Source organism: Vagococcus changpingensis, from assembly GCF_058211775.1.
Genome location: NZ_JBYVZB010000001.1, coordinates 241,781 through 299,451, shown reverse-complemented (window position 1 = coordinate 299,451; position 57,671 = coordinate 241,781). Strand labels below are relative to the sequence as shown.

Below are 57,671 nucleotides of genomic sequence, written 5' to 3'. Positions count from 1 at the left end.
ATCTAATTTAACGTTAAATAAATAAAAAGTACAAAGATTTAACTTTGTACTTTCCTTGTTTATTTAATGGAATAAATGCCATAGAAACGGTATATACACATCTAACAGTGGGGCAAGAATACCAAAAAGAATTAAACTAACACCAAAAATAGATAACACAATACCGCTAACTTTATGCGATTTTTTCAACATGTAAAAGATTAATACAACAATAAGAGCAACTGCCAATAAAATAGCTAGCTCAACTGAGCCCATATTTAAAGTATTTCCATTCATTAGTGGTTTAATAATTTGAGAATATAAAAACCAAATTAATTCAATCACATAAATAACCAAAAACCCTTTTAATAATAAGCGATATTTATTGTTCGACTGATTATTTGCCATTAATTCACTCCTCCCTTATATATAACACAATATGCATTATACCAAACTAAATGGCTTTTGTTAATCTTATTTAGCACCCAATCAATAAAAAAACTAGCCCTAAGGACTAGTCTAGTGAAAACATTATTTAATAATATACGATTCCATTTCAGGAGCGTTTTCAATTGTATCGGCTACTGGACATGTTTTGTTGATAAAACGCACGTAATCAGCAATTTCTTCGTCTGTGTTATCAGCGTCGATATAAAAATTTGACACGATTTTAGAAAAACCAACTTTAGCATTTGGATTTTTTCCTGAAAAACCATCTGTATCTAATTCGCCTTCTACTTCTACTTTGATAGATTTTAGATTAATTTTATGATAAGCGGCAAAGCTCTTAGCTACGATGACCTTACAAGCCCCTAATGCACCTAATAACGCTTCCACTGGATTCATTCCAGTATCATTTCCGCCTAGATTTTTAGGTTCATCTAATATAAATTCAAAACCTCTTGATTTTACGGAAACTTGTACTCCTTGAGTATTCTCTGCTACTGTTTTAAATGTTCGAACTGTCATACTAACTTCCTCCTAATCTAATATACCTCTCATGGTATCACAAAATAAGTATTTTTTAACTCAAATGACATTATTTTACTAAAATCCTATCATTTAAAAACGCTCTCAATCCTATTATTTCATTCATCATTACTTTAAAAGAGTAATATAATTGGAAAATAACATAAAAAAATCAATATGATTTCTTTATACATACAATGAAACCTATCAGATTAACTAAAAAAAGAAGCCATAATAATCGCTTCTTTTCAATATTAAAGATTAATCAACTAATGCTTTATCATAAATCGTGTAATCACATCGGTAAATAAACAAATATTTTCCATCAATTAAAATCCCTGTACTTTTTGGCACATCCGTTGAATACATTGATACTTTATTTCCAGCATAAGTTGCTAGCGGGGTTCCATTTTGACTTCTTATCAAAATCACTTTGTCTTTTCCTTTAAACGAATTACTAAAATCATTCACCATTGAGTTAATCATTGGCACACTTCTTTTAGTATTGTTGATATCTACTTTGTCAGCATATTCATCAAAAACGTTGGTTAGTCCTTTTTCCTCAATAATCATTGATGAGCCAACATGATGCATTTCATTTTTACCGACAGTAATTTGAATCACACTGGAGTCTTTACTATCTTCATCTGTGTCGAAGGTACTATCTCGTTCAATTTTGACAGATTTTCCTTGAACTTTATCCATCACTTGGCTTTGTTCATCATACGTTCTAACAGTCATCTCTAAACCTTTAAAACTTTGTTCAAACTGCTTAAAAGAATTCATAATATCTTGGCAACCTGATAACATGATTACTGTCATACTTAATAATCCCACTACTAATAATTGTTTTTTATGTTTCATGATTAGCTCCTCTCCTTACTAAAAAAAGCAAAGATGATTTAACATCTTTGCTTTTTATTATACTACTCTTCGGTTTGTAATGCAGTAAATGATAATTTACCCTCTACTACTTCAATCATGACGTCTGTTTTAGGACCAATTTTTCCAGCAACAATTTCTTTAGCAAGAGGTGTTTCCACTTCTTTTGTTAAGAAACGTTTGATTGGACGAGCGCCGTAAATTGGATCGTATGCTTGTTCAGCAATCCAAGTTTTCGCATCCTCAGAGATTGTTAATTTGATATCTTGATGAGCTAAACGTCTTGTTAAGCTTTCAGTCATTTTCACGATGATATCTTTCACGTTGTCTAGAGTAAGCGGACTAAACAAGATAGTATCATCAATACGGTTTAAGAATTCTGGTTTGAAGTGACCACGTAACATGTCAAGAACCCCTTCTTTAGCACTCTCAGATACGTTTCCATCTTCATCTACGCCATCAAGCAATAGTTGAGACCCAATATTACTTGTCATGATTAACACAGTGTTTTTAAAGTCAACGACACGACCTTTAGAGTCAGTCAAACGACCATCATCTAGCACTTGAAGTAAAATGTTAAACACATCTGGATGAGCTTTTTCAATTTCATCAAGCAAGACAATAGTGTACGGACTTCTTCTTACTGCCTCTGTTAATTGGCCACCTTCCTCGTAACCAACATATCCAGGAGGAGCTCCGACTAAACGAGACACGCTATGTTTTTCCATGTACTCACTCATATCCAAACGTACCATATGGTCTTCAGAATCAAACAAGTTTTCAGCTAATGATTTCGCTAACTCTGTTTTACCCACACCAGTAGGTCCTAAGAATAGGAATGACCCAAGTGGACGATTAGGGTCTTGCAATCCAGCACGAGAGCGAATCACCGCATCAGACACCGCATCGACTGCCTCATCTTGACCAATCACACGTTTATGGAGTGTTTCGTTTAAGCGTAAGATTTTTTCTCTTTCGCCTTCTTCAAGTCGTTTCACAGGGATACCAGTCAAACGACCAACTACAACTGCGATTTCTTTGTCAGTTACCACTTCTTGTACCATACGGCCATCATGTTTTTCTTTTTCTTCTAATTCTTTTAACTCTTTTTCAAGTTTTGGAATCGTTCCATGACGTAACACAGCAGCTTCTTCTAAATCGTAGTTACTTTCTGCGTTTTCAAGTTGTGTTCTGGCTTGATCCAACTCAGAACGTTTTTCATTTATTTTGTTTAATTCTTCTTTTTCAGTCTCCCATTGCATTTTTAGTGTATTGGCTTCTTCTCTTAATTCAGCCAACTCACCTTGAAGAATGTCTAAACGTTTTTTACTTGCATCGTCATCTTCTTTTTTAAGAGCTGCTTCTTCAATTTCTAATTGCATCAAACGTCTCGTTACTTGGTCTAATTCAGTTGGCATTGAATTCATCTCAACACGAATAGTCGCACACGCTTCGTCGACTAAATCAATTGCTTTATCTGGTAAGTAACGATCAGTGATGTAGCGATTAGACAATGTACTTGCAGCGACTAACGCGTTATCGTGAATGTTTACCCCATGATGGATTTCAAAACGTTCTTTCAATCCACGTAAAATACTAATGGTATCTTCTACAGTTGGTTCTTTCACTAATACTTTTTGGAAACGTCTTTCTAACGCTTTATCAGTTTCCATGTATTCACGGTACTCATCAAGTGTTGTCGCCCCAATACAATGCAACTCACCACGAGCAAGCATTGGTTTAAGTAAGTTTCCGGCATCCATACTACCTTCTGTTTTCCCAGCACCTACTATTGTATGAATTTCATCGATGAACAAAATAATTTCGCCATCGCTATTTTTGACTTCTTTTAAAACTGCTTTTAGACGTTCTTCAAATTCCCCTCTGAATTTCGCTCCAGCAATCAATGACCCCATATCTAATGAGATGATGGTTTTATTTTTTAAGTTTTCAGGAACGTCTTTTTTCACAATACGTTGTGCTAATCCTTCGATGATGGCTGTTTTACCAACACCAGGTTCACCGATTAATACTGGATTATTTTTTGTTTTACGTGATAAAATACGAATCACATCACGAATTTCTTCGTCACGCCCAATGATTGGATCTTGTTTTCCAGATTTTACTGCTTCATTAAGGTTTGTTCCGTATTTTTCTAGTGCTTCATATTGTTCTTCTTGATTTTGACTAGTCACACGTTCTCCTCCTCTCAAATCTTTAATACGTTCAGTTAGTTCAGCTTCGGTCACTTTTTGTGCCATTAAGAAACGGGTTAAACTAAAGTTTTTAAGTTTCATTAAGGCTAAAACCACTACTTCAGTTGACAAATAGTCGTCATTAAATGATTCTCTAATTTTATCTGCTTCTTGCAATAAGTGAAATAAGTTTTGACTTAAGTTTTGTCCATATTGGACATTTCCACTAACGGTTGGTAATTTATCTAATTCATTATCGACTTCTCTTTCAAATGCATCAACATCTAAGCCAATACCGGCATATAAGTTTCTAGCAAAATGATTGGGTTGTAAGAATATTTTCCATAAGTGGACAATATCAATCTCTTGATTTTTTCGAGTGATTGCAACTTGTTGCGCTTCTGCGATTGCTTGTTGCAATGTCGTAGTCATTTTTTCTATATTCATATCATTACCCCCTTATTCTTAACTACAAAATATATTTTACACCATAGGTCAAAATAGGTCAAACAAAAAGACTCGACATCAAACTGTTAAGTTTATTCTAATATATATAAGTGATTAAAACCACACTTTTTAGGTCTTTAAAACGACAGTTTTCATCAAAAGACATAAAAAAGACTCGATTATCACCGAGTCTTCAAACTATTTACGCTTTTTCTTCATTAAGTTTAACAATTTCTACGATTAAGCTAGTCGCTTTTTCCATGCTTTCAACTGCCACATATTCAAAACGTCCATGCATGTTTTCCCCACCAGCAAAAATATTTGGTGTAGGTAATCCCATGTAAGAAATTTTAGAACCGTCTGTTCCACCGCGTACGGGTGCTTTATTTGGTTCAATGTCTAAATTACGCATTGCTTCGTCTACTAAATCAATGATACTCATATCTTTTTCGATAACTTCACGCATGTTGTAGTATTGGTCAAATAAGTTTAATGACACACGTTCTTGACCAAAGTTGTCGTTAAATTCTTTTACGATGGATTCAAGTAGTGATTTACGTGCTTCAAATTTTTCACGGTCATGATCACGAATAATGTAAGTCATCGTTGCTTCATCAGGCACACCATCTAATTGTAATAAATGGAAGAATCCTTCATATCCATCTGTTTTTTCAGGAACTTCATCTTGTGGTAATTTATTATGTAAGTCAATGGCTACTTGCAAGGCATTAATCATGGTGTCTTTTGCTGTACCTGGGTGAACGTTTTTACCTTCAATTGAAATTTCTGCTTGAGCAGCACTAAACGTTTCAAATTGTAATTCACCAACTGGTCCACCATCCATCGTATAAGCAAAGTCTACTGGGAATTCTTCGACATTAAATTTATCCGCTCCAACACCGATTTCTTCGTCTGGACCAAACGCTACCATGATTTTACCATGTTTAATTTCTGGATGATTCACTAAATATTCCATCGCAGTCATAATTTCAGCAATACCTGATTTATCATCTGCTCCTAAAAGAGTTGAACCATCCGTTGTAATCAATGTTTGACCTTTGTAGTTAGCTAAGTTAGGGAAATCTTTAACGGTTAATTTAAATTTGCCTTCTTTATCTAAAGGAATATCACTTTGACCATCATAATTTTCTACAAATTGTGGGTTCACACCAACTGCATTAAAATCAGCTGTGTCCATATGTGCAATAAATCCAATGCTACGCACGTCTTTATCAGTATTGCTTGGTAATGTCGCAATCACAAACCCGTTTTCTTCGTTATGGAATACATCTGACATACCAATCTCTTCTAATTCTTTTTTCAACTCTTTGGCAAATGCAATTTGAGTTGGTGTTGATGGTGTTGTCTTGCTTGTTGCGTCCGATCTTGTTTCTGTCTTAACATACTTGATAAATCTTGGTACTAAATTTGTATACATAATTGACACTCCCTTATATTATTTCAAATGGATTAGTATTCACGTCACTTTCGATGAACGTGACATCCCAATCATTTTGTTGTTTCCATTGATTAAATAACTCAACATAGTATTTTTTACATACTGACTCAATATAATGTCCTGGGTCAATCACTGATAACCCTTCTTCCATCATATCGTGAGCTGTATGGTAATACACATCTCCGGTAATATAAACATCTGCCCCGTTTTTAAGGGCGTCTTTATAAAACTTCTCACCACTACCACCACAAATGGCCACTGTGTTTACTTGTTTATCTTTTGTATCAGTCGTTAAACGAATGGCATTTAAACCAAATGTCTGTTTAACTTTTTCAACAAAATCAAGCAAAGGCATTGGTTGTGGTAGAGTACCAATACGACCGATTCCATATGTTTTTGATATATTTTCTAGTGGAAAAATATCAAACATCGGCTCTTCATATGGGTGATACTCATTAATAATTGACAGCACTGTTGGGTACTCTTGGGGTAAAAACATCACTTCAATTTTTTCTTCTTCAACACTTGTCAGCTCGTTATTCTCACCAATTGCTGGTTGAGCCTTTTCAAGTGGACGAAAACGACCTGTTCCATGAGAAGAAAAACTTGTGTAATCATAATCATGATAAGCACCAATGCCTGCAGCACCAAATGCTTCTCGTAGTGACTCTGCATGAGTTGTCGGAACATAAACTACTAACTTACGGTAGAAATATTCATGAGTTTGACGTAAATAATCCGTTGCGTCAATACCCAACATATCGCAAAACAAATCATTCAACCCATTGTCAACAATATCCATATTTGTGTGTGCTGCGTAGACGGCGATGTCATGTTTTAATAAGTCAGCATACATTTTAGTTTGAAAATCATCGACCAACAAATGCTTAACTGGACGAAAAATCGGCGGATGTTTCGCCACGATTAAATCTATTTTTTTATCAATCGCTTCTTGCACCACATCTGGTCTAACATCTAGTGTCATCATCACGCGGTTAATTGGTTTATTAAGCGTACCAATATGTAACCCAACTGGATCATTATCTTCAGCAAGTTCTAGTGGTACGACTGATTCAAATTGTTTAATAAATTCAGCTCCTGTTATTTTCATGACAGTACCTCCTTGATTAAATCACACTGACGATTGATTTGTGCTATTTTTTCATCTTGGTTTGTTTTAGATTGAGACAACTGATTTATTACGCGTTCATATTGTTCTAATTCAAATTGCCATTTTGCTTTAAACACTTCAGATGATTCTTTCATCAAAATGGGGCCAAATAATTCTTCTGATTCAGTTAGCTCTACTTTTTTATCAGATGCTTCAGCGACAATAATTTCGTACGTTTTATCATTCTCACTCAATATTTTCTCATCTTGAATGATGTAATGATTTTCAACTAACCAACGTCTTAGGATATGAGAGCCAACGTTTGGTTGTAAGATTAATAATTCTTTGCGGGTTAAACGGTTTTTGTTTTTACCACGTTCTAAAATATCACGAATGAGTGTGCCACCCATCCCACAAATCGTAATGACACTCACGTCATCATAAGATTTGATGACTTCTAAGCCATCCCCTAATCTAACATCTATTTTATCTGTCAGTAATAAATCATTGACTAATTTTTCAGCAGATTCATATGGACCTTTGACGACTTCACCGGCAATAGCCCCTGTAATCTGATTATTTAATATTAAATGAGCAGGCAAATACGCATGGTCAGAGCCGATATCAGCTAAAAAGCTATCCTGTGGCACTAAATTTGCTACTACTTCCAAACGGTTTGATAATTGTTGATAATCCATATATTCGCCTCACTTTTCATCATTAATCTTATTATAACACTAATCGTATTTTTTTAAATGATATTAACTGTATGATTTGTATTATTTATAAAAAAAGACTGACAAGTAAACTTGCCAGTCCTTTCAATTTAATTAAGCATTGTCTGCTTGTTTTTTACGTTTCGCTGCTTTTTCACGTTCAGCTTTGTTTAAGATTTGTTTTCTTAAACGAATGCTTTCTGGTGTTACTTCACAGTATTCATCGTCATTTAAGAATTGTAATGATTCTTCTAAAGTTAAGATTTTTGGTTTTTTAATCACTGATGTTTGGTCTTTTGTTGCAGAACGCACGTTAGTCATTTGTTTTGCTTTTGTGATGTTAACACCTAAGTCATTTTCACGAGAGTTTTGACCTACGATCATTCCTTCGTATACTTCTGTACCTGGCTCAACAAAGACAGTCCCACGTTCTTCAATACTCATGATAGAGTAAGTTGTAGCTTTACCTTGGTCGATAGAGACTAAGGCACCGTTACGACGACCACTGACTAAACCAGAGATTACTGGTAAGTATGAGTCAAACGTGTGGTTCATGATACCATATCCACGAGTTAATGACATAAATTCAGTTGAGTAACCAATTAATCCACGGGCTGGAGCTAAGAAGATTAAGCGGACTTGACCGTTACCTGAATTGATCATGTCTTGCATTTCTGCTTTACGTTGACCTAATGACTCGATAACCCCACCCATGTATTCTTCAGGTGTGTCAATTTGCACACGTTCAAATGGCTCACATAATACGCCATCAACGTCACGATAAATAACACTTGGACGAGATACTTGTAACTCGTATCCTTCACGACGCATGTTTTCTATTAAGATAGATAAATGCAATTCTCCACGTCCAGAAACGATCCATTTATCTGGCGATTCAGTTTCTTCAACTTTTAGAGACACATCTGTTTGTAATTGGTTTTGTAGACGTTCTTCGATTTTACGAGCCGTCACGTATTTACCTTCGCGACCTGCAAATGGAGAGTTGTTTACTAAGAAAGTCATTTGTAATGTTGGCTCATCAATGTGTAGGATTGGTAGAGCATCTTGGTGGTCAACAGGTGTAACAGTTTCTCCAACGAAGATATCTTCCATACCTGAAACCGCAATTAAATCTCCCGCTTTAGCTTCATTGATTTCCACACGAGTTAGGCCTAAGAAACCTAATAATTTAGTGACACGGAACTTTTTAACAGAACCATCTAATTTCATTAAAGCAACTTGGTCCCCAACTTTGATTGTTCCACGGAATACACGACCAATCCCAATACGCCCAACGTAATCATTGTAATCAAGTAATGATACTTGGAATTGTAATGGCTCATCACTATTATCAACTGGGGCTGGAATATGCTCAATAATAGAGTCAAGTACGTGATTCATTGTGTGTTCTTGATCAGCTGGATCATCAGATAAACTTGATGTTCCGTTTACAGCTGCAGCATAAACAACTGGGAATTCTAATTGGTCATCATCGGCTCCAAGCTCGATGAATAACTCTAACACTTCATCCACTACTTCAGCTGGACGAGCAGTTGGTTTGTCAATTTTATTTACAACCACAATTGGTGTTAATTTTTGCTCTAAGGCTTTTTTCAACACAAAACGTGTTTGAGGCATTGTTCCTTCATACGCATCGACAACAAGCACCACACCGTCTACCATTTTCATGATACGTTCAACTTCTCCACCAAAGTCCGCATGTCCTGGCGTGTCCAAGATGTTGATGCGTTTTCCAGCATAGTTGATGGCTGTATTTTTAGCTAAAATCGTAATACCACGTTCTTTTTCAATATCACCAGAGTCCATTGCACGTTCTTGTAACTGTGTATGGCCTTCCAATGTATCAGATTGTTTTAACAATTCGTCTACCAACGTTGTTTTACCGTGGTCAACGTGGGCAATAATTGCCACATTACGAATATCTTCTCTTAATTTCACTATTATATACTCTCCTTACTGTTTAAAAAACATAAGCGATTAATCCTCGCTTAAATTAACCGACTATTCAGTATAACAAAAAAATTACATGAAAAAAAGTGAAAGTTTTTCATTTTTCACTTATTTTTAAAAAAATTTTTGAATATCACCAAAAGTCTGTGGTGTTGCGACAATAAAATACTGGCGTTTTCCTAATATATTATAATCTAAATCAGGAAATTGACGACAAACTAACCCTAATGCCTCAGCTAAAACTGTACCAGCTGCAAAATCCCAAGGAGCTAGATTGGAAATATAAGCATTTTGCGTCCCTCGAAGGACATTTAAAAAATCTAATCCAGCACATCCTAACATTCTAACACCAATAGCTGCTGAGGCAATCTCACGACTGTGCTCATAATTCTCTGAATACATTCCCACGTTACAGCCTAGCAGTCCATCTGCTAGAGAACTATCTTCTGGAGCATGTAATGGGGTGCCATTTAAATAAACACCCGTAGAAGGACCACCATAAACAAATTCATTTTTCATCACGTCATAGATAAACCCTAATAATGGGTTTCCGTCTTCAAAAATGCCAATCATCACACAAAAATTTTCTTGTTGTTTGACAAAATTCAATGTGCCATCAATTGGATCAATAATCCAAATACGCCCTTTGGTTGAAGAAACCTCTCTTCCTGTTCCTTCTTCACCAATAATTAAATCATTGGGATACGCCTCGTTTATTTTTTTTACTAAAAAGGCTTCTGTTCCTTTATCAACATTTGTTACCAAATCACTGCGATTCGTTTTTTCTTCTACTGTCACCACTTGTTTTAACTCATCTTTAATGTATTGACCTGCTTCTTCCATCCACTGTTTGACTTGTAACATTAATTGTTTGTTATCCATTCACTAAATCCTTTCTCTTAATCAAACCTGATTGTTTTTTTCTTGCTAGTTGCACTACACGGTACAGGGAATAACCACTAACTTCTTCAAACTCACGACCTAATTGGCGTTCTTCACCAATACTTTTTACCACGGATTTAAATTCTTTATAAGTATCAAAAAATTCATCCACGTCTATTTTCGATTCATACGCTTGTTCGACTGCTTGCCAAACTCCCATCACTTTTATCAACTCATCTGTTGTCCAATCGGGATTCATTGGATACGTAAAATTTTCTTTCACACGCTCACCTGTTCTCTTTATCGTAATATTATCTAGTTAAAAGTGTATCAAAAAAATCACCAAAGAGATAGTAAAAACAAATAAAAGCCAAAAAAGACGAAGAAAACTGTCTTTTTTGGCCAATAGTTATTTTTTAATCTCATGATCTGGAAACGTCACTTTAAAGGTGGTTCCAACACCCAACTCACTAATGACCTGGATAGAGCCTTTATGAAGTTTCACTAACTGATCAACAATCGATAGACCTAATCCTGATTCACCATATTTTGTGTTTTTCCTTGATGGATCAGCTTTATAATATCTATCCCACATATTTTTTTGTTGCTCTTTATCCATTCCAATCCCATTATCAGAAATAGAGACAACTGTCGCATTTTCTAAACGTGATAGAGACAATCTAATCTCTCCGTCTTGTGTAAATTGGATGGCATTGGTTGTAATATTTACCACGACTTGAACAAATCGATCATAATCAGCACATACCTTAATTGGCTCAGTTGTATCTAGAATAAGTTGATCGTTTTTATCCCCAGCCTTACCCTTTAATTGTTCAATGATTAGTTCCAACACTTCAGTTGCATTAAATTGTTGCATAACCATTTTAATTTGATTGGTTCGAATTTTCTCATAATCAAGGTTTTCATTCACTAAACGAATCAATCGTCTGGTTTCATTTTGCATAAGTGTAATGCATTTTTCTTCTTGATCTTTTGGTATGGCGCCATAAGAAATGCCTTCCAAGAGACCATTAATCGTCGTTAAAGGGGTTCGCATTTCATGAGCCACATCTGCCATAAAATTACGGCGTCGCTCTTCTTGGCGCTCAATTTCTTCTTGCGATTCTTTTAACGCAATAGCGAGTAAATTAAAGTCAGAAGCAAGCTCATCGAGTTCATCACCTTTATCTTTCACTTTAATTTGCACATCATAATTTCCATTAGCTAATTGGTTCGTCGCTTGTTTCATGCGATCAATTCGTTTGACTTGAAATTTCGCTAAAAAGTAACTCAACCAAATAGCAATAATGGTTGAAATTAAAAAACCTTTCAATAAGTCATTGGTCAGTGATTTCAAACTAGCGTCGATACTACTATCTGGCCTAGAAACCAATAAAAGCCCCATAAATTTTAAATCTGGTGAAGAAAAAAGTGGTTGAATAAACAAGGATGTTGGTTGACTATTAGTTGATAAGTGCGTATCTTTTACCGTCTTTTTTATCGTGTTTCCATTTTTTAACGAATCTAACTCCGTCTCAGTCACATAACTCGAACCACTTTGTCCTTCAAATTCTACTGGATAACTCACCGTTAAATCTGGGTTAAGCATCGTAAAGGCTACTTTTTGTTTTTTCAACACAGACTGAGAAGTATCAAGGGATTGTTGAAGTGTCCAATTTTGTTGTTTAATATTATCAATGATGGTATCAGAGTACCCTTTCAATTGAGCATAAGAGGTTTCTGTTACCGTTCGCCTAGTGTACGAACGAAACGAGACACCAAAAATAATTAATACCGTCAAGATAATCACAACAAACGCAATCATCTGTTGTAGTAGGTATTTCATAGCGCACTACTCTTTAATGTTTGAATCGTCAAATTTGTAGCCAACTCCCCAAACAGTTTGAATCACTTGCGGACCAACTTTTTCAATTTTTTGTCTTAATTTTTTGATATGTGCATCAACTGTTCGTTCATCACCAAAATATTGGTAATCCCAAACTAATTCCAATAATTTTTCACGAGAGAATACTTGTCTTGGTTTTCTCGCTAATGTTAATAATAAATCAAATTCTTTTGGCGTTAAACCACTCACCAATTCCTCATCAAAATACGCTTCACGTGTTTTAATGTTAATTTTAAAATGTTCAGTTTTCACATCAAAGTCATCATTTTTACTATGATCTGTATTTCCATCACCGTCTTCTTTGATTTGAGCTCTTCTATGTAACGCTTTAATTCTAGCGATTAATGTGATAGGACTAAATGGTTTTGTGACATAGTCGTCTGCTCCCATCTCTAGTCCAATGACTTGATCACTTTCAGAATCTCTTGCGGTTAACATCACGATTGGAACGGATGACGAATGTTTTCTCATTTCACGACAGACACTCACTCCATCCATTGTTGGTAAATTTAAATCTAGCGTAATCATATCCCAAGATGTTGGATCTTCTAAAAAGGCATCTAATCCTTCTTTTCCATCATCTTTAAACGTAACGTCCCATTCCTCATTCAAAAAAAACATTCTCATCATTTCTGAGACAGACTCGTTGTCTTCAATCATTAATAATTTCATGTGTATCCTCCTCTTTAGTTTTACTCATTTCTCGGTCAAGCTCATCGTTGAACAACTCAAGGCGTCGTTCAATCTGATAGAACACACTAATAATAGGTATTGCTATCAAAAATATTTCTAAAAGAAAGAATTGTGTTATACCACTACTCTTTATTAAAAACCCAATTAACCATGTTGCCACTCCAATCAACAGCAAGATTTTAGCAGCCACTTTTTGAGCATACTTAAATGTGGCATCTGTATATCTTGCTCGCTGCGTACGATATCCGTATTTATTTTCTCGTCTTCTAGAAGGAAAAATCAGATAAATGACACCCACTACTGTCATTAACATTCCCACAAAATTAAATATCAAACTAACACCTACCTCACATTTCTTCTAATAGTATACTCTTTTTAGAACGTACATGGAACTAAAATGAACAGAATCGTTATAAAAGCACCTAAATAACTTTACAAAATAATGTCAAACATTTCAATGATTGCGTTATTTTTTTAAATAAATATTTAATCTTTGAATCATGTTTCACTAATTATGTTATTTTTTTCAAATTTAAAGACTATTTTAATAAAAACAAGAAGATAAACGTTTTTTTTCTTCACGTTATCTTCTTGTTTTTTTGACCTCCGAAATTAATGAGTTTCTCCACCAATCACTCGAATATCCTTCTTATTGTCAAACAATACAATGGCTTCTAATGCTTTTTCTAAAGATTGTACAATATCATCCAAACTCATACTTGGTTGATTTGGCTTATCAACCACTTGTGATGGGATAAAAGGAACATGGATAAACCCACCTTTTACATTTGGAAATTCTTTATCAATCATATATTGAACTTGATACATGATATGATTGCATACAAATGTTCCTGCCGTATTTGATACGGCTCCAGGTAAGCCAGCTTCTTTCATGGACGCTACCATCGCTTTGACGGGTAATTGAGTGAAATAAGCTGCTTGACCGTCTTTTTGGATTACTTCATCAATTGGTTGATTGCCTTCATTATCTGGAATCCGTGCATCATCTATATTGATTGCCACTCGTTCTGGCGTCACAGAAAATCGTCCACCAGCTTGACCAATATTTACGACAACATCTGGTTGATGTTTTATCATTGCTTCTTTCACTACTTCTGCTGATTTGTTAAAAACAGTGGGTATTTCAAGTTTTATAATAACTGCATCTAAAATAGTTTCTGGTAATTTTTTAACAGCTTCTAAAGCTGGGTTAGTTGATTCTCCACCAAATGGATCAAAACCTGTTACTAATATTTTCATCTAATATCTTCCTCTCTTTATTAAAAAGCTAACACATACATCAAAATGATATGAATGATCATCATCATAATAGCCATTGGGGCTTGAGCTTTTATGACACCATTTGTATCATCCATCTCAAGCAACGCCACCGGTAACGCATTGAAATTAGCGGCCATTGGTGTTAAGAGTGTCCCACAAAATCCTGCCGTCATCGCAAGTGTCCCAGCAACAACAGGGTCCCCCCCTTGCATCATCACAAATGGAACACCAATTCCTGCTGTAATAACAGTAAAAGCGGCAAACGCATTACCCATTACCATGGTAAATATCATCATACCTAAACAATAAGCAATGACGCCAGCTAAACGATTGCCTTCTGGAACAATACCCGAAATAGCATGGGAGATTACATCACCTACACCTGCTGCATTAAATACCACACCAAGCGCTGCTAGTAACTGTGGCAAAATACCTGTCGTCCCCACCGATTGTAACATGCGGTCAGTATCTTCTAATGCCGTTTTTGGTGGAGCTTTCGTAATCACCATCGCCACAAGTAATGCGACAATCGAAGCCACACCAATCCCCACTTGCCCTCCAAGTGGTGTGTACGAAATCACCACAGCGACAATTGCTAATAAAACAGATGGGAAAAAGATCCAACTTCCGATTCTTTCGGCTGATTTTTGTCCTTCTTCTTCACTAATCTCGGCTAATTTCCCAACGTTAACTTGTTTAAACAACGTTAATAAACCAATAACAGCTAATAATATGCCTGAAACAACATAAGGCATTAGCTTTCCAGCTGCAAAAATCACCCCAAGGATTAACCAAAAAAGCCCAGTACCAATACGGGCACTATTGGTCTTGTCTTTAAAACAACGAACAGCTGTCATCATAGAAAGTAGACCAATCAAAATATAAAAAAATTCTAAAATCGCTGGAATATAGTGTGCCATTACTTGTCTACTCCTTTTATTTTATTGTATTTTTTAGCTAATTTTTTATCAAATAACCAGTTTGACACAGCAGAAAGAATTAAAGCGATCACTGCCACAAGTAACGCCATACGCGCAATACTTGCATCACTTACTTTATAACCTAAATCTTTTAGTGTTCCGTAAATCAATAGCACACCTGCTGAGGCAATAAACGTATTTTGAGCAAAAAAGTTAGCAAAATTTTCGTTTGCTGCAGCTCTTGCTTTAATGTTATCTTCGTCTTCTTTTGAAATATCCCCATAAGTATGTTTGGCTGCTGCTTGAGCCATTGGGTTAACAATTGGACGCACAAACTGAGGATGCCCAGATAAACGAATCCCAAATAAACCGGCTAATTCACGTAGTGCAGTATATAGTGTAATAAATTTTCCGGGCGTGAGTCCTTTTATTTTCTTTATTAAAATAACTGCCTGTTGTCTTAATCCAAATCGTTCAGATAAACCAATCATTGGTAAGGTTAATAAAAATATTGTCACCAAACGATTATTAACAAACGCTTCACCTAACATGGTAAAAAATTCATATAATGACATACCTGATACAAGAGCTGTTGATAATGCCGCAACAATGACAACAGCAATCGTATCAAACTTAAAAATAAACCCGACTAAAATAATCAGAATACCAATTAATTTAATCCATTCCATAAAAATCCCTCCTAAAAATAACAATAAATAGAAGTATAAATAACGTTTTCTGCAAAGTAAATAGTTTTTTATCCAACAAATTATCCACATATTATTCAATAATTTATTTTTTATATAAAAATAAATTTAATCTGTTTAGTTATTCCTTTTATTTTATATAATTTTTACTTTTGATAATTATATTTTTTTACATAATGTTTACACTCTATTCATAAACTTCATGGTAAATTAGTTGATTAAATAATTGGTATATGTTAAATTAAGAGTGTGGTTGACGTGAGTCTTCCATGAATGTTTTTTAAAGGAGGAATGTATGATGGTATTTACACAACAAGCCATTCAATACCGTGTGACATTAAATACTGATGAAAATATCTTTATTGTATTTGATGCAACAAACGATGAAATCTTTGCAACAGGCGCAACAATTGAAGAAGCTAAAGATAACTTAAATCAACTTGTTAAGGAGTAATTACATTGGAAGAACCCAGTAATTAAAGCAAGTATTCACCCCTAAACCCATGGATGAATACTTGCTTATTTTATTTGTTAAAATAAAGACCTATTGCTTCATGCATCATTCTAAACGACATCTATTTAAAAGTGGTATAGTTAATAAAATATAACATAACAAAAAAAGACAATGTTTTTTTAAATATAAAACACTGTCCAAATTATTATTATTTGTCTTTAATTGGTTCATCATCGAACACTGCCACTATCTTTCCATTGGCTTGTTTCGTTGCAGAGATTAGATACAATGACTTATCAGGGTATTGATCTAACACATAAATACCATCTTTAGCTTTATCATCTAGTGCATCCCAGGACTCAAATTCTTCTGTGTATTTTCCTTCGTCTGTTGTTTTTGAATCAGTTTTCGAATCATCCGTTTGCTCTATTTTGGATAAATCAATGCTTCCTGTATCTTTTGCCACAATATCAGGTGCGCCACCTTTTATTTGTTCAGTGTAAAAGTAATAACCTACCCCACCAATAATAATGACTAAAATTAAAATAGAAAAAATTCGTTTAAATACTTTCATGTCTTATCTCCTCTAAAGGCTAGCTCATGCTATTGACACCATCGACGATTTTTTTTATATCTTTATATAATTCCTCAATGGGAACAAACCTTGCTTTTCTTAAATATTCTCTGCCATCTAAAAACAATAATATGACAGGTACTGTCATTACTTGATATTTTCCAGATACTTCTGGTATATCAAACGTATTCACTTCTAAAAATGTTACATCTTCACTAAATTCAGCTAATTTTTTCTCTACTTGTGGTTTCAATCCGTGACAAACACTACAATTTGGTTGGCCAAAATAAACCATCGTCAATCCTTCTTGAGACACTTGTTCATTTAATTGATTGATGTCATAAACTTTTTCAAACATAACGTTTCCCCTCATTTCTCTCTTTATTATATAAAGAGAGAAAGGTTAATCCAACTTTTATGCCTAAAGCGGTTTAAGCCCAAATAGAGTAGGATAATGTTCCAACGTATCTACTAAATCCATCGCATCTAAGAGAGTATAAATTACCACTATCTCCCAGGGTCTATTAAAGGTTTCATCAAATAACTCAATGACTGGATCCAGCTCTTGATGAATCTCTTCTATCACATGTTCCTCAACACTTAGTACATTTAACTTGTAATGACGTGCCTCTATGGTCAAATAACCCAACGTGACAAGTGCGTCTAAAAAAATATCAGGTGTATCGGATGACATGATTCGTCCCTTTTCAATACGACGTAACTTTCGTTCAGCATATGTTAAAAAATAAGACTCATTTACATCGCCCAATCGTTTGTCTAACAATAAAAACTGAGGCGCTCGTGTGTTTTCTCGGTAAGTTTCTTCATAAAAAAAACTTGGCAAACTGACACATTCAGCTAAATTGGTTAAATTTTCAAACGATAGCCATTCTGTTTTTTTACCAGTTAATTGTTGAAAATAGAAAGGCAACTGCTTTATCTTAGCTAATGCTGGAGTATCTTCTGCATACTGACCCAAAGCTATATTGCCTTGTATTTTTTGATGCAAGGCATATAGTAAATAAAAAGCAACGTCTTTTGTCGATAAATCCAATTGTCTACATTTAGCGTTTAATTTTTCCACACAAGATAAAAAAAATGACTGATAGGTCTGTTTTAATTCCTCTTGTTTTTCTTCGGACATCACATATCCAACTAACTCATATCGTCCATGATAACGTGTGATAAGTCCAGCTGATATCCATGTTTCGATTACCACTTCGATCTCTTCCACATCAGGCAAGGCACGTTTTATATCGCGTAAGGTCACACTTTCTCCTTGTTCAATCATAAAATTAACGACTTGTTGAAATGCTTTATCTTGCATTAATGACCGATAAGTCTGTTCTGTTTGTAATGTTATAAATTGATACATTAAATTAACGCCTCATTTGAAAAAAATCTCCAAGTTTCCTCAGAGATTTTTAGGTTTTTATGCATTAAATGCGTTTGTTAGTGGTGGAACCACTTGTTTTTTACGTGACACGACGCCAGCTAATTCAGCTGTATGATTTTCCAATGTCACACCAAAAGCTGCTTCCACTTTTTCTTTTGGTTCTCCAACAACAAGAGCCACTGAATTACTATCTAAAATGTTTGTAATTACTAAGATAAATAAATCAAACCCGTTATCAGTGTTTTCTTTTGCCATTACTTCTTCTAATTCTGCTTGACGAGCTAATACGTCAGTCACGTCTACTGTATTAACTTGACCAATACGAACTGATTTATCACCCATTGGGAAAGTTTTAGCATCCGCATTGATTAATTCTAATGCTGTTTTAGTTGAAAGATTGGTTCCTGCTTTAAGCATCTCTAAACCATAACTTTCTAAATCAACACCAGCAATTTCAGCTAATTCTTTCGCTGCTTTAATGTCTTCATCCGTACAGGTTGGTGATTTGAATAGTAATGAATCAGACACAATAGCTGAAAGCATCATTCCTGCTATGTCTTTTGGAATGTCAATGCCATGTTCTTTATAGATTTTTAAGATAATGGTATTCGTACAACCAACCGGCTCAGCACGATAATACAATGGATTAGCTGTTTCAAAGTTTGCAATACGGTGATGATCCACTACGGCTAATACGTCTAATTCTTTAATGTCACTCACACTTTGTTGTGCTTCATTGTGATCGACTAACATCACTTGTGTTGTTTCATTTGCACAGCTTTCAATCACTCTTGGTGCATCCACGTTAAAATAGTTTAATGCATACGTTGTTTCTTCATTAGGTGTTCCTAAAGCAACAGCTTCAGCTTCGACACCTAGTTTATTTTGTAGATAAGCAAATGAGATTGCTGAAGCAATTGCATCTGTATCCGGATTTTGATGACCAAAAATTAATACCTTTGTCATAGTTATATATCCCTCCAATTAATGTCATACAACTTGTATTATATCACAATTTTTATCATCAATAAGCAGAAATTTTTAATCATATTTAGCAACCTATAAATGGAAAGGACGCTTTACACAAGGAGGAGCGATGGCAAACTGACTGAAATACAAAAAATTTGTTACCAACCCCCAATATGCCAAACAATATCAAATAGAAGAAAATGACCCTCGTAACATTGAAATACGCACGATGGCACCAGCAAAATCTAGCTCTATTTTATCCATCTTAGTAGTTATTTTATCTCTGATCACATCCGCCACACAACAAGCTCTTTGGATTACAGCAACACTCATTGGTTTATTTATGATCCACACAGCTTTAACATTTTATTTTATCACCAAACTAAATAAAACTATGTAAAAAACAGATAGGTTAGTCGTTATAACTAACCTATCTGTTTTTTATTTAATCTATATCTGTTTCAATAATTTCTCCAGTTTGGGCATTAATCTTGTACTCAATTTCTTTTGTCATACCATCTTTAATTGACACTTCCCAATAAGTAACGCCCATGTCTTCTTTGATTTCCCAATCATCTATTTTGCCAGAACCAGCTTCTTTCAAGGCAATATCAAATATTTCTTTCATATCTTTTAAATTAGTTAAATCAAGTTTGTTCTCTCTACGTTTTACGCCATCTTTCTCATCACGATCTAAATTTTCTTCGCGTTCTTTTTTTATTTCTTTTGTATCAGTGTTGATTTTTAATGAATATTCTTTATTATCATCTATCCCTTCAATATCATAAACTGTTTGCCCAAAACTAGTATCTAAACTAATTGATATGATATCAGTATTTGGATACGTTTCTTTATATGTTTCTATCGCGTCTGATAAACTCACCTTATAAACTGGTTCACTTGTACTTGATTCACTCGTTGATGAACTAACTGCGTTACTTGAAGCTGAAACTTGTGAGCTTGATGACTTAGTCGTCTTACCCGAATCTATGTTTTGCGATGAACACCCTGCAAACACTCCTAATGATAAAACCACACTACTTAATAAGATTATTTTTTTCATTGCTCATTCTCTCCTTTTGTTTTTCTTAATACAATTTTATCATAAAGTACGTTTTATGAAAATAGAAACCTACTTAAAAATGACTTTAACCTCGTTATTTCCATACAAACTAAAAAACCTAGAAGATAGCACTTCTAGGTCATTCATTATTTCACTGCACGTTTTTCTTTATACTTATTATAGTCTGCAGTATGAAGTAATTCTTGGGCATTTTTTACTCGCTCTTGAGTTGGTGGGTCAATGCCTTTTAATGGGTAATCAATCCCTAAGTCTTGCCATTTGAAAAGACCCATTGTGTGATATGGCAATACTTCGACTTTATCGACATTTTTTAATTCTTTAATAAAATTATCCAATCGAATTAAATACTCATCATAATCCGTTCTTTGAGGAACCAGCACATGACGAATCCAAACCGGCTGACCAATATCAGATAAATACTTCGCCATTTCAAGAATATTATCATTAGTATGCATCGTTAGTTCTTTGTGACCTTGTGGATCGATATGTTTGATATCAAATAAAAACAGATCAGTGTATTTCAACATTTCATTGAATTTACTAAAAAAGGGTTCGTCAAACGTAAATGGTTTACCACAAGTATCTACCGTTGTATGAATTCCATGTTTTTTCGCTTTTTTAAATAAATCAATGATGAAGTCAAGTTGAAGTAATGGCTCACCACCACTAATTGTAATGCCTCCATCTTCGCCCCAGTAAGATTTATAACGCAATGCTTCTTCTAATATTTCATCAGTTGTCACTTCACGTCCTCCACCGATTTTCCATGTATCAGGATTATGACAAAACTGGCAACGCATTTTACACCCTTGCATAAAGACTATAAAACGTACACCCGGACCGTCAACTGTCCCTAAATTTTCTGTTGAGTGAATTCTTCCTGTTACTGATTCTGTCATTATCGTCACTTCCTAACTTTGCTTTTAAAAAAGGATGACCGCTAAAACAGCCATCCTCTTATTTTACTGATTGTTCAATTACATTCTATCATGAGCAGTACGAGAAATAACGTCTGCTTGTTGTTCTGGAGTCAAATCACGGAATTTAACTGCGTATCCAGATACACGGATAGTTAAGTTTGGATATTTTTCTGGATGAGCTTGAGCGTCTAATAATAAATCTGTTGTAAAGACGTTCACGTTCAAGTGGTATCCACCTCTATCGAAGTAACCATCCATTACGTTACGTAAGTTGTTAATACGAGTATCATCATCTTTACCTAAACCATTAGGGTTAATCGTTTGTGTATTTGAGATACCATCTAAAGCTGATGTATAAGCAAGTCTTGCAGTTGAGTTTAATGATGCTAAAAGACCATTTTTCTCACCTAAGAATTTACCATCTTGGTAACTTGGGTTAGCTCCTGGTGCTAATGGTTTACCTGCACGACGTCCGTCTGGTGTGTTACCAGTTGCTTTACCATAAACAACATTAGAAGTAATCGTTAATAATGATGTTGTAGGTGTTGAGTTTCTATAAGTATGTTGACGTTTAATTTGAGTCATGAAGTAATCTAAGATCCAGTTTGCCATTGCATCTGCTTCTTCATTGTCATTTCCGTAAGTTGGGAACTCATTTTGTGGTACATAGTCAACTGCTAATCCATCTTCGTCACGGATAACTTGTACGTTACCATGTTTGATAGCCATGATACTATCAGCCGCATGAGAGATACCAGCGATACCTGTTGCGAATGTACGTTTTAAGTCAGTATCCATGAATGCTAATTGTGGTGCTTCATAAGCATATTTATCATGCATGTAATGGATAACGTTTAATGTGTTTACATATAATTCTGCTAACCAATCTAATATATCTTTGTAACGAGTGATGAAGTCATCATAGTTTAATGTATCACCAGTCATTGGACGGAAACGAGGTGCAACTTGTGCTTTCGTCACTTCGTCAACCCCACCGTTAATTGCATATAACACAGCTTTAGCTAAGTTAGCACGAGCTCCGAAGAATTGCATGTCTTTACCCATAACAGTGGCAGACACACAACAAGCAATCGCACAGTCATCTGATCCCCAGTTAGCACGTAATAAATCGTCATTTTCAAATTGGATTGAAGAACTTTCTTTTGCAATTTTAGCTGCGTAAGTTCTGAATCCTTCTGGTAAATGAGAAGAATACAATACTGTTAAGTTTGGTTCTGGAGATGGTCCCATGTTTGTTAAGGTATGTAAGATACGGAAATCATTTTTAGTTACTAATGAACGTCCGTCAATTCCCATACCAGCAATTGATAAGGTTGCCCAAATTGGGTATCCAGAGAATAATTGGTTGTATTCAGGCGTACGAGCGAATTTAACCATACGTAATTTCATAATTAAGTGGTCAATTAATTCTTGTGCTTCCGCTTCGTTGATTACGCCATTTTCTAAGTCACGTTGGATATAGATATCTAAGAATGCAGAGATACGTCCAATTGACATAGCCGCACCATTTTGAGATTTAATGGCTGCTAAGTAACCGAAGTACACCCATTGGATCGCTTCTTGAGCATTTTTAGCAGGTTTAGAAATATCAAATCCGTAGTAAGTCGCCATTTCTTTAATGGCAACTAATGCTTTGATTTGATCAGACACTTCTTCACGTAAACGAATCACATCATCTGTCATCACTTTGTTCCCTACGTTAGATAAGTCTTTTTTCTTTTCAGCGATTAAGAAGTCAATTCCGTATAATGCTAAACGACGGTAGTCACCGATAATACGTCCACGGCCATAAGCATCTGGAAGACCTGTAATAATTTTATTTTTACGAGCGGCTCTCATTTCTGGAGTGTAAGCATCAAATACACCTTGGTTATGTGTTTTTCTCCAGTCAGTGAAGATTTTAGTCATTTCGTCGTCAATTTCGTATCCATTTGATACTAAAGCATTGTTTGCCATGTTAATACCACCAAATGGCATGAATGCTTGTTTTAATGGAACATCAGTTTGTAATCCAACGATTTTTTCTTCTTCTTTAATTAAGTAACCAGGTTCATGTGATGTTACTGTAGCAGGGATGTTGTTATCCATGTCATAAACACCATTTTGTTCGTGTTGTACTTCAAATAATTCTTGTAATTTTGTCCATAATTTTTCTGTGCTGTCAGCAGCTGGCTCTAAGAAACTGTCGTCACCTTTGTATTCTGTGTAGTTTGCTTGAATAAAATCTCTAACATCCACAGTTGTGCGCCATTTACTACCTTTAAATCCATCCCAGTATCCCATAATATGAGAACCTCCTTAAGTTAGTTGTTTCAAAGTTTTATATTTCATTTATTTACATGTTCAGTATAACACAAAAACAGATTCACGCAAGTGTTATAGTGAAAAAAAATACTAATTTTGTTAAAAAAAACACAATTTCCGTTTAACCCCTAGCTTTAGTGACTTTCTTAAAATTTTATTAAGGAAGTTTTTCCGCTTATCTGTTTTATTTCCTGTACCCATCTGTATTACAACAGCGGTTACATTTTAAATCGTGTCATATAACAGAAAAAAAGAAGAAACCTTTTAAAGATTTCTTCTTTTTATTAATCTTCTTTTTCTTTTTGTGAAACAGTTAATTTAATCACTTCTCCATCTACTTTTTCATTCGAAATAAATGAGCCATTAGACGTTCTATCGTTTATAGGGATGTCCTTTGTATCAACTGTATAGCTTGAACCGTTTTTGGTTTCTATTATAATTAATTCATTATCACCATTAGTTGATATCGCTAAAAAGACGCGGTGTGGATTATTTTTCAATTCTCTTAAAACCATCAAACCACGTTTTGCTCGCCCTAATTTACTAATCTCTAATACATCCATTTTCTTGACTGATCCACGTTGTGTCACGACTGTCACCAAATGTTCTGCCGTACTAATTGGGAAAATATGACTGGAAACCAAATAATCTCCTTCTTTTAAGTTCATGGCTTTAACGCCAGATGCTTTTGCTCCAACTGTTGGCACTTCACTTAAATCATAACGTAGTCCAAATCCTAAGTGGCTTATTAATGTGACTTCGTACTCTATTTGAGCTGATACCAAATTTGCACTAATCAATTCGTCTGTGTCTGTTTTAAGTTTCATACACATCAACGGTCTACTCCTATAGGTTCGCCAACTAGAAAATTCGCTCATTGGTGTTCGTTTAATCATGCCTTCCTTTGTGACAAAGACAAATTCTTTCGTCTCATCAAGTGTTTCATAAGGAAAAACTTTTAATATTTGCTCATTTGGAAGAAGCGTACTTAGCGTTTGTGAAAAATGTTCACCAACATCCTTCCATTTTTTATCTGTTAATTCATGCACAGGTCGATAAATGATATTTCCTTTAGTTGTCACAAATAATACATGATGATGAGTATTTAATTGTCCAGCATAAATCAGTTGATCAGATTCTTTCATATCAATCGCATCATCTTTGGATGCTCCATATGATCTTAAACTACTTCGTTTAACATACCCTTCACGCGTCACACTCACCATGACGTCTTCTTGTGGCACAATAACTGCTGTTTCAATATTAATTTCTTCTATCTTATCTTCTAACACCGTTCTTCTGTCAGTGTCATAATTTTTCTTCACTTCACGTAATTCTTTTTTCATGACTTTTAACAACTCATTTGGGTTATGAATGATTAACTCAAGTGATTTAATCAATTGTTCTAACTCAGCTGCTTCTTGCTCAAGAGCTGTAATATCCGTATTAGTCAAGCGATATAATTGCAATGATACAATCGCTTCTGCTTGCTCTTCACTAAAGTTATGTGCTGAAATCAAATTATCTTTGGCATTCTTTTTGTCTTTACTTTGACGAATAATGCGAATCACATCATCCAAGATGGATAAAGCTTTCATCAAGCCTAGTACAATATGTTCACGCTTCTTCGCTTTAGTTAAATCAAACTGACTACGGTCAATGATGACTTGTTTACGGTGAGTAATATAGCCTTCTAAGATATCTTTCAAACCAACTTGTTGTGGACGAAGTTTGTTGATAGCTACCATATTAAAATTATAATTGACTTGCAGTTCCGTATTTTTAAGTAAATAGTTTAAAATACCTGTAGCATCGACTTCTTTACGGAGCTCAACTACAATACGTAAACCCGTTCTATCTGTTTCATCTCTAACTTCAGATATTCCTTCCACACGTTTTGTTAAACGCAATTCATCCATTTTTTTCACTAAGTTAGCTTTATTCACTTCATAAGGAATTTCTGTAATCACAATTTGTTCACGTCCACCTTTAAGCGGTTCGATTTCTGTTTTAGAACGAATAATCACGCGACCTTTGCCTGTTTCGTAGGCTTTTTTCAATTCTTTTTTCCCTTGAAGAATCGCACCTGTCGGAAAATCTGGTCCAGGAATAAATTCCATTAATTTTTCCACACTAGCATTTGGATGATCGATTAAATAAATCGTGCCATCAATGACTTCACCTAAATTGTGTGTTGGAATTTCGGTTGCATACCCAGCTGAAATCCCTGTTGATCCATTAACTAGTAGGTTAGGAAATCCTGCGGGTAACACAGTTGGTTCTTTTTCAGTATCATCAAAGTTCCAAACAAAATCCACGGTTTCTTTTTCAATATCTTTTAATAATTCACCACTAAGTTTTGATAAGCGTGCTTCAGTATAACGCATCGCAGCAGGAGGATCGCCATCCATACTCCCGTTATTTCCATGCATTTCGATTAATGGCTCGCGTAACTTCCAATCTTGACTCATACGAACCATTGCTTCGTAAATACTACTATCACCATGAGGATGGTAATTCCCCATGATGTTTCCGACCGATTTAGCTGATTTTCTAAAACTTTTTTCATAAGTATTGCCATCTTTATTCATTGAAAATAAAATCCGACGTTGAACAGGTTTTAGTCCATCTCTTATATCGGGTAATGCTCTATCTTGAATAATGTATTTTGAATAACGTCCAAAACGATCTCCCATTACATCTTCAAGACTAAGATTTTGAATCCCATGCTCTTGATTCATTCTTGTTCTCTCCCTTTTGTTGGTACTCGCTAATCAAATAGATTGATTTCTTCAACTGTTTTATTATCAGATGTCACGTGTTCCTCTAAAATATCATGATTTTCTAAGATACTACCATCTTCTTCTAACGTAAATTGGACATGTTCTTCAATCCATTTACGGCGGGGCTCTACTTTATCGCCCATCAATGTTGTCACACGTCTTTCTGCTCTTGCTGAGTCATCAATCGTCACACGAATCAATGTTCTTGTGTCAGGATTCATCGTTGTTTCCCATAGTTGGTCAGCATTCATTTCACCAAGACCTTTGTAGCGTTGAATTAAATAGCCTTTCCCCATTTTTTTAGTAATATTATCCATTTCATCATCTGTCCATGCGTATTCAAGCTGTTCAGTCTTACCGCGGCCTTTACTCACACGATAAAGCGGTGGCAAAGCGATATAAACTTTTCCTGCTTCGACAAGGGGTTTCATGTAGCGATAGAAAAAGGTTAATAGGAGCACTTGAATATGTGCCCCATCCGTATCCGCATCGGTCATGATGATGATTTTATCGTAATTCACATCATCTAGTTGAAAATCAGGGCCAACACCAGCACCGATTGTATAAATCATGGTATTGATTTCTTCATTTTTTAATATGTCTTGTAGTTTGGCTTTTTCCGTATTAATGACTTTTCCTCGAAGTGGTAAAATCGCTTGGAATTTTCTGTCGCGACCTTGTTTAGCAGATCCCCCGGCAGAGTCCCCTTCGACTAAGTACAATTCGTTTTTCTTTGGGTTACGTGATTGTGCTGGAGTCAATTTACCAGATAGTAATGATTCCCCTTTACGACGTTTTTTGCCGTTACGGCTGTCTTCTCGTGCTTTACGTGCCGCTTCTCGTGCTTCTCGTGCTTTCAGCGCTTTTTTTACAAGCATTTGAGATAAATCATTGTTTTCTAATAAATAAAATCCTAATTGATCACTAATGACTGTATCAACAATCGTCCTAGCAGCTGGTGTCCCTAATTTCCCTTTCGTTTGCCCTTCAAATTGAAGTAAGTTTTCGGGAATACGCACACTAATAATGGCTGATAGCCCTTCTCTAAAATCACTACCTTCAAGATTTTTATCTTTTTCTTTTAATAAACCAGTTTTTCTAGCATACTCATTAAATGATTTGGTTAACGCTGTCTTCATCCCAACTTCATGTGTCCCACCATCTCTTGTTCGCACATTGTTTACAAAAGATAAAATGTTTTCAGAATAGCCATCATTATATTGGAAGGCAAATTCGACTTCGATTTCTTCTTTTTCACCTGCAAAATAAACAATTGGTGACAACTCATCTTTGCTTTCATTTAAATAAGCAATAAATTCCTTGATTCCATCTTCATATAAAAAGACATCTTCTTTTTCTTGCCCTTCTCGTTCATCTGTTAACGTAATTTTAATGCCTTTCAAGAGAAAGGCAGTTTCTCTCAGACGTTCTGATAAGACATCATAAGAAAAAACCGTTGTTGAAAAAATGGACGCATCTGGCTTAAATGTAATCATTGAGCCATTTTGTTTAATCGAGGTTTTCACCTTTGTAAACTTTCCATCAGGGTGACCACCATCTTTAAACGATAAAGTTGCCTTCTGACCATCTTTAACGGTTTCCACTGTTAACGTACTTGATAAGGCATTAACCACACTTGCCCCAACACCATGAAGCCCTCCTGAGGTTTTATAACCACCTTGACCAAATTTTCCACCTGCATGCAGTATGGTAAAAATCACTTCAATCGTTGGCTTTCCAGAAGCATGCATTCCTGTTGGCATCCCTCTACCATAATCTCGTACACTAATACTATTGTCTTTATGTATTGTTACATCAATTTCTGTTCCATAACCAGATAACGCTTCGTCAACCGCATTATCAAAAATCTCAAAAACCAAATGATGCAATCCTTTAGAGTCTGTTGATCCAATATACATCCCTGGACGTTTTCTTACCGCCTCTAGACCTTCTAATACTTGAATGGATGAATCATCGTATTGTCTATTTATTTCTTTTGACATAGGTAAACTCCTTTTCTACCATCATTACGTAAACAAGTTAGTTGCTTGTTCTAATCAATAATAGGCTACTTTTACGCCGATGTAAAGAACAGGTATTCGCCCTATTCACGGCAACATCATTTATTCTATAATAAAATAATGTATCTTGCAAAGTTAGTTTTTTTCGAAAAAATAATGAAGCTTTTGATTTTTCAATTTACAACGTTTTTAAAAAACTGTATATTTATTAAATGATGATATTTTTTTAGAAAGGACACGTCTATGAACAATACAAAAAAACAAGTTAATTTATCTTTACTATTATCCACATTATTTCTAGGTTATGTGATTGTCTATATTGATAAATTATCTGTTGGGATTTCTATCATTTCCATTAGCAAGGATATTCCTATGACTGAAAGTCAAAAAGGACTCATTTTAAGTGCGTTCTTTATTGGTTACGCTATTATGCAGGTTCCTATGAGTTTTGCGATTAATCAATTTGGGGCAAAGAAAGTCCTTATTTGGTCTGTCTTTATGATTGGGGTGTTTGATTTTATCTTCAGTTTTGGAGAAACCGTGACAATGCTCTTAGCCATTAGATTATTAACAGGTATGCTGGCTCATTCTGGTTACCCTTCTGCTTCTAGTAAGGAAATCATTGATCATTTCCCTTTAGAACGCAGGACATTTGCTAAAGGGATTCTCATTTCTTCCTCAGGTATTGCTGGCATTGTGGGACCTATTCTACTATCACCAATTATCGAGCAATACAATTGGAAATTTGCTTACATGTTACTAACTATTCTGGCTATTTTAGCTTCTTTTATTATAGTAAGAATTATTCCTACACCGAATAAACAATCAAAAGAAGTCATTGAAGAAGCGTCTGAAAAAGTATCCTTACTGAATATTTGGAAAAACCGAAATATTTGGACACTATTTGCTGCCGCATTTTTTATCAATAGTTTACTTTACGGTATTAACAACTGGTTACCAAGCTTTTTAACAAGTCAACGTGGTATTACACTGACTCAATCTGGTATGGTCAGTTCATGCGTTGGGGTCTTTTCTCTCATTGGAGCCATTGGTGGAAGTTATGTTGTAAGCAAGTTTTTTTCTGAGAAGGATACACTGGTGATTATGATGATGGCAACGATCGGTTCATCATTAGTCTTTTTATCTTATTATCTCCATTCTCTTGTCCCATTTATCCTCGTTTTAGGATTAGCAACATTGTCTATGACAGTTGCCTTTGTGACCCTTATGACAATCCCACTGAAAGTATTTACTGGTAAACACTTTGCACCAAGTTACTCTACTATTTCAACTGGTGGTATCCTAGGAGGCGCAACAGCACAAATCATTATTGGTTCATTAGTCGATGGTTCTGAATCCTATTTCTCTGCTTTTATTTATTTCTTTGCTTTAGGTATTTTAGCCACACTTTCTTTAGCCTTCCTTAAAAAAGGCGCTGAAAACTATTAAAAAAAAGCACGTCACCTTCATTAAAGGCGATGTGCTTTTTAATTTAATGTTGATAATTGTTTATTCATTGTCATCACACCAACAATCGCTAAGTGAAGAATTAAAAAAAGGACGACTATTTCTAATTTGACGAGTGACCAGTTAAGAAAAATGGTTTTAAACACATACCAAGGCCTAACAAAAATATCAATAGAATGAAACCTTGGTGGAAATCTACCAGCATAAATGCCTAGTGAAGATAACAAACACACAACAATTAATATCAAACTGACTTGAGTCATGTTTAGGGTATAACGATTTTTAATATAATTTAATAGTTTTAACAATTGACCAAACCCAATTAAAACAAAACTAAAAACCGCTAAAAACAATACCACAGTCAATGTCCAATCACCTAAATTTTTAATGCTATCTCCTGTAAAATAGTTATAAATATCTAAAATATCCATGTGAATCATATCTGTCACCAAATAAGGAATATTAGGAAAATATAACATAAACAAAGCTGCTAACCCTATTTTTAAACTATTTTTCTTGACACGAAAAAATTGAAATGACAGCTCTAAAGGGATGTAAGCTAATAAAATATTCAATGATAAAAACGAAAAACGTGTATTATACGCTCCAATGATAAATAATAGACTCATTAATCTAACCATATTTTTCATTTTTTCACCCCTTTTCTATCTTGATTATTAGCGTTCTATTAGATTCCTAAAATAAAGAAATTCTTCCATCAACTCTTTATTGATTCTTTCTCCCTTAAACATCGCGTTTTGTGCAGCTTGATATAATACATTAAATCGATTCATATCACCCTTTTTATCTAATATAAGGACCGCTTTTAAATGAGATAATTCTGTTATAAAATCTTCTGGATTCATTCTTTCTACCCCTTCATCTAATTTTTATCTATCGACATATTATAACATCTTTTTACCCATTTTTTGAAAAATTCATTAAATATTCAATTCTTTAAAACTCTTTTTTTCTTGAAATTTGTTATAATGAAAGAAATAAATAACAAAGAGGGGTTGGAATAAATGATTTATATTGACAAAGAAAAATTTGCTCAAGCTGTCTTGATGTCTGAAAAAAAAGAATTAACACTCGAACAAAAACTTGATTTGTATGTTAAAGCCATGGATTTAGCAGCTCAACATAACAAAGAAATTCCCAAACCAAAAATGAATATGTTTGGAACTAAAGCACCTTAAAAAGCTTTCCATTAATTGGAAGGCTTTTTAAGTGTCTTTAGATAGTCTTTTGTTTCTGGTGAGATTCTTAAACTCTCACGCGCCTTTTGAATCGTTTTTTGATGTGTCCAGTCATCTAATCTTCTCTCATTAATATAGGGAATCGTTGCATCATATTGCTTAGCCAAACTGGTCGCAAAAAACCATGCTCGCATCATATTGACATAATAGGCCTCACTTTTCACCTCACACACACGCTCTAATATCGATTCATTGAAGTTGTCTTCTGTTAGATAAATATTCATCAGCTGCAATATAGCAAAACGGATGGTGTATTCCTCACTTGAAACCAGCCATTCGTCTATATATGGTAGTAATTTGTCTGGATTCTTTTTAAATACAGCAGGTGTTTGGCAATCTGTCACGGCCCAATTATCCACATAAGGCAAAAACGTTCGGTATGCTTTAATGGCTTCATCAAAGTCTTTTATACTTGAAATAATCAACATATGCAGGACATTTTCCTCGTGATAGGTATGAGGTAATTCTGATAAAAAATTGACTGTATCCTCATTTTTAATCATCTCTTTAGCTAGTTTTCTAAGTTGTGGCATCCTCACACCAATGACCTTATCAGGACTAATGGTCGGGATTAATCTCGCGTTAAAGGCTTTGTAAGTCGTATCTTGCATTGAAAAAAGGGTTGTTTGTGTTGGTGTCATACGTTTCCTCCATTAAAAAAGCACCCGACAAATGTGTCGAGCGCTCATCAATTGTCTTATTTAAGACGTTCGTTTAATTCTTTTGCTAACTCTTCAAAACCTGGTTTTCCAAGTAAAGCAAACATGTTTTTCTTATATGCTTCAACACCTGGTTGATCAAATGGGTTGACACCATTTAAGTAACCTGAAATACCAACTGCGATTTCAAAGAAGTACATTAAGTAACCTAATGTGTAAGCATCTGTTTCAGGAATATTTACCACAAAGTTTGGCACATCACCATCTGTATGCGCTAAAAGTGTTCCTTCAAAGGCTTTTGTATTAACAAAGTCAATTTCTTTTCCTTGAATGTAACCTAAACCATCTAAGTCTTGATCAAGTACTGGAATCTCCACGCTTTTACGAGGTTTTTCGACTTTAATGACGGTTTCAAAAATGTTACGGCGCCCTTCTTGAATGTATTGACCTAATGAATGTAAGTCAGTTGAGAAGTTCGCACTTGATGGGTAGATACCTTTTTGATCTTTCCCTTCAGACTCACCGAATAATTGTTTCCACCATTCAGAGAAATATTGTAAGTTTGGTTCGTAATTGATTAATAACTCTGTTACTTTTCCTTTACGGTATAAAATGTTACGTAATGCAGCATATTGATACGCTTCATTTTTTGTTAAATCATCAGAGCTGTATGCAACGCGTGCGTCAGCAGCACCTTTCATTAACTCATCAATGTTGGCACCTGTTACAGCGATTGGAAGTAATCCAACTGGAGTTAATACAGTAAAACGTCCCCCAACATCATCAGGAATAACAAATGTTTCCCAACCTTCAACGTCAGCTTCTGTTTTAACAGCGCCGCGTGCTTTATCAGTTGTTGCGTAGATACGTTTGTTTGCTTCTTCTTTACCGTATTTTTTCTCTAATAAATCTTTAAAGACTCTAAATGCAATTGCTGGTTCAGTTGTTGTACCAGATTTAGAAATAACATTCACTGAGAAATCTTTGTCGCCAATAATTTGGATTAAATCAGCTAAATAAGTTGAGCTAATAGAATTTCCAGCAAAGAATACTTGTGGTGTTTTTCTTTCTTCATTGTCTAAAAGGTTATAGAATGAGTGGTTTAAAAAGTCGATAGCAGCTTTAGCTCCTAAGTATGACCCACCAATTCCAATGACGATTAAAATATCTGAATCTGATTGAATTTTTTCTGCTGCTTTTTTAACGCGAGCAAATTCTTCTTTATCATAGTTTTCTGGTAAATCAATCCAACCACGGAAATCATTTCCTGGTCCGGTCCCTTCACGCAATGCATTGTGTGCTGCTGTTACTTCTGCTTGCATGTAACCTAATTCATGGTCACCGATAAATGTACCGACATTTGAATAATCAAAACGAATATGTGACATAATCATCCTCCTAGTAATATGTGATTCTTAGTACAAGAATACATCCCTATTCTACCACTTTTTTGAATGTTTCACATCTTTTTCAGATAGTTTATAACAAAACGTGGAAAATTTTTATTACACAAGTCCTTGAGCAAGCATTGCTTTAGCCACACGTTCAAATCCAGCGATATTTGCACCAGTTAGTAAATCGTCTTCTTTCGCGTATTCTTTTGCTGTTGTCGCACATGTTTCATAGATATTTTTCATAATGCTATCAAGTTCTGAGTCGACTTGTTCAAAACTCCAAGGTAAACGTTGAGCATTTTGAGCCATTTCTAACGCTGATACAGCCACTCCACCAGCATTGGCTGCTTTACCTGGACAATAGATAACACCAGAATTCGTTAATTTGTGTAGAGCTTCAAGTTTAGTTGGCATGTTTGCCCCTTCAGCTAAGACTTTTACCCCGTTTTTGATTAGAATAGCTGCTTCATCTAATCCAATTTCATTTTGAGTGGCACATGGTAAAGCGACTTCATAGGCAATATTTTCTGTCCAAATTGACGCATTTTCAACGTATTTAGCATTTGGTTTTGCTGCAGCATAGTCACTTAAACGACCACGTTTCACTTCTTTGATTTCTTTAACTAACTCACAGTCTACACCATCTTCATCGATGATATAACCAGAAGAATCAGAACAGCCAAGAACTGTTGCGCCTAATTCTTGTGCTTTTTCAATCGCATAAATGGCCACGTTGCCACTACCTGAAACCATCACACGTTTGCCTTTTAGTGAGTCACCTTTGTCTTGTAACAAATACTTAACAAAATACACTAAACCATAACCTGTTGCTTCTGTACGAGCTAAACTTCCCCAGAAAGTTAATGGTTTACCAGTTAAAACACCTGCTTGATAACCATTTAGACGTTTGTATTCTCCGTATAAATACCCAATTTCACGGCCTCCAACACCCATATCACCAGCTGGCACATCCATACTTGGGCCAATATGTTTTTGTAATTCTTGCATAAAACTTTGACAAAAACGCATGATTTCACCATCAGATTTACCTTTAGGATCAAAATCACTTCCACCTTTACCTCCTCCAATAGGTAAAGAGGTTAAACTGTTTTTAAAAATTTGTTCAAACGCTAAGAATTTCATAATACTTTGATTCACTGACGGGTGGAAACGTAACCCACCTTTGTAAGGTCCTAACGCTGAGTTGTATTGAACACGGTAACCAGTATTCACCATCCATTCACCTGAATCTGACATCCAAGGAACGCGAAACTCAATTAAACGCTCAGGTATAATCAACTGACCTAAGATATTTTTCTCACAGTATACGGGATTTTTTTCTAAAAATGGTGTGACTGTGGTTAAAAATTCTTCCACTGCTTGAATATACTCTGATTGGTAACCATATTTTTCTTTCACTTCATCCAACATTTTTGTTACATAATCTTGTGGTGACATATTGTATCATTCCCTTCTTAAACTTAATTAGTATTATATAATATTTAAATAAATAAAAAAAATCTTTTCTCATCAAATTTAAAAAAAAGTATGCTAAACTATCATTTAATAATGAAAGGAGTGGCAATAGATGAATATAGATGTCATTGTCATTGGTGGGGGAACAAGCGGTATGATGGCTGCCGTTTCCGCGGCTGAAAAAGGCGCACGCGTCATGATTATTGATAAAAACAAAATGCTTGGAAAAAAATTACGTCTAACTGGTGGAGGTCGATGTAACGTCACCAATAATAGACCGTCAGAAGACATTATTTCTTTTATCCCAGGAAACGGGAAATTTTTGTATAGTACCTTCTCTCAATTTAATAACTATGACATTATGGAATTTTTTGAAAGCCATGGTGTGCATTTAAAAGAAGAAGATCACGGTAGAATGTTTCCTGTTGAAAACACCTCTAAAGCAATCGTTAACGGTTTATTTGATCGCTTAAATGCCTTAAACGTTGAATTAAAAATGAACACAACTGTTAAAAAATTATTAGTAACTGATGGCAATATCACTGGCGTAATGACTGATACAAAAGAAGAAATTCACGCTCCTTGTGTGGTTTTAGCCACTGGTGGGAAGACTTATCAATATACTGGGTCCACTGGAGATGGGTACACATTAGCAAAAAAAGTGGGGCACACCATTACCAAACTATTTCCAACCGAATCTCCCCTTTTATCTGAAGAGTCTTTTATTAAAAGTCGTGATCTTCAAGGGTTATCGTTACGAGATATTGGGTTATCCGTGATTGATGAAAAAGGGAAAATGGTTGTCACTCATGAAATGGATGCGTTGTTCACTCATTCTGGCATCTCTGGTCCTGCAGCCCTTCGTTGTAGTATGTTTGTCAATCAACTCCTTGAAAAAGGACAAAAACATGTCACGATGTCTCTTGATTTGTTTCCATTAAAATCTGAACAAGATATCAAACAGCAAATGGTGTCTATCCAAAAAGAAGATGGCAATAAATCCATAAAAAATGCGTTAAAGCCATTGATGCAAGAACGTTATCTAGAGTTTTTACTTACTCGCAGCGGGATTGACACGCAGACACCTTTCAAACAGGTGACTGAAAAAGAAATTGATGTTCTCGTCGGTGAAATCAAACACCTTACGTTTACAGTTAATAAAACTTATCCACTTGATAAATCGTTTGTCACAGGTGGTGGGATTAGTCTAAAAGAAGTGAACCCAAAAACAATGGAAAGTAAATGTGTAAACGGGCTATTTTTCTGTGGTGAGTTACTGGATATCAATGGCTATACTGGTGGTTTTAACATTACTGCAGCGTTTTGTACTGGTCATGTTGCCGGAGAACACGCGGCAGAAATTGCCAGCTATTTTAACTATTAGAATAAGAAAACTGACCTTAACTTTTAGGGATAAGGCCAGTCTCTTTTTTTATTTTCATGACATAAACACCATAGAACAACGCCACTATACCTGAAAATACCGCACTATATTTTATCAAAAAAGGCGGATCATAATAAATAGATAGCTCGTGAACTCCCTTAGGCAATTGAAATGATAAGGTTCTCTCAGATGAGAGGGTGGTTTTGATGCGTTTTTCATCCTCCTCCACTACTAATCCACTATAGCCAATAATGGGTGTGTCAACAGTATTAGTCTGCTCATTCAGTGTCACCTTTATAATCGCTGCATTTTTTTCAAACTGGTAAGGCATTGGGACATCTTCTTGGTTCACTTGCCCAATCTTATCTTTAATGCGTTTAGTTTGTTCGTCAGTCAATCCCGCTGGAAAATAGTCTCTATTAACAGATTTAATATACCGTTTGGTCGCTACAATATCTTGTTTATCATACATTAATTTATTTAACGACCGACGAATCATTAAAGCATTAACACTAAGAGTGGAGATAATCACCATAGCAACACTTAACCAAATTGTGACTCGTTTTAATGAAACGGTAGCAAAACGGCTAAAATAATCAGCCAAAATCGCTGCTCCTAAAAAACTACCAAATACGGATAAAAAGGGCATTAAACGGAAAGGAAACTGGATAATCGCTAATGGTGTATGTTGCAATACACGCCACGGAAATACTGATGTCATCATGAAAGTTATGACTAATGATAACCACAAACATAGCCTTAATAATTTATCTTTACGGACAATCGATTCTTTTTTCCAAATAACGTGATATATCCCTAACATAAGTGAGCATAGCAAAATAATTCCGATACTTATATAACTTAAATAATTAATGCTAGATGACACGAGCATCACACCAATATTAGTCGCTTCACTCGCCAAATCATGAACCCGTACAGAACGAATATGTAAAGTTAACATTTGATATAAAATAGGAACAAGAGCGCCAGCAGAAATAATCATCGTCATAATAGCACTAAATACTAATTGTTTGAATACTTTCATCGTAATCATCTTTTTAATAAAACCTACCACAAATAACCCAGTCAATACAACAACCACTAACATCAATGACAAAACATGTGAATACGCTGTAAGTGACAAACCAACAATCAGCCAATATTTTTTTGTTCCACCATCTTTTAAGATACTATAAAAGCCAGCAAATATTAGAGGGTACATCGTCAATACAAAAAATTCACCCAAATCAAATCGTTGATAAAAACAAATCAGTCGATAATGGGAAAAGACATAAAAAAATGAAAAAACAAACGGTAAAAACTGCTTAGCACGTATGTTTACTTCTGGTAGCGCAATGGAGCTAATATAGTTAGCACATTGGTAGGCAATATAAAACGTCAATAAATTCATCAAAAATAGATATCCATAGACACCAAAAATCACTGATTGAAAAATCAAAGATAATAACGCAATTGGTAAGACTGTCGTAAGCGTAGGGTAAAACATATTGACTCCATAAAAAATATCACGCTCACCAAATCTTGCGACTGATTGAATCTGCCCTGTGTCTTTTAATTGATCCATAACGCCAAAAATTCGCGCAAAATGAAAAGGATAGTCATCCCCACGAATAAGTGCCACATGCCAATTCGATAAATCCACTGCTGGCAACATATAAAATAATGATAACCCTATCCAAGAAAATAGAATAAAAAAATGATTTTTTTTCATTTGTCTTCCTTCTTTTAATTAATCTAATAATAAACAACACAATCATCTATAAATCAGCATATTTCGTGTATTAACCTGTTACAAACATGACTATTTTACCAAATAATCGTTCAATTTACTAATAAGAGTTAAACGTCATACTCTATCATCATTCTTAATAAAAAAACGATTCTAAGCCTAACCTAGAATCGTTTCATCTTCTGTTAAATCAGCATACTTTCCATGTGTCACATTTAATAAATCTTCAGGCGAGACACTCATTTGTAGTCCTCGACGACCTGCAGAAACGTGTATAGTATCAAAAATTTCAGCTTCTTTGGCATAATAAGTTGGAAATAATTTTTTCATTCCAACAGGAGAACAGCCTCCATGGATATAGCCTGTTAATCCTTCTAACTCTTTCATTGGTAGCATCTCTATTTTTTTATTACCACTAGCTTTAGCCAATTTTTTTAAATCTAACGTTTTATTTCCAGGTATAACTGCCACAATGGGTCCCGTCTTATTTCCCACAGTCACAAGCGTTTTAAAGACTTGATTTTCATCAATCCCTAACGCATTGGCGGTTTCAAGTGCCGCTGCGTGTTTATCGCTGTATTCATACTCTCTGGTATCAAATGTTATTTTCTTTTGTTCCAACAACCTAACAGCATTTGTTTTAGCCTTCTTTTTAGACATTTCTATCGACTCCCTCTTTTATACCCAATAAGATTCATTCCTTCTCTTAAGATTGGTATTGGAAGCTGACCTGGTGCTGAAAGATATTTTCCATTTGACGCATAAGTTAAACTAGACCCAAATAGTTCACCTGTCATACGAGATAATTGGCCTAACTCACCCATACTAATCATAACAAAAGGAATCTCCGAATGTTCGGTTTGGATTTTATTTGATACTTCCAACACATTTAACATATCTTGTAAATCCGTTGGCATAACAGCCAGCTTACAAATATCCCCACCTAATTGATACATGTCTTTAATTAACTCATACATATTATGCACGTCAGGTGTAAAATGATTATTGTGTTTGGATAGTAATACCTTAACATTTTTTTCCTTAGCATGAACCATGATATCACTAGGTTTTTCTAACATCATTTCAAATTCTAAATCAACCATATCTATTAAACCAGTATCCATCATCATACGATTGAGTTCAACATATTCATCTAACTCAATATGTTGTCCACCACCTTCTTGCAATGTTCTGTAAGTAAAGATAAGTGGCTTATCATCAATGGCATAACGCACAAAATAGGCCGCTTTTTTCATAAATCTTGCATCGTGAACATACATAAAATAATCTGCACGCCACTCGATGACGTCACAATCTAATTTACTTAATCGTATAGCTTCTGAGAACAGTTCTTCAAAATTTTTCGCTATAAGAGGCACACATACTTTTGGTTTTCCTTTTCCTAATTCAAGGTTACGTACTTTTAACTCTGACATCAAACCCCACCTATCATTTCATAATCACATTTATTTCACTCGGTAAAATAATACTTTCAAATAATTTCCTTCATTAAACTCTTTTGCTACACGGAAATCTTCTGGTAATTGATATAATTCTAAAAACGTAAACGCACGACCAGTTTCTTTTATTCCTAGCTCGACCATTTGTCTAAACTTATCCAACGAGACATTTGCCGCATTTGTTGAAGCAACCAGTAACCCATCTTTATTTAATAATGCTACTGCTTCAGTCGTTAATTGTTGATAATCTTTAGCGACAGAAAAAACTTTCTTTTTATTTCTTGCAAAACTCGGTGGGTCCATTACCACAATATCAAAAGTGACTTGTTTTTTAAAAGCGTATTTAAAATAATCAAAAACGTCCATTACTATTATAGACTGATTATCTGTATTAAGCCCATTCACAGCAAACTGTTCTTGGGTTTTTTGTCGACTTCTTTTTGCTAAATCAACGCTCGTTGTTGACACAGCACCACCCATTGCACTTGCAACAGAAAAAGCTCCAGTGTAGCTAAATGTATTTAATACTGTTTTTCCAATGGCATAACTATCTGTCAAACGACCTCTAACTTGCCGTTGATCCAAAAAGATTCCCGTCATTAAACCTTCATTTAAATAAGTCGCATAAGTGATATTATTTTCTTTGATTAAAAGTGGTTCAGGTGCTTGTTTACCACTTAAAAATGCTGACTCAGGTACTTCTTTTGTATTAAAGCGAATTTTTTCATATATACCTTGATACTTAATATTAGAAGACATTAAGGCTTCTAGTATCTCTTTTTTTAATTGGTAGATGGTGTCATTATACCAAGAAACAACTAAAAAACCAGCATACCAATCAATCGTTACACCACCTAATCCATCCCCTTCACCATTAAATAAACGAAATGCCGTCGTCGCCTCATCTGCAAAAAATGTTGAACGGTAGTCTTTTGCTTCATTAAATAGATGAACTAAAAAAGGTTTATCTATTGGTTGATTTTCAGAAAAGCTAATCATCCAACCTGATCCTTTATGTTGTTTCCCTAAATAGCCATATCCTAAAAATTCATCTTTTTCAGAATAAAAACTAACCCATTTTTTACACTCATCTTGAGCATTTACCATATCTTCAGCTTTAATTAATGGATAGTGGCCTTTATATTTTTGACTTTTCTTTTGTCTTATTTGTACTTTCTTCATGCAGTCAATCCCTTTAATTTCTATTCATTTATTGTATGATACTACTATATCAGTTTTTACGTATTTTTGCTCCCTTTTTAAAGATGTTAGTTCTATATTTTTTTTTAAGAAACATGACCGTAATTGACAGACATGTAAGGAATATGTAAAATGTAACATGGAATATTCAGCTTGGTAGTCTAGTGACACTAAGTTGTTAAGAAAGGATGTTTATTTTGAAACATAAATATAATAAAAACTGGCTCAACACCAGGATGGGGTTTTTCTCATTAATGGTTGTATTATTCTGGTTAAAAAACCTACTAGCTTATACAGTTGACTTTAATTTAGGAATTGAAAGTTTTTTCCAATACGTTATCTTATTTATTAGTCCTGTGGCAACAACAGTCTTTTTATTCTCTGCTGCACTCTATATAAAAAGTCCGAAAAAAGCCTACATTACGTTACTGATTATCTCATCATTAACCACCTTGTTACTTTTTTCTAACGTCATTTATTACCGAGAATTTACAGATTTTATTACCGTTAACACCATGCTTGGTGCCGGTAAAGTAGCTTCTGGTCTTGGTGAAAGTGCTCTTCGTATGTTTAGACCATATGATTTATTGTATTGGATTGATATTATTGTTGTGATTGTCTTACTTGCAACAAAAAAAATCAAAATTGATGAAAGACCAATTGCTATTCGCTCAGCATTTGCTGTAACAAGTTTTTCTATCCTTCTATTTTCTGCTAACTTAACTTTAGCGGAAACAGATCGACCTGAATTATTAAAACGTACTTTCTCAAGAGATCATATCGTGAAATATTTAGGGATGAACGTCTTTACTGTTTATGATGGCGTACAGACGTATAACGCGACACAACGACGTGCTCAAGCGAGTCAAAATGATTTAGTTGATGTTCAAAAATATGTGAAGACACATTATGCTAAACCAAATGATGACATGTTTGGAATTGCCAAAGGGCGTAATGTCATTTATGTCCATTTAGAAAGTTTCCAACAATTTTTAATTGATTACAAATTAAAAGATGAAAATGGTGTTGAACACGAAGTGACACCCTTCTTAAATAGTTTATTCCATTCAAATGAAACATTTAGTTTTGATAATGCCTTCCATCAAGTAGGATCAGGTAAAACAAGTGATGCTGAAACCTTGTTAGAAAATTCATTCTTTGGTTTAAGCCAAGGCCCTTTATTTACTCAATTGGGGGATAAAAACACCTTCCAATCCGCACCTAACATTTTAGGTCAAACACAAGGTTATACAAGCGTAGCATTCCATGGTAATAGTGGCTCATTCTGGAATCGTAATGAAACATACAAACATTTAGGTTATAACTATTTCTTTGATGGTAGTTACTATGATGTGAATGAGAACAATTCATTCCAATATGGATTACATGATAAGCCATTCTTAGCACAATCTATTCAATACTTAGAGCATGTGCAACAGCCGTTTTATTCTAAATTTATTTTAGTCTCAAACCATTACCCATATGCGAAATTTAAAGACGATAATGCTGGTTTCCCAATGGCTAATACATCAGATGCGACAATTAATGGATACTTTGCAACAGCAAACTACTTAGATACAGCGGTTAAAGAGTTCTTCGATTACTTAAAAGCATCTGGACTGTATGATAATTCAGTCATTGTGTTATATGGAGACCACTATGGTATTTCAAATTCTCGTAACAAATCTTTAGCTGAATTACTTGGTAAATCAAAAGAAGAATGGAACGACTTTGATGATACAGCCGTTCAGCGTGTTCCCGTAATGTTCCATATTCCTGGTCAAACTAAAGGTGGGATTGATCATACATTTGGGGGACAAGTTGACATCTTACCTACACTGCTACATTTATTAGGTGTTGATACTCAACCATATATTCAATTAGGACAAGATTTCTTCTCTAAAGATAAAGACCAAATTGTCGCCTTTAGAAATGGAACCATCGTCACACCAAAATACACGATCTTAAGTGAAGCCACCTATGATACAAAAACGGGTGAATTAATTGATTCGCCAACAGAAGAACAACTGACTGAAATAGCGGATATTAAAGAAAAAGGAACCACACAACTTAATATGTCTGATGCTATTACAAACGGTGATTTATTACGATTTAACACAAACAGTGGATTAAAACCACTTGATCCGGCTAAGTTTGATTATAAAAATGGGTTAGATAAACTCCTTCAAGTTGAACAACAAAAAGGAGATAAATCAACCAGTGTTTACTCACTACACAATAACCAATCAACTGTTGGTTTATTTAAAACACAGACTTATAAAGAAATTCAAGAAGAAAAAGGGGGGACCACTCAAAGTAGTGGAACCACTGAAACCTCTTCTACAACCGCAAAATAAACGAAAAACACACAAGATATCAACTCTTGTGTGTTTTTTTGTATACTTGTTTTTGTTTTAATAACAACTGAAATTCTTGCTCTAATTCTTCACTTGGTTCAAGACTCAACTTACCTAATACTTCACTAATTTTTGTTTCAATCACTAATAAACTATCCTGCTGTTTTGAATTCTTTTTAATGATTGGGGTGATTTTATAATCTGACAAAGGTCCTTCAAATACGTTTATCTTTTTGTTTTCAATAATTAATAATTTTGTTGCCACTGAATTAATAAACTCTCTATCATGAGACACAAAAATAATTGTCCCTTCAAACGCTTGTAATAATGCTTCTAATGCTCGCATTGCTTCAATGTCTAAATAATTTGTCGGCTCATCTAGGACTAACGTGTTAATATCACTTAATAATAGTTTTGCTAAAGTCACTTTAACACACTCTCCTCCACTTAATACACTGACAGGCTTTTCTATATCACGGTCAAAAAACTGCATTCGTGCCAACACTGTTCTTGCTAATGTCTGATTATAATCACGCATACTTGATAAAACATTTTCTAAAACTGTTTCGTTATCATCTAGTAAATCAACTTCTTGTGAGAAATAACCAAACTCAATTGATGGTGACACTTTAATAGAACTTTCTTTATCTAACATCATTTTTAGTAACGTCGTTTTGCCTACACCATTGTCCCCAACTATTGCGACCTTTTCTCTATTTTTAATATAAAAATCGCTCTGAGAAAAAAGGACTTGATGATTTATTTCAGCTGATACATCCATCCCTCTTATCATAATATGCTCACCTGACATATGAGAAAGAGAAGTTTCCATAGTGAGTGATGTTTCTTTTTTCGGTGCTTCCACTCGTTCTAATTGTGATAATCTTGTTTCCAGGGCTTTGGCTGATTTATCTAGTTTTTTCTGTTTTTTTGCATAATATGGTTTGCTACTACCAACTTTTTCTCCAGCTTGCTTTTTATTTTTCGGCACAGCCATGGCCCCATTTGCTTGTTGCTTTTTGGCTCGAATCGCTTGTTCTAATTCTTTCTTTTCACGTTGATAAATGTCATAGTTTTCTTTGTGTCGTCTTTCTTGTTCCCCATATTGGGTTAAAAATGATTGGTAGTTTCCTTTATAAACTATTATTTTTCCATCTTTTAAAAGCCAAATTTTATTACACACTTGATTTAAAAAATGACGATCGTGTGATACAACCACTATACCTTCATGATGATTCAATACTTGTTTTTCAACCCAATCAACATGACGATTGTCTAAATGGGTCGTTGGTTCATCAAGTAACCACACGCTATCTTGTTTAAATGCTTCTTGTAAATAGCGTTGCGTTTTTTCTCCTCCACTTTTATCATCAAATCCTTCTTTAAACTGTTTGACGAGTGTGACAGATAGATAATGCTGAACACTTGGTGTCTCTAACGAAATGTCTTGCGCTAAAAGGTGTAGTAACGTCGTTTTCCCGCTACCATTATTTCCAATTAGCCCAATTTTATCTCCCCTGTTCACACTTAGGTTGTCTATCGTTAATTCTAAATTTGGGTTTATTTGATAATTAAATGTTAGTATATCAATTTGTTTCATCTTACCATCTCCTTAATTTTAGGAGAAAAAAATCCCTCCTATTGTTTGAAATAGGAGGGATTAAACGTGTTTAGGGCATACTCAAAAAAACATCAACCCACACTCATACAACCACACCTATTCCACAAATAAAGACAAACGCATAACAAAAAAGCTTGTTACATCGTTTCCTTCATGTTGCTTATAAATAGGATTTAGTTGTACATGTATTTGGGTCACCCTTTCTTAAATTGTTAAGACAACTATAACACGACGTGGCTTATTTTGACTACTCACTTTAATTGACTGACTTGACGGATAATTCTTACAACTGTATGATGGAAAAAAGTTTCATTCATTGGGGGGAGTTAAATGAAAAGAAAAGCGTTCGAAACAGCTCTGCCCTACACACTGCCAATTTGTGTTGGGTTTTTGTTTTTAGGAATGTCTTATGGTTTTTTGATGCGTAGTATGGAGTTTAGTGTGTGGTATCCAATGCTCATGAGTTTTTTTATCTATGCTGGTTCAATGGAATTTGTCACAGCTAATTTACTCATGTCAGCTTACAACCCACTTTATGCCTTTGTTTTGACGCTTTTAGTCAATGCTAGACACATATTTTACGGTATTTCTATGTTGGATAAATATAAAAATACCGGTTGGAAAAAGTTCTATCTTATTTATGGTATGTGTGATGAATCATTCACGATAAATTGTACCGTCACACCACCAAAAGATGTCGATAAAGGATGGTTTATGTTTTTTGTGACATTACTAAATCAGATTTATTGGGTAGGCGGCGCAACACTTGGTGCATTACTTGGTTCAGTTATCACATTTGATACAACTGGCATTGAATTTGTGATGACTGCTTTATTTGTTGTCATGTTTATCAATCAATGGAAAGAATCCTCCGACCATAGATCAGCTCTTATTGGACTCATTAGTTCGTTTATTTGTTTAATTTTATTAGGGGCTAACAATTTTATGTTGCCAGCCATGGCTTTAATCGTGTTAATCTTTACTTTAGATAGAAAAAATCTTGATAAACAGGAGGTGACGACATGATGACAACCATGTCTTTTTCACACCAACTCATTACGATTGGCGTTGTAGTCCTTGGGACGATGTTAACTCGTTTCCTACCATTTATATTATTTCCAGAAAATAAAACACCTCCTGTTTATATTACATATCTAGGAAACGTTTTACCTTATGCCACGATGGGTTTGTTAGTTGTATTTTGTCTAAAAGATGCCGTCACAAGAGTCTTTGCGTTTCCAGAATTACTCGCAATTTTACTGATTGTCATCATCCATAAGTGGAAACACAGCACCTTTTTAAGTATAGGATTAGGAACCATTTTTTATATGGTACTAGTACAAACTATTTTATTTTAAGAAACTTGCATGAATAAAGAAAAACCATCTACCCACATTTGGATAGATGGTTTTTCTTAACCAATCATCAATTTTAGTTTTATATCTGACGGATCAAATACAGTAACTTCATTTTCTTCTTCCATTACTGGAATACCTAATTCTCTTAATGACGCCACAGTCTCTTGTCGTTTTTCTTCGCTTGGAAAGACAATTGAATAACTTTCGATGCCTGTTTCTGTTTTTTCAGCGTGTTTAATTTGTGTCCCTGACCAAGTGTTTAAGGCAATATGATGATGATAGTTTGAATCAGATAAAAACAATGCCTCTCTTCCATATCGACTGACCACATCAAACCCAAGCCCATCAACATAGAACTCTTTATTTTTTGCTAAATCATTCACTTGCAAATGAATATGCCCCATCACCGTTTCTTTTGGCAAACCATTCCAAACTGGGTCAATTGATTCTTTTAATAAGTCATCAAAATCAACTGGATCTGTTGTCATCAAGACTTCACCATTCGACCATAGCCAAATACTCGCCTCTCTGTCGACATAAATTTCAATCCCATTGCCATCTGGATCATTTAAATAAATGGCTTCACTAACTAAATGATCTCCGCCACCAAAACGAACGCCTAGATGAATAAAATGTCTCACGACTTGAGATAAGTCTGCTCGTTTTGGTAATAGTAAAGCAAAATGGTACAAGCCTGTTCGTTGTTCTTGTTTTTTGTTGATAGTTTTTGATTGGGTAATCATTAACAAAACATCCTGACCATTTGTCGTAAATGACACACTGTTTGATGTCTGTTCTTTTATGTTTAATCCTAATACTTCCGTATAAAAACGTTTAGATTTTTCTAAGTCACTCACTTTAAGTGCAACATGACTAACAAAGGTAACTGGATTTTTATGAAATGACATATGCTTCAACCTCTTTCTTTTGTATAACTCTTACTTTATGTAAGTAACTATACTACGAAAAATAATCCAGCACAACTAACTTGTTTCATGATGTTATTTCTTAAATACTAGCGTCACTTTCGCACCTGTTTGATTTTTTTCTGGACGATTTTCGATGAGTAACGTCCCATGATGCCGTTCAACCATTTCTTTCACATGATACAATCCTAATCCGTGAGAAGTCGTATTATCTAGCTTACTTGACATATATTTACTAGGTGATGAGGCTAAAAATAAGTCCGAAAATCCTGTTCCTTCATCTGTTATGGTCACGCGGTACTCTGTCTCTAAATCTCTAAAATCTAATGTAATCGTTGAATTTAGGTTAGAATGCTCGATTGAGTTACTGATTATATTTTGTAACGCTATCGTGACATTTTCAGTTTCTAATGGAATAGAACTTGTATCAGTTTCCATCACGCTAAGTTGTCGTTGATGAGTGTCACATAATAAACGTGCGACATCAATCCAACGACTTAACACCTCTTCACTCACTGGCATTTTTTCTTCAGTGACATGACTTGAAATCTGTTTTAATCTTTCAACGTAAACTTCTAATCGTGATACACCTTTTTCAATATCTTTCACCCGTTCGCTTGAACTAGCGGTCAACGCTTCTTCATCTAACAATTCAAGATTCCCTTTTATTAACGTAATGGGTGTTCTAATATCATGAGTCACTGACTCAATTAAGTCTCGCTTCGTTTCTTGCATTTGCCACTGTTCTTGCAGAGATTTCTTTAAATCATTTGCCAATAAATCAATGGTAGATAATACGTCATTAATTTCTTTATAGTCACTGTTTATTCTTGGATAATCAAGATTTTGTTGCTGAATGTAGACACTGGCTGTTGATATTTTTTTAATCTCTCTTTTTAGTATCTTAGTTAATCTCACAATCAAAAATAAAAAACCACTTATCCAAACCAAAAAAACAACGAGCCAATAAAAACCTTCAAAATGTGGAATCAACTGATTAAGTTTTTGTGATGCAAAGAATGGACTTAATTTGTAGCTGACAGCTAGTTCTTTATCATTTATAGTGTAGTATCGAAACACTCTTGCCCCAATAAAACTATCTTTTGACGCTCTTGCTGTTTCTTGTGCTTTTTTGACATAAGGTTGATAAGTCTCACTGATGTTACGATCAACCACTTGCCCATTTTTCATATATTCATACTCATAAAAAAATGGCAGTTGATCTGGTGTCCAACTCTCAGATTTAAAGTCTTTTTCAACTTTACCCAACTGACTTTCAGGGTAATTAGCTGGGTAAACAATACCAGTATTGACCAATATATTTAGTAGTAAAAAGAAAAAAATCATGACGAAAAACGTATAAAGTAACTCCATCACAGCGTATGTTGTGACCAAACGAGTCAGTCCTTTTCGATTTGCCATTTATACCCAACTCCCCATACTGTTTTAATTGGATTAATGCCAACTAAATCAAATTTTGCTCGAATCTGCTTCACTCGTTCTGTAATCGTTGTTTGACTATCTCCCACTGCTTCTAATCCATAAATAGACGTATAAAGCTGTTCTTTTGAAAAAACTTGCCCTTTATTTTTTAATAGTAATTCACATAACTCATATTCACTTGAGGTAAGTGATACTTTCGTTTCCTCGTAAAAAAACTGCTTGGCAATCAAGTCACAGGACACCGGATAATCAATCAATCGATGATGCTTTTGTCGTTGCTCTCTTCTTAAATGAGCAGCAACTCGTGCTCTTATTTCTTTGATAGAAAAAGGTTTAGTCACATAATCATCCGCCCCTAAAGCAAATCCTTCAATTTTATCTTTTTCAAAATCTTTTGCTGTTAAAAGAATGATGGGTGCATCAATCAGTTCTCTGTACTGTTTTAAAAAGTCAAAGCCTGACATCTCTGGCATCATCACATCTAATATCACTAGATCATAATGCTTTAACTCATCAGGATTAACTTTATTTGCACCTAATCTAGTCTCCACTGTGTACTCTTTACTTAACGCATTTTCTATTAGCTTTAATAAATCCTCGTCATCATCAATGATTAATATTTTCATCACTATTCCTCCAATCGTGTGACACCATCCCACTTATTATACCAAAGTGACAATCCCCAGAGTGTGATTGCCGTTACTAAAACTGTCCCTATTAACACTAGACTGACAATACGAAGACTCATTGCTCCTTTGCCTACTTCAAAAGTTAATTTAATTGGCCAAGTAAAGGGTAAAAACAGCCACACTCTCTCACCCAAATTCGTTGTCCCAAGTAAGATTGCTGCTAATGTTATTAAGCATCCTACCAAAATACTACCAGTATAATTAAATCGTAAAGATAAATACTGATAAATAGCAATCATCGGCATTAATGTCATTAACAGGATAACTGTTAATATGATAACTTGAATTTTTTTAAACTCACCGTTGGTAACAAGTAAGAAAAGAATAAAAAAACTCACTGCTAAAAGAATAATCACTAGACAAATCAGTGTGATAAAAACAAATCGGGTAAAAAATACTCGTCGTCTGTCGATGCCGATTCGTAAATCGTTGGCATAATGACTGGCTATTTTATCAGGGTCATAAACCATCGGGACAAGAATACTTAATGAAAAAGTCGATATAATGGCTAACATCGCATAAAACGAGAGAACTTCTTGTCCTTTTAAAGTCTTTGAAAAAAAGAAATACAAACACACGATAAGTGAATATAAAATTGGTGCAAGGATCATCAACACTCTCACTGGAGTCCTTTTAGTGCGTAGCCAATATGATTTTAAGAGATTAGTCATGATTTTTCCTCCTAATAAGAATGGTCAAAGTAATTAAAACAAGTAGATAAACCATTAAACTTAACATAATACCTAAATAAGTTGCATGAGTAGTCATCAATGGATTCTCCTCAGTTAAAAATGTGCCATTTGGATGGACCCCTATAATTGGTGCAAGCATACGTAAGCTATATGCCCATGGGAAAAAGACCCATTTTGATTGGACTGCTATTAACGCTGAAGGAAAAACCAATAAAAAGTTTATTAAGATAACCACCACTTTTTTATGAACGACATAAAATAATAAAAATGACATGCCAACAACAGGCAAGCTACCTATAAAAAGTGTGATGGTAGCCATGATTAAGGTCTTAATGTGAATCGTTTCCTTAAAAATAAATATTCCTAAACCATCTGCCAGTACAGAAGAGATAATTAACATAACAAATAATTCAGCTAATACCACCACATTTTTTGCAAACAACATTTTACTTCCACTGACTCCCAAACTCTTTTGACTAACAAGGTGTGATGGTGTTTCCTTACTGCAACTATTGACTACCAATAAACTTAATATGACAGGTAAAATCAAAATTGGATACCAATTAAAGGTCGTTGCCATCACGTAACTTTTACCAGTTGGTGCTACTCCCATTAGACTGACCATCAATAAATTAAACACTACAACAATCACTGGAACAAGTTTCATCAAGGTCGCATTAGCAGAACGTTTGTCTTTAATGAATTCTGCCTTTATATAGTTATTCATAATCCTTACCATCCTTTTTGATGATAGTCATAAACAAGTCTTCAAGATGAGTACCCGTCATATCATTTTTCCCTTCGTAACGTAAATGTCCATGATTGATGATCCCTACTTTATCAGCAACTTGTTGTACTTCACTTAAAATATGACTGGACAAAATCACGGTTATTCCTTGTTTTGAAAATGATTTGATTAACTCTCTTAATTCTTGTATCCCAACAGGATCTAAACCATTTGTTGGTTCATCTAAAATCAATAACCTTGGTTGATGAATCAATGCCATCGCAATGCCTAAACGTTGTTTCATCCCAAAAGAAAAATCTTTTGCTAGCTTTTTTCCAGTGTTTTCTAACGACACAACGGATAGAACCTCTTTGATACGTGTTTTTTCTATATTAAGTAATGTAGCTAAAACGTCTAAATTTTCATAAGCTGTTAAGTTAGGATAAATAGCTGGACTTTCTATAATCGCCCCTATCTCAAGTAAATCAGATTGGTTTAATTCATGTGAGTCAAAGTAAATCGTTCCAGAATCTGGTTTAATTACTTGAGTAATAATTTTTAATAAGGTTGATTTCCCAGCCCCATTTGGTCCTAATAAGCCATAGACTGTGCCTTCTTCTATCGTTAATGAGATATTATCTAAAACAGTTTGATGTTTAAATTGTTTTGATACTCCTTTTATTTCAATTATGTTTGTCATCATATGTCCTCCTTTTGATGACTTAACTATAAAGGGTAAATATAATGAAATTATAATGAAATAAAAACAGCAAAAAATAATTCATAAACAAAATTAAAAAGAACAAAAAAACACCTAATTTGCTCGATTTGAACAAATTAAGTGTGTGATTTATTGATAAATTGCTTTTATAGGATCTAATTTGGCTGCATTAATAGCTGGTATAACACCAAATATTAACCCAATTCCTGCTGAAATAGACGCTGAGAGTATTGCCATACTTGGACTAACAATTGCTGTAATACCATCTGCAAAAGTGGAAATCAGTGTTGCAAGTCCCCATCCAAAGAAGATCCCAATGACGCCACCAATTAGTGTAATAAACGCTGCTTCTAATAAAAATTGTAATAAAATAGTAATGGGTTTTGCCCCAATGGCTCGTCTAATCCCAATTTCTCTTTTACGTTCAGAAACAGACACATACATGATATTCATCACGCCAATTCCACCAACTAAAAGTGAAATAGCTGTAATAAATAATAATCCTGTTACAACTGCTTGAAGCATCGATTCAATTTGTTGTCGTGCTTGTTCATTTGAACGATCTTCTTCAAATGTTCCAACTAAATTAGGGTGTTGTTCTTTAAGTAATGTATTTGCTTGATCAATAACGGCTTGTCTATCACCGTGTTCTGTCATTTTTAATTTGATTGCATTGATTGGTTTATTCTTTGCAAGGTCATTAAACGCTTTTTTAGGTACTTCGTCAAAAAAGGCGGAATCATCCATTATCATGGCACCATCATCAATCTTAGGCTTTACACCAACTACCAAAAATTTTATACCATCAACATCAATCGCTCTTCCAATAATATCTTTAGGTTTTCGGATGCCTAGCGTTGATTGCATGGTATCATACGTGATGATAATACTATTTGATTCTAATTGCTCAGTAGTAAAACTATTTCCAAAACCAACTGGTGTATTCGTTTTACTTGTTGCCACAATTTGACCACTACCTGAAGTGTCAAAATAGTTTAGTGTACTCGTCACCATCTCTTTAGCACCGAATCCAAACCCATAATCAGCACTAATGGTATCAACACCATCGAGTCCTCTTAACAGTTTTAAATCAAGTTTGTCAAACGCAAACGGCTCTTCGTCTTGAAAGCCAATACTATCATCACTCTGATCAACCTTATAGATTAGACGAATCACGTTAGCATCGGTAGATTCCATTACTTTTAAGCTACTTTGCTTCATCCCTTCACCGATTGCTGATACTGTCACAACAGCTGTGATTCCAATAATAATTCCAACCATCGTTAAAAAAACACGTAGTTTATGTGCCCTTAAACTTAAGAAAGTACTTAATAATAGATTTTTAAGCATTGATAAATTCCTCCTCGGTAAGGAATAAACCATCTTTCATATAAACCACTCGTGTGGCATACTTTCTCATATCAGGATCATGAGTGACCATGACAATTGTTTTTCCTTCTTTATTTAAATTCGACAAGATAGTCATAATATCTTCACTCGTTTCACTATCAAGGGCTCCTGTCGGTTCATCTGCCATAATTAATAGTGGATCATTAACTAAGGCTCTAGCTATGGCGACACGTTGCTGTTGTCCTCCTGATAACTCAGTCGTTTTAGAAAACTCTTTTCCTTCTAGACCAACCATAGCTAAATAGTCTGAGGCGATTTGACGACGTTCTTTTTCTTTTTTCTTTCCACCATACACCATTGGTAATTCAACATTTTGAATCACATTTAACGATTGTATTAAGAAAAATTGTTGAAAAATAAATCCGATGTATTCGTTTCTTAAAGTCGATTTTTGATTTTCAGTTAATTCTGACGCGTCTTTATTATCAAAAATATACTCACCATCTGATAGTTGATCTAAAAATCCAATAATATTCATGAGCGTCGTTTTTCCACTACCGGATTTCCCCATAATCATGATAAATTCGCCTTGCTCAATAGTAAGGTTGAGATTTTTTAAGACATGCAGTGTTGATTTGCCGACTGGATAGTATTTATTTATATCATTTAACTCAACTAATACTGGGTTGTCGTGACTCATTATTTTTCTCCTCCTTCATTTTCGGTAACTTCACCTCCAGGAGTTGGTTCACCTACTGTTAAAGGTGCTTTGGATGAAATAATGACACGATCTAATCCTTCTAAACCACTTGTTACGATAATTTTATCTTTTGATGCCCCTTGATCGGTCGTTTCAACTACCCGTTTTGCAATTGTGCCAAAATCATCAACGAGTACATAAACTTCTTTCGTTTTATCATCTACTTTTACGGCTTCTTTTGGTATTTCTATTTTTTTATCTTCTAGCTTAATCGAAGCTTGTACATGGAATCCTTTGCGAATTTCTTTTGCATCTTTTAAACTTAATTTTACTGTGTAAGTTGATAAAGAATTCCCACTATTTGATGCACCACCTTCTGTTGCTTGCTGGGTATTTGGAATATTAGACACATAAGTGACTTCACCTTTGTATAGTTTATTATCCGCAATGGTTCTAACGTCCGCTATTTGTTTTTCTTTAACTTTTTCTAAGTCTTTCTCATTGACACTACCTTCAACATAAAAATCAGTTGATGATAACGTTAAAATGGCACTATCCCTGTTTTGGTCTTGTGGAATAATAACCTGACCGTCAAAAGGTGCAATGACTTTATTAACCTGTTTTTCGCTTAATTCATTAATTTGTGTTTGTAATTGACTCATTTTAATATCATAACTACCTAAATCATATTTTAATTCTATGCTTTCTTTCGATACAGGGCTACTGGTAGCTTCTCCTGATTCTGAGGTTGGCGCATTATTCATTTCATTTATTTCAAGTTGCATTTGTCTTGCAGCTTTTTCTTTTTCGGCTTGTGTTGATTCAATTTGAAATTTCAAGTCTCTAATTTGAGAGTCTGTTGTCTCATCTAAGTATTGATAAAGCACTGTATCTTTTGTGACATTTTCACCATTTTTTACGTTTAAATCACCCAATTTACCTAGAGTTGTATCTTTGGTAAATTCTTTTGACATAACAGGAGTTACCACACCATTAATAAACACTTGATCAACATTTTCAACGGTATAAAACTCAATTTTTTCTTCTTCCTTTGTGTTTACTGGCTCTTTTTTCGATAACACCATTTTCCCACCGATTGCAGCAATCACTACCAACCCAATAATACTCCCAATAACCACTTTTTTCTTTTTTGACATCCTCAATAACTCCTTTTTCATTAATAATTTAAGTATACCTAAAAAAAGCATTGGAAAAATCAGTCGATGGTCCTATTGTGAGTGAGTATAAGAAAAGGGAAAAGTCCGCCTTGACCTATGAAAAAATAGGAAATTTGACCCTGAATGAGCAGCGAAGCGCGCAATGGCGAAAAGTTATCTTTTTTTCACTAGGTCAGGACTTGGGAGCTAGACATTGACGGCTGAACTTATAATCCCCTAGTCTATTAAAAAAACTACCTAGTTTTCACTAGATAGTTTCAACGTTATTTAAATAAGTTTGAGAAGAAATCTTTAATCTTTTGCCAAATTCCTTTTGCTTTTTCGACATTTTCTTCTGACAATAAATTATCTTTAAATTCTTTACCATTTTTCACAATGTCATCTTTAAACCCAGATAATTGACTGGTTAATTCTTTATCTGTGATGGCACTTGTATTAGTAAAGTTCACCATGTTATTGACGACTTGCGTTTTTAGTTCTGGTGTAATGGCTTCTTGCAGGCCGTTTTTCTCAATTTGTTCGTCAACCACATTGGTTACTTCTTGTTTCTTTTTCTCATCAGACATGTCACTTAATTTCTTATTAATTTTTTGTAATTCCATTTGAATATCAGCTAACATGACTAAGATGTTTTCTGAAGAATAATCTTTATTATCTTGGTTTTGTTGATCAATGGCAGAAACCACTTGCATTTGATCTTGTGCTACTTCACGCTTTTCATCACGCTCTTTTTGTTCCGTTTGATTAGAGGCAGGATCTACTTCATCATAAATCTTATAAATACCAGCTAATGCACCACTACCATCCATTGGTCGAACGCTTGCAATACGAATGTAGGCATCATACACACCACTTGTAATCGCTGCTGAACGATACATTGCTTCAGTTCTTGCGGTAATTTTATCTGGTGTCACAATATCCACGGTAACACCTGACCCACTTTTTGTACGAGCAATCAACGCACTTGAATAAGCTTTTGACGAACTGGTAAATTCTGGAACGTCGGTCACATATTTCACTAAATCATTGCCATCAACAATGTATTCATTTATATTCTGAGTGTTTGCTCCACTTAACATGGATACTTTACTCAGGTCTTTTGTTAAAATATCACGTGTTTGTTGCTTTTCAGCATCTGTTAAGCCATTACCTAATGCGATATTTGGAATATCCCATCCTTCATCTTTCGCTTTTTCTGCAGCCGAAACTTGCGTACTTAATCCAACTGTTGAAAGTAGTGTAAGACCTAGTAAAATCTTTTTAAATTTATTCATAACATCACCTTTTCATTTTTTAATTCATTACAAATGTAACACATCTGTTCCTTATTTCCATCCATCTTTAGAATGAATTAAGTCTTTTTATTGATTATTTAACATTCTTTAAAAAAAATCAATTAAAAACAAACGCACTAGCTTTAACTAGTGCGTTATTATTTTTATTCTAAAAAGTCTTTTAATTGTTTAGAACGAGAAGGGTGGCGTAATTTTCTTAACGCTTTTGCTTCAATCTGACGAATTCTCTCACGAGTCACACCAAATACTTTTCCGACTTCTTCTAATGTACGAGTGCGTCCATCATCTAAACCAAAACGTAAACGTAAGACATTTTCTTCTCTATCAGTTAATGTATCAAGCACACTTTCTAATTGTTCTTTTAATAATTCGTAAGCTGCATGTTCAGCTGGACTAGTTGCGTCTTGATCCTCGATAAAATCACCTAAGTGCGAGTCATCTTCTTCTCCAATAGGTGTTTCAAGTGAGACAGGTTCTTGAGCGATTTTTAAGATTTCACGTACTTTTTCAGGTGATAAATCCATCTCTGCTCCAATTTCTTCTGGTGTTGGTTCGCGTCCCAAGTCTTGTAGTAATTGACGTTGGATACGAATTAATTTATTGATTGTTTCAACCATATGAACTGGAATACGAATCGTTCTTGCTTGATCGGCAATCGCACGCGTAATTGCTTGACGAATCCACCAAGTCGCATAAGTAGAAAACTTAAACCCTTTTTCGTGGTCAAACTTTTCAACTGCCTTCATTAATCCCATGTTCCCTTCTTGGATTAAATCAAGAAATTGCATTCCTCGACCAACGTAGCGTTTTGCAATACTCACCACTAAACGTAAGTTAGCTTCAGCTAATTCTTGTTTTGCTTCAGGATCACCTTCTTTAATACGTAGCGCTAAAGCAACTTCCTCGTCAGCTGTAAGAAGTGAGACACGACCGATTTCTTTTAAGTACATACGAACGGGATCATTGATTTTTACCCCAGCTGGCGCAATTAAATCTTCTTCTGGTTCTTTTTCTTTTTCTTTCTTAGGTTCTTGATTTTTCTTAGCGACACGTAAACTGTGTTCACTTGGCTCGCCCTTTTCATCCACAACGCTAATTCCTGCGTCCTCAACTTTTTCAATCAATTCATCCATATCATCAGCATCTAATTCATAAGGAGTAGCTAATTTATTGGTTAATTCATCATAAAATACTGAACCTCTAACTCGATTTATTTTGATGAACTTGGTTACTTCTTTTTTGTATGCGGCATCTTTTTCCATTTTTGACATGATGGACTCCCCCTTGTATTATCCCCAATTACTTAATTCTTTTTGCAATTGGATAATTTCTAATGTTACTTCCATTTCTTTGATAGAATCACCTATCTGTTTGACCTCTTGTTGCTGTTTCTTTAAAGCATTTATTTTAGACTGAATACTTGCTTTTTCTATCACTTGTAAACAATCACTAATCTCCCGGTCATTACTTTGTTCACTAAAATTTTGCATGGTAATAGTTATTAATACATTACGTAAATTGTCTTCTTTCAAATAATTAATAAAATCTGCCAATTCAACTCGACCATACAATTCATAAAAACTTGCTATATGTTGAAATAATTCCTGATAGGCATCATGAATAAATGAAAAGTTGGGCTGACTGATTATTTTTTGAAATGTTGTCTTCTCATTTAACGCACGAAATATTAATAACCTTTCGGCTTTTTCAACCACATCTATGTTTCTAAATTCCTGTGTTTTAGGAATGATGGTTTCTGGCCTTCTAGGTATGATTTGTTTAAAAGCTTGCTGCTTATTATCTTGTATTAATTGATTTAATTGAAGTTGTAACGTTTCTTTAGAAAGGTTAAATTCTTCTGATAGTTGTGTTAAAGCGAAATCTTTTTCAATAACAGATGGAATCATAGCTAACTCTTTTA

Annotated in this window: 54 protein-coding genes (1 of these 54 cut by a window edge); 7 read left to right on the top strand and 47 right to left on the bottom strand. The window is 34.7% G+C overall.

Features of this window, described 5'->3' with window-relative positions; genetic code table 11:
• Nucleotides 1–63: 63 nt before the first annotated feature.
• From AC37UB_RS01530 to AC37UB_RS01455, 16 genes are all read right to left on the bottom strand, one after another.
• A complete protein-coding gene (locus tag AC37UB_RS01530; RefSeq protein WP_490685219.1) occupies nucleotides 64–387 on the bottom strand; it encodes a hypothetical protein in 324 nt (107 codons plus the stop codon).
• A gap of 123 nt (nucleotides 388–510) precedes the next feature.
• A complete protein-coding gene (locus AC37UB_RS01525) occupies nucleotides 511–948 on the bottom strand; it encodes an OsmC family protein (protein ID WP_241698986.1) in 438 nt (145 codons plus the stop codon).
• Between the two features lie 261 nt (nucleotides 949–1,209).
• Nucleotides 1,210–1,812: a DUF5052 family protein gene (locus AC37UB_RS01520; RefSeq protein WP_490685218.1), complete on the bottom strand. Its 603-nt coding sequence runs from the start codon at nucleotides 1,810–1,812 to the stop codon at nucleotides 1,210–1,212.
• A gap of 62 nt (nucleotides 1,813–1,874) precedes the next feature.
• Complete coding sequence (gene clpB, locus AC37UB_RS01515) at nucleotides 1,875–4,472, bottom strand: ATP-dependent chaperone ClpB (RefSeq protein ID WP_117972288.1); 2,598 nt, start codon at nucleotides 4,470–4,472, stop codon at nucleotides 1,875–1,877.
• Between the two features lie 202 nt (nucleotides 4,473–4,674).
• Nucleotides 4,675–5,910 carry a peptidase T gene (gene pepT / locus AC37UB_RS01510; RefSeq protein WP_117972287.1) on the bottom strand — a complete coding sequence of 412 codons (1,236 nt, stop codon included), beginning with the start codon at nucleotides 5,908–5,910 and terminating at the stop codon, nucleotides 4,675–4,677.
• 13 nt (nucleotides 5,911–5,923) lie between these two features.
• Entirely contained in the window at nucleotides 5,924–7,042 is a 1,119-nt protein-coding gene (locus AC37UB_RS01505) for a Nif3-like dinuclear metal center hexameric protein (protein ID WP_490685217.1), read from the bottom strand.
• Complete coding sequence (locus AC37UB_RS01500) at nucleotides 7,039–7,740, bottom strand: tRNA (adenine(22)-N(1))-methyltransferase (protein WP_241698984.1); 702 nt, start codon at nucleotides 7,738–7,740, stop codon at nucleotides 7,039–7,041. The genes AC37UB_RS01505 and AC37UB_RS01500 overlap by 4 nt, the downstream gene beginning before the upstream one ends.
• A gap of 132 nt (nucleotides 7,741–7,872) precedes the next feature.
• Complete coding sequence (typA, locus tag AC37UB_RS01495) at nucleotides 7,873–9,717, bottom strand: translational GTPase TypA (RefSeq protein ID WP_117972284.1); 1,845 nt, start codon at nucleotides 9,715–9,717, stop codon at nucleotides 7,873–7,875.
• Nucleotides 9,718–9,843: 126 nt separating this feature from the next.
• A complete protein-coding gene (locus AC37UB_RS01490; protein WP_490685216.1) occupies nucleotides 9,844–10,611 on the bottom strand; it encodes an inositol monophosphatase family protein in 768 nt (255 codons plus the stop codon).
• Nucleotides 10,604–10,894 carry a UPF0223 family protein gene (locus tag AC37UB_RS01485; protein ID WP_117972282.1) on the bottom strand — a complete coding sequence of 97 codons (291 nt, stop codon included), beginning with the start codon at nucleotides 10,892–10,894 and terminating at the stop codon, nucleotides 10,604–10,606. The genes AC37UB_RS01490 and AC37UB_RS01485 overlap by 8 nt, the downstream gene beginning before the upstream one ends.
• A gap of 126 nt (nucleotides 10,895–11,020) precedes the next feature.
• A complete protein-coding gene (locus AC37UB_RS01480; RefSeq protein ID WP_490685215.1) occupies nucleotides 11,021–12,457 on the bottom strand; it encodes an ATP-binding protein in 1,437 nt (478 codons plus the stop codon).
• Between the two features lie 6 nt (nucleotides 12,458–12,463).
• Nucleotides 12,464–13,189 (bottom strand): winged helix-turn-helix domain-containing protein, encoded by a 726-nt coding sequence (locus tag AC37UB_RS01475; protein WP_117972280.1) that lies wholly within the window; start codon nucleotides 13,187–13,189, stop codon nucleotides 12,464–12,466.
• The gene (locus AC37UB_RS01470; protein ID WP_117972279.1) at nucleotides 13,170–13,544 is read right to left on the bottom strand and encodes an SdpI family protein; all 375 of its coding nucleotides are present in this window, start codon (nucleotides 13,542–13,544) and stop codon (nucleotides 13,170–13,172) included. Before AC37UB_RS01470 ends, AC37UB_RS01475 begins: the two co-directional genes overlap by 20 nt.
• Before the next feature lie 278 nt (nucleotides 13,545–13,822).
• Entirely contained in the window at nucleotides 13,823–14,470 is a 648-nt protein-coding gene (pcp, locus tag AC37UB_RS01465; RefSeq protein ID WP_117972278.1) for a pyroglutamyl-peptidase I, read from the bottom strand.
• 20 nt (nucleotides 14,471–14,490) lie between these two features.
• Complete coding sequence (locus AC37UB_RS01460; RefSeq protein ID WP_117972277.1) at nucleotides 14,491–15,411, bottom strand: DUF979 domain-containing protein; 921 nt, start codon at nucleotides 15,409–15,411, stop codon at nucleotides 14,491–14,493.
• Nucleotides 15,411–16,100, bottom strand: a complete 690-nt coding sequence (locus AC37UB_RS01455; RefSeq protein ID WP_117972276.1) for a DUF969 domain-containing protein — start codon at nucleotides 16,098–16,100, stop codon at nucleotides 15,411–15,413. The genes AC37UB_RS01460 and AC37UB_RS01455 overlap by 1 nt, the downstream gene beginning before the upstream one ends.
• A gap of 316 nt (nucleotides 16,101–16,416) precedes the next feature.
• Here AC37UB_RS01455 and AC37UB_RS01450 point away from each other — a divergent pair, with 316 nt between their 5' ends.
• Nucleotides 16,417–16,572: a hypothetical protein gene (locus tag AC37UB_RS01450; RefSeq protein ID WP_242094518.1), complete on the top strand. Its 156-nt coding sequence runs from the start codon at nucleotides 16,417–16,419 to the stop codon at nucleotides 16,570–16,572.
• A gap of 208 nt (nucleotides 16,573–16,780) precedes the next feature.
• Here the strand turns inward: AC37UB_RS01450 and AC37UB_RS01445 are convergent, their stop codons facing one another.
• The 9 genes from AC37UB_RS01445 to parE form a co-directional block, all read right to left on the bottom strand.
• Nucleotides 16,781–17,146, bottom strand: a complete 366-nt coding sequence (locus AC37UB_RS01445; RefSeq protein ID WP_242094516.1) for a hypothetical protein — start codon at nucleotides 17,144–17,146, stop codon at nucleotides 16,781–16,783.
• 19 nt (nucleotides 17,147–17,165) lie between these two features.
• Nucleotides 17,166–17,504, bottom strand: a complete 339-nt coding sequence (locus AC37UB_RS01440) for a thioredoxin family protein (protein WP_241698979.1) — start codon at nucleotides 17,502–17,504, stop codon at nucleotides 17,166–17,168.
• A 63-nt stretch (nucleotides 17,505–17,567) separates the two neighbouring features.
• Nucleotides 17,568–18,521 carry a DUF1803 domain-containing protein gene (locus AC37UB_RS01435; RefSeq protein ID WP_241698978.1) on the bottom strand — a complete coding sequence of 318 codons (954 nt, stop codon included), beginning with the start codon at nucleotides 18,519–18,521 and terminating at the stop codon, nucleotides 17,568–17,570.
• A 57-nt stretch (nucleotides 18,522–18,578) separates the two neighbouring features.
• Complete coding sequence (locus AC37UB_RS01430; protein WP_117972272.1) at nucleotides 18,579–19,508, bottom strand: manganese-dependent inorganic pyrophosphatase; 930 nt, start codon at nucleotides 19,506–19,508, stop codon at nucleotides 18,579–18,581.
• A gap of 448 nt (nucleotides 19,509–19,956) precedes the next feature.
• Nucleotides 19,957–20,574 carry a PepSY domain-containing protein gene (locus tag AC37UB_RS01425; RefSeq protein WP_117972271.1) on the bottom strand — a complete coding sequence of 206 codons (618 nt, stop codon included), beginning with the start codon at nucleotides 20,572–20,574 and terminating at the stop codon, nucleotides 19,957–19,959.
• Between the two features lie 146 nt (nucleotides 20,575–20,720).
• Entirely contained in the window at nucleotides 20,721–21,494 is a 774-nt protein-coding gene (pflA, locus tag AC37UB_RS01420) for a pyruvate formate-lyase-activating protein (RefSeq protein WP_117972270.1), read from the bottom strand.
• A 78-nt stretch (nucleotides 21,495–21,572) separates the two neighbouring features.
• Nucleotides 21,573–23,819: a formate C-acetyltransferase gene (gene pflB / locus AC37UB_RS01415; protein ID WP_117972269.1), complete on the bottom strand. Its 2,247-nt coding sequence runs from the start codon at nucleotides 23,817–23,819 to the stop codon at nucleotides 21,573–21,575.
• Nucleotides 23,820–24,124: 305 nt separating this feature from the next.
• Nucleotides 24,125–26,581 carry a DNA topoisomerase IV subunit A gene (parC, locus tag AC37UB_RS01410; RefSeq protein WP_241698977.1) on the bottom strand — a complete coding sequence of 819 codons (2,457 nt, stop codon included), beginning with the start codon at nucleotides 26,579–26,581 and terminating at the stop codon, nucleotides 24,125–24,127.
• Nucleotides 26,582–26,610: 29 nt separating this feature from the next.
• The gene (gene parE / locus AC37UB_RS01405) at nucleotides 26,611–28,626 is read right to left on the bottom strand and encodes a DNA topoisomerase IV subunit B (RefSeq protein WP_117972267.1); all 2,016 of its coding nucleotides are present in this window, start codon (nucleotides 28,624–28,626) and stop codon (nucleotides 26,611–26,613) included.
• Between the two features lie 261 nt (nucleotides 28,627–28,887).
• Between parE and AC37UB_RS01400 the strand changes: the two genes are divergently transcribed.
• A complete protein-coding gene (locus tag AC37UB_RS01400; protein ID WP_117972266.1) occupies nucleotides 28,888–30,093 on the top strand; it encodes an MFS transporter in 1,206 nt (401 codons plus the stop codon).
• Between the two features lie 38 nt (nucleotides 30,094–30,131).
• Here the strand turns inward: AC37UB_RS01400 and AC37UB_RS01395 are convergent, their stop codons facing one another.
• Together AC37UB_RS01395 and AC37UB_RS01390 are read right to left on the bottom strand one after the other, a co-directional pair.
• Nucleotides 30,132–30,761 (bottom strand): DUF1361 domain-containing protein, encoded by a 630-nt coding sequence (locus AC37UB_RS01395; protein WP_233519151.1) that lies wholly within the window; start codon nucleotides 30,759–30,761, stop codon nucleotides 30,132–30,134.
• 27 nt (nucleotides 30,762–30,788) lie between these two features.
• Complete coding sequence (locus tag AC37UB_RS01390) at nucleotides 30,789–30,977, bottom strand: hypothetical protein (protein ID WP_117972265.1); 189 nt, start codon at nucleotides 30,975–30,977, stop codon at nucleotides 30,789–30,791.
• 159 nt (nucleotides 30,978–31,136) lie between these two features.
• Between AC37UB_RS01390 and AC37UB_RS01385 the strand changes: the two genes are divergently transcribed.
• On the top strand, nucleotides 31,137–31,310 hold the full coding sequence (locus tag AC37UB_RS01385; protein ID WP_158559346.1) for a hypothetical protein: 174 nt from the start codon (nucleotides 31,137–31,139) through the stop codon (nucleotides 31,308–31,310).
• Nucleotides 31,311–31,321: 11 nt separating this feature from the next.
• Here the strand turns inward: AC37UB_RS01385 and AC37UB_RS01380 are convergent, their stop codons facing one another.
• The 3 genes from AC37UB_RS01380 to gdhA form a co-directional block, all read right to left on the bottom strand.
• On the bottom strand, nucleotides 31,322–32,011 hold the full coding sequence (locus AC37UB_RS01380) for a DNA alkylation repair protein (protein WP_490685214.1): 690 nt from the start codon (nucleotides 32,009–32,011) through the stop codon (nucleotides 31,322–31,324).
• Between the two features lie 56 nt (nucleotides 32,012–32,067).
• Nucleotides 32,068–33,417, bottom strand: a complete 1,350-nt coding sequence (locus tag AC37UB_RS01375; protein ID WP_117972263.1) for a glucose-6-phosphate isomerase — start codon at nucleotides 33,415–33,417, stop codon at nucleotides 32,068–32,070.
• A 117-nt stretch (nucleotides 33,418–33,534) separates the two neighbouring features.
• Nucleotides 33,535–34,881, bottom strand: a complete 1,347-nt coding sequence (gene gdhA, locus AC37UB_RS01370; RefSeq protein WP_490685213.1) for an NADP-specific glutamate dehydrogenase — start codon at nucleotides 34,879–34,881, stop codon at nucleotides 33,535–33,537.
• 130 nt (nucleotides 34,882–35,011) lie between these two features.
• On the opposite strand from gdhA, the gene AC37UB_RS01365 reads away from it, so the two are divergent.
• Nucleotides 35,012–36,283 carry a BaiN/RdsA family NAD(P)/FAD-dependent oxidoreductase gene (locus tag AC37UB_RS01365; protein ID WP_490685212.1) on the top strand — a complete coding sequence of 424 codons (1,272 nt, stop codon included), beginning with the start codon at nucleotides 35,012–35,014 and terminating at the stop codon, nucleotides 36,281–36,283.
• 16 nt (nucleotides 36,284–36,299) lie between these two features.
• Here the strand turns inward: AC37UB_RS01365 and AC37UB_RS01360 are convergent, their stop codons facing one another.
• The 4 genes from AC37UB_RS01360 to AC37UB_RS01345 form a co-directional block, all read right to left on the bottom strand.
• A complete protein-coding gene (locus AC37UB_RS01360; protein ID WP_490685211.1) occupies nucleotides 36,300–38,015 on the bottom strand; it encodes a putative glycosyltransferase family protein in 1,716 nt (571 codons plus the stop codon).
• Nucleotides 38,016–38,192: 177 nt separating this feature from the next.
• On the bottom strand, nucleotides 38,193–38,693 hold the full coding sequence (ybaK, locus tag AC37UB_RS01355; RefSeq protein WP_117972259.1) for a Cys-tRNA(Pro) deacylase: 501 nt from the start codon (nucleotides 38,691–38,693) through the stop codon (nucleotides 38,193–38,195).
• Nucleotides 38,694–38,695: 2 nt separating this feature from the next.
• On the bottom strand, nucleotides 38,696–39,469 hold the full coding sequence (aroD, locus tag AC37UB_RS01350; RefSeq protein ID WP_490685210.1) for a type I 3-dehydroquinate dehydratase: 774 nt from the start codon (nucleotides 39,467–39,469) through the stop codon (nucleotides 38,696–38,698).
• Between the two features lie 30 nt (nucleotides 39,470–39,499).
• Nucleotides 39,500–40,675, bottom strand: a complete 1,176-nt coding sequence (locus AC37UB_RS01345) for a class I SAM-dependent rRNA methyltransferase (protein ID WP_490685209.1) — start codon at nucleotides 40,673–40,675, stop codon at nucleotides 39,500–39,502.
• 206 nt (nucleotides 40,676–40,881) lie between these two features.
• Here AC37UB_RS01345 and AC37UB_RS01340 point away from each other — a divergent pair, with 206 nt between their 5' ends.
• Entirely contained in the window at nucleotides 40,882–43,050 is a 2,169-nt protein-coding gene (locus AC37UB_RS01340; RefSeq protein ID WP_305853361.1) for an LTA synthase family protein, read from the top strand.
• A gap of 19 nt (nucleotides 43,051–43,069) precedes the next feature.
• Here AC37UB_RS01340 and abc-f read toward each other — a convergent pair whose 3' ends face one another.
• Complete coding sequence (gene abc-f / locus AC37UB_RS01335; RefSeq protein WP_490685208.1) at nucleotides 43,070–44,650, bottom strand: ribosomal protection-like ABC-F family protein; 1,581 nt, start codon at nucleotides 44,648–44,650, stop codon at nucleotides 43,070–43,072.
• 351 nt (nucleotides 44,651–45,001) lie between these two features.
• Between abc-f and AC37UB_RS01330 the strand changes: the two genes are divergently transcribed.
• A complete protein-coding gene (locus tag AC37UB_RS01330) occupies nucleotides 45,002–45,697 on the top strand; it encodes an AzlC family ABC transporter permease (protein ID WP_490685207.1) in 696 nt (231 codons plus the stop codon).
• Complete coding sequence (locus tag AC37UB_RS01325; RefSeq protein ID WP_490685206.1) at nucleotides 45,694–46,029, top strand: branched-chain amino acid transporter permease; 336 nt, start codon at nucleotides 45,694–45,696, stop codon at nucleotides 46,027–46,029. The genes AC37UB_RS01330 and AC37UB_RS01325 overlap by 4 nt, the downstream gene beginning before the upstream one ends.
• Nucleotides 46,030–46,085: 56 nt before the next feature.
• On the opposite strand, the gene AC37UB_RS01320 is transcribed toward AC37UB_RS01325, so the two are convergent.
• The 12 genes from AC37UB_RS01320 to dnaG form a co-directional block, all read right to left on the bottom strand.
• A complete protein-coding gene (locus tag AC37UB_RS01320; RefSeq protein ID WP_490685205.1) occupies nucleotides 46,086–46,937 on the bottom strand; it encodes a VOC family protein in 852 nt (283 codons plus the stop codon).
• A gap of 93 nt (nucleotides 46,938–47,030) precedes the next feature.
• The gene (locus AC37UB_RS01315) at nucleotides 47,031–48,377 is read right to left on the bottom strand and encodes a sensor histidine kinase (RefSeq protein WP_490685204.1); all 1,347 of its coding nucleotides are present in this window, start codon (nucleotides 48,375–48,377) and stop codon (nucleotides 47,031–47,033) included.
• Nucleotides 48,356–49,024, bottom strand: coding sequence for a response regulator transcription factor (locus tag AC37UB_RS01310; RefSeq protein WP_490685203.1), 669 nt, complete (start codon nucleotides 49,022–49,024; stop codon nucleotides 48,356–48,358). The genes AC37UB_RS01315 and AC37UB_RS01310 overlap by 22 nt, the downstream gene beginning before the upstream one ends.
• Nucleotides 49,025–49,026: 2 nt before the next feature.
• Nucleotides 49,027–49,758, bottom strand: a complete 732-nt coding sequence (locus tag AC37UB_RS01305) for an ABC-2 family transporter permease (protein ID WP_490685202.1) — start codon at nucleotides 49,756–49,758, stop codon at nucleotides 49,027–49,029.
• Nucleotides 49,751–50,506 (bottom strand): lantibiotic immunity ABC transporter MutE/EpiE family permease subunit, encoded by a 756-nt coding sequence (locus tag AC37UB_RS01300; protein WP_490685201.1) that lies wholly within the window; start codon nucleotides 50,504–50,506, stop codon nucleotides 49,751–49,753. The genes AC37UB_RS01305 and AC37UB_RS01300 overlap by 8 nt, the downstream gene beginning before the upstream one ends.
• On the bottom strand, nucleotides 50,499–51,206 hold the full coding sequence (locus tag AC37UB_RS01295) for a lantibiotic protection ABC transporter ATP-binding protein (RefSeq protein ID WP_117972248.1): 708 nt from the start codon (nucleotides 51,204–51,206) through the stop codon (nucleotides 50,499–50,501). Before AC37UB_RS01295 ends, AC37UB_RS01300 begins: the two co-directional genes overlap by 8 nt.
• Before the next feature lie 150 nt (nucleotides 51,207–51,356).
• Entirely contained in the window at nucleotides 51,357–52,577 is a 1,221-nt protein-coding gene (locus tag AC37UB_RS01290; protein ID WP_241698961.1) for an ABC transporter permease, read from the bottom strand.
• Nucleotides 52,570–53,277, bottom strand: a complete 708-nt coding sequence (locus AC37UB_RS01285) for an ABC transporter ATP-binding protein (protein ID WP_071456915.1) — start codon at nucleotides 53,275–53,277, stop codon at nucleotides 52,570–52,572. The genes AC37UB_RS01290 and AC37UB_RS01285 overlap by 8 nt, the downstream gene beginning before the upstream one ends.
• Nucleotides 53,277–54,434 carry an efflux RND transporter periplasmic adaptor subunit gene (locus tag AC37UB_RS01280; RefSeq protein ID WP_117972245.1) on the bottom strand — a complete coding sequence of 386 codons (1,158 nt, stop codon included), beginning with the start codon at nucleotides 54,432–54,434 and terminating at the stop codon, nucleotides 53,277–53,279. Before AC37UB_RS01280 ends, AC37UB_RS01285 begins: the two co-directional genes overlap by 1 nt.
• Before the next feature lie 284 nt (nucleotides 54,435–54,718).
• The gene (locus tag AC37UB_RS01275) at nucleotides 54,719–55,729 is read right to left on the bottom strand and encodes a DUF1002 domain-containing protein (protein ID WP_117972244.1); all 1,011 of its coding nucleotides are present in this window, start codon (nucleotides 55,727–55,729) and stop codon (nucleotides 54,719–54,721) included.
• A 164-nt stretch (nucleotides 55,730–55,893) separates the two neighbouring features.
• Nucleotides 55,894–57,012, bottom strand: a complete 1,119-nt coding sequence (gene rpoD, locus AC37UB_RS01270; RefSeq protein WP_117972767.1) for an RNA polymerase sigma factor RpoD — start codon at nucleotides 57,010–57,012, stop codon at nucleotides 55,894–55,896.
• A gap of 27 nt (nucleotides 57,013–57,039) precedes the next feature.
• Nucleotides 57,040–57,671 carry the 3' portion of a DNA primase gene (gene dnaG / locus AC37UB_RS01265; RefSeq protein ID WP_490685200.1) on the bottom strand. 1,207 nt of this gene lie beyond the right edge of the window, so 632 of the gene's 1,839 nt are visible here — the last part of the coding sequence; the start codon falls outside the window, past its right edge — the gene reads right to left on this strand; the stop codon is at nucleotides 57,040–57,042.

Excerpts from the sequence above, each read along its gene's own strand:
- AC37UB_RS01345 (WP_490685209.1), bottom strand. The coding sequence starts at position 40,675 with ATGAAGAAAGTACAAATAAGACAAAAGAAAAGTCAAAAATATAAAGGC.
- ybaK (WP_117972259.1), bottom strand. The coding sequence starts at position 38,693 with ATGTCTAAAAAGAAGGCTAAAACAAATGCTGTTAGGTTGTTGGAACAA.
- AC37UB_RS01290 (WP_241698961.1), bottom strand. The coding sequence starts at position 52,577 with ATGCTTAAAAATCTATTATTAAGTACTTTCTTAAGTTTAAGGGCACAT.
- AC37UB_RS01305 (WP_490685202.1), bottom strand. The coding sequence starts at position 49,758 with ATGACTAATCTCTTAAAATCATATTGGCTACGCACTAAAAGGACTCCA.
- AC37UB_RS01475 (WP_117972280.1), bottom strand. The coding sequence starts at position 13,189 with ATGAAATTATTAATGATTGAAGACAACGAGTCTGTCTCAGAAATGATG.
- AC37UB_RS01425 (WP_117972271.1), bottom strand. The coding sequence starts at position 20,574 with ATGAAAAAAATAATCTTATTAAGTAGTGTGGTTTTATCATTAGGAGTG.
- AC37UB_RS01525 (WP_241698986.1), bottom strand. The coding sequence starts at position 948 with ATGACAGTTCGAACATTTAAAACAGTAGCAGAGAATACTCAAGGAGTA.
- AC37UB_RS01340 (WP_305853361.1), top strand. The coding sequence starts at position 40,882 with ATGTTTATTTTGAAACATAAATATAATAAAAACTGGCTCAACACCAGG.
- AC37UB_RS01435 (WP_241698978.1), bottom strand. The coding sequence starts at position 18,521 with ATGTATCAATTTATAACATTACAAACAGAACAGACTTATCGGTCATTA.
- AC37UB_RS01480 (WP_490685215.1), bottom strand. The coding sequence starts at position 12,457 with ATGAAATACCTACTACAACAGATGATTGCGTTTGTTGTGATTATCTTG.
- pflA (WP_117972270.1), bottom strand. The coding sequence starts at position 21,494 with ATGACAGAATCAGTAACAGGAAGAATTCACTCAACAGAAAATTTAGGG.
- aroD (WP_490685210.1), bottom strand. The coding sequence starts at position 39,469 with ATGTCAGAGTTAAAAGTACGTAACCTTGAATTAGGAAAAGGAAAACCA.
- AC37UB_RS01500 (WP_241698984.1), bottom strand. The coding sequence starts at position 7,740 with ATGGATTATCAACAATTATCAAACCGTTTGGAAGTAGTAGCAAATTTA.
- clpB (WP_117972288.1), bottom strand. The coding sequence starts at position 4,472 with ATGAATATAGAAAAAATGACTACGACATTGCAACAAGCAATCGCAGAA.
- AC37UB_RS01460 (WP_117972277.1), bottom strand. The coding sequence starts at position 15,411 with ATGGCACACTATATTCCAGCGATTTTAGAATTTTTTTATATTTTGATT.
- AC37UB_RS01320 (WP_490685205.1), bottom strand. The coding sequence starts at position 46,937 with ATGTCATTTCATAAAAATCCAGTTACCTTTGTTAGTCATGTTGCACTT.
- AC37UB_RS01375 (WP_117972263.1), bottom strand. The coding sequence starts at position 33,417 with ATGTCACATATTCGTTTTGATTATTCAAATGTCGGTACATTTATCGGT.
- parE (WP_117972267.1), bottom strand. The coding sequence starts at position 28,626 with ATGTCAAAAGAAATAAATAGACAATACGATGATTCATCCATTCAAGTA.
- AC37UB_RS01505 (WP_490685217.1), bottom strand. The coding sequence starts at position 7,042 with ATGAAAATAACAGGAGCTGAATTTATTAAACAATTTGAATCAGTCGTA.
- AC37UB_RS01325 (WP_490685206.1), top strand. The coding sequence starts at position 45,694 with ATGATGACAACCATGTCTTTTTCACACCAACTCATTACGATTGGCGTT.
- AC37UB_RS01275 (WP_117972244.1), bottom strand. The coding sequence starts at position 55,729 with ATGAATAAATTTAAAAAGATTTTACTAGGTCTTACACTACTTTCAACA.
- AC37UB_RS01440 (WP_241698979.1), bottom strand. The coding sequence starts at position 17,504 with ATGTTTGAAAAAGTTTATGACATCAATCAATTAAATGAACAAGTGTCT.
- AC37UB_RS01380 (WP_490685214.1), bottom strand. The coding sequence starts at position 32,011 with ATGACACCAACACAAACAACCCTTTTTTCAATGCAAGATACGACTTAC.
- AC37UB_RS01395 (WP_233519151.1), bottom strand. The coding sequence starts at position 30,761 with ATGAAAAATATGGTTAGATTAATGAGTCTATTATTTATCATTGGAGCG.
- AC37UB_RS01365 (WP_490685212.1), top strand. The coding sequence starts at position 35,012 with ATGAATATAGATGTCATTGTCATTGGTGGGGGAACAAGCGGTATGATG.
- parC (WP_241698977.1), bottom strand. The coding sequence starts at position 26,581 with ATGAATCAAGAGCATGGGATTCAAAATCTTAGTCTTGAAGATGTAATG.
- AC37UB_RS01530 (WP_490685219.1), bottom strand. The coding sequence starts at position 387 with ATGGCAAATAATCAGTCGAACAATAAATATCGCTTATTATTAAAAGGG.
- AC37UB_RS01385 (WP_158559346.1), top strand. The coding sequence starts at position 31,137 with ATGATTTATATTGACAAAGAAAAATTTGCTCAAGCTGTCTTGATGTCT.
- AC37UB_RS01310 (WP_490685203.1), bottom strand. The coding sequence starts at position 49,024 with ATGAAAATATTAATCATTGATGATGACGAGGATTTATTAAAGCTAATA.
- gdhA (WP_490685213.1), bottom strand. The coding sequence starts at position 34,881 with ATGTCACCACAAGATTATGTAACAAAAATGTTGGATGAAGTGAAAGAA.
- AC37UB_RS01430 (WP_117972272.1), bottom strand. The coding sequence starts at position 19,508 with ATGACAAAGGTATTAATTTTTGGTCATCAAAATCCGGATACAGATGCA.
- AC37UB_RS01390 (WP_117972265.1), bottom strand. The coding sequence starts at position 30,977 with ATGAATCCAGAAGATTTTATAACAGAATTATCTCATTTAAAAGCGGTC.
- pcp (WP_117972278.1), bottom strand. The coding sequence starts at position 14,470 with ATGAAAATATTAGTAACAGGTTTTGATCCATTTGGTGGAGAATCAACT.
- AC37UB_RS01295 (WP_117972248.1), bottom strand. The coding sequence starts at position 51,206 with ATGACAAACATAATTGAAATAAAAGGAGTATCAAAACAATTTAAACAT.
- AC37UB_RS01300 (WP_490685201.1), bottom strand. The coding sequence starts at position 50,506 with ATGAATAACTATATAAAGGCAGAATTCATTAAAGACAAACGTTCTGCT.
- AC37UB_RS01455 (WP_117972276.1), bottom strand. The coding sequence starts at position 16,100 with ATGGAATGGATTAAATTAATTGGTATTCTGATTATTTTAGTCGGGTTT.
- AC37UB_RS01360 (WP_490685211.1), bottom strand. The coding sequence starts at position 38,015 with ATGAAAAAAAATCATTTTTTTATTCTATTTTCTTGGATAGGGTTATCA.
- AC37UB_RS01520 (WP_490685218.1), bottom strand. The coding sequence starts at position 1,812 with ATGAAACATAAAAAACAATTATTAGTAGTGGGATTATTAAGTATGACA.
- pflB (WP_117972269.1), bottom strand. The coding sequence starts at position 23,819 with ATGGGATACTGGGATGGATTTAAAGGTAGTAAATGGCGCACAACTGTG.
- AC37UB_RS01280 (WP_117972245.1), bottom strand. The coding sequence starts at position 54,434 with ATGTCAAAAAAGAAAAAAGTGGTTATTGGGAGTATTATTGGGTTGGTA.
- AC37UB_RS01400 (WP_117972266.1), top strand. The coding sequence starts at position 28,888 with ATGAACAATACAAAAAAACAAGTTAATTTATCTTTACTATTATCCACA.
- pepT (WP_117972287.1), bottom strand. The coding sequence starts at position 5,910 with ATGTATACAAATTTAGTACCAAGATTTATCAAGTATGTTAAGACAGAA.
- AC37UB_RS01285 (WP_071456915.1), bottom strand. The coding sequence starts at position 53,277 with ATGAGTCACGACAACCCAGTATTAGTTGAGTTAAATGATATAAATAAA.
- abc-f (WP_490685208.1), bottom strand. The coding sequence starts at position 44,650 with ATGAAACAAATTGATATACTAACATTTAATTATCAAATAAACCCAAAT.
- AC37UB_RS01490 (WP_490685216.1), bottom strand. The coding sequence starts at position 10,611 with ATGGATAACAAACAATTAATGTTACAAGTCAAACAGTGGATGGAAGAA.
- AC37UB_RS01450 (WP_242094518.1), top strand. The coding sequence starts at position 16,417 with ATGGTATTTACACAACAAGCCATTCAATACCGTGTGACATTAAATACT.
- AC37UB_RS01445 (WP_242094516.1), bottom strand. The coding sequence starts at position 17,146 with ATGAAAGTATTTAAACGAATTTTTTCTATTTTAATTTTAGTCATTATT.
- AC37UB_RS01330 (WP_490685207.1), top strand. The coding sequence starts at position 45,002 with ATGAAAAGAAAAGCGTTCGAAACAGCTCTGCCCTACACACTGCCAATT.
- AC37UB_RS01315 (WP_490685204.1), bottom strand. The coding sequence starts at position 48,377 with ATGGCAAATCGAAAAGGACTGACTCGTTTGGTCACAACATACGCTGTG.
- rpoD (WP_117972767.1), bottom strand. The coding sequence starts at position 57,012 with ATGGAAAAAGATGCCGCATACAAAAAAGAAGTAACCAAGTTCATCAAA.